The following is a 44,686-nucleotide window of genomic DNA, read 5'->3' as shown; positions in this document are numbered from 1 at the left end:
CCATGGAACACTGGAACCACCTGATCCCATCCCGAACTCAGACGTGAAACGGTGTCTCGCCGATGCTAGTGTGGGGCCTCCCCATGCGAAAGTAGGTCACCGCCAGGGCCTTATCCCCCAAAACCCCCTGTTCCTCCGGAACCGGGGGTTTTGTTTTGCCCGATAAAGACTTGCGCGCGCGACTCAACCCTCCGCGATCTCCCGCCCCCTGGCCGCTTGGCGGCCAGGGAGCACGTCAAATCTACCGCAGTCGCCGGATGTCCCTCACCGCTCCGTGCGCCGCACTGGTCGTCAAGGCGGCATAGGCCTGCAAGGCGCTCGATACCTCACGCCGCCGAGCCACCGGCCTCCAGGCTTGCCCAGCCTTCGATAGCATGAACTCGCGCCGCTCGACCAGATCCACATCCGGTACATCAAGGTGAATCCGGCGGTTCGGGATATCGATCTCGATCCTGTCGCCTTCCTCAACCAGTCCAATCAGTCCACCTTCCGCGGCTTCCGGTGAAACGTGACCGATGGAGAGTCCGGAAGTGCCGCCTGAAAAACGCCCGTCCGTGATCAAGGCGCAAGCCTTGCCAAGCCCCTTGGACTTGAGATAGCTGGTGGGATAGAGCATTTCTTGCATGCCCGGTCCTCCCTTGGGGCCTTCGTAACGGATGATCAGGACGTCTCCGGTCTGAATCCTATCCGTGAGAATGGCCTCGACGGCGTCTTCCTGGCTCTCGAAGATACGCGCGGGGCCAGTAAAACGAAGGTTCTCCAGGTCGACGCCGGCCGTCTTGACGATACAGCCATCCGTGGCCAAGTTGCCGAACAGGACCGCCAATCCGCCATCCCGACTATAGGCATGCTCCATATCGCGAATACAGCCACCGGCGCGATCGAGATCCAGATTCGCCCACTTGGCATTCTGGCTGAAGGCCACCTGGGTTGGAATGCCACCTGGCGCCGCGAGGAATCTGGCTTGGGCGGTCGCATCCTCGCCGCGCATCACATCCCAGCGCGCGAGCGCCTGGCCCAGGGTCGGCGAGTGAACGGTCGGAACATCGGAGTAGAGCAGGCCGGCCCGCTCGAGTTCACCCAGGATGGCCGGTACGCCACCGGCGCGATGAACGTCCTCCATGTGGTATTTCTGGGTGGCCGGGGCGACCTTGCAGAGATTCGGAACCTTGCGGCTCAGTCGGTCGATATCCGCCATGGTGAAGTCGACGCCTCCCTCGTGAGCGGCGGCGAGCAGGTGCAGGACGGTGTTGGTCGAGCCGCCCATGGCGATATCGAGGCTCATGGCATTCTCGAATGCCTGGAAGCAGGCGACCGACCGAGGCAATAGCCTGTCGTCGTCCCGCTCGTAATAGCGACGCGCCAGTTCGACGATCAGCCGTCCCGCCTCCAGAAACAGATCCTTGCGTCCGGCATGGGTCGCCAGCAGCGAGCCATTGCCGGGCAGGCTCAGGCCGAGCGCCTCGGTCAGACAGTTCATGGAGTTGGCGGTGAACATGCCGGAACAGGAACCGCAGGTCGGACAGGCCGAGCGCTCCAACTCCGCGACGGCCGCGTCGCTCTCGTTCGGATTGGCGGCGGCGATCATGGCGTCGACCAGATCCAGATGAACCTCGCCCTCGGGGCGCATCACCTTGCCGGCCTCCATGGGGCCTCCGGAGACGAATACGGCCGGAATGTTGAGCCTCAACGCGGCCATCAGCATGCCGGGGGTGATTTTGTCGCAGTTGGAGATGCAGACCATGGCATCCGCGCAATGGGCGTTGACCATGTATTCCACGGAGTCGGCGATGATCTCGCGCGACGGCAGCGAGTAGAGCATACCGCTATGTCCCATGGCGATGCCGTCATCGATCGCGATGGTGTTGAATTCCTTAGCGACACCGCCGGTGGCTTCGATCTCGCGCGCGACCAGTTGGCCCAGATCCTTGAGGTGAACGTGTCCGGGTACGAATTGGGTGAAGGAGTTGACGACCGCGACGATGGGTTTTTCGAAATCGGAGTCGGTCATGCCAGTCGCGCGCCAGAGGGCGCGCGCGCCGGCCATGTTGCGGCCATGGGTACTGGTTCTGGAGCGGTATTGGGGCATTGAAGCGACCTCGGAAGCGATGGCTCGAAGTCGTTCAGTATACCGCCGTCACTGGATGCGATGTCTTCCGAGGGAGCCGTCGCGCTGCGCGCTCAATGCGGGATCAGGAATTCAAGCAGGGCCTTCTGGGCATGGAGCCGGTTTTCCGCCTCGTCCCAGACCACGGACCGAGGCCCGTCGATCACGGAGGCCGAGACCTCCTCGCCCCGATGGGCGGGAAGACAATGCATGAAGATGGCCTCCTGGCTGGCCCGCGCCATGACGGCATCCGTGACCTGGAAGGGGGCGAACGCGATGCGTCGGCGCTCCTGTTCGTCTTCCTGGCCCATGCTGGCCCAGACGTCGGTCGTTACCAAATGGGCGCCATCGGCGGCTTCCATTGGGTCGCGCAGGATGGCGCAGCGGTCGCCGGCCGCCGCGAGCAGATCGGGATCCGGCTCGAAGCCTTCCGGGCAGGCGATACGCAGCTCGAACTCGAACAATTGGGCCGCTTCCATGAAGGAATGGCACATATTGTTGCCGTCACCGACCCAGGCGACCCGTTTACCTCGGATGTCGCCGCGATGCTCGTGAAAGGTCTGGAGATCGGCGAGCAACTGACAGGGGTGGACGCGATCCGTGAGGCCGTTGATGACGGGCACGCGCGAATGGGCGGCGAAGCGTTCCACCGTATTCTGCTCGAAGGTGCGGATCATGACGGCGTCGACCATGCGGGAAATGACGCGCGCGCTGTCCTCGATGGGTTCGCCACGGCCGAGCTGGGTATCGCGCGGGGAGAGGAAGAGCGCGTGTCCGCCGAGTTGGACCATGCCGGCCTCGAAGGAGACGCGCGTCCGTGTCGATGACTTCTCGAAGATCATCGCCAGGGTTCGATCCGCCAGCGGTCGGAATTCCTGTCGGTTCTGGCGCATCCGCTTGAGTTCGCTCGCGCGCGCGATCAGACCTTGAGCTTCTTCAAGGCCGAGGTCGAGCAGGGAGAGGAAATGCCGAGGTTGATTCGGTTGAGGTGCCATGCGAAGGGTGTCTCCAGCGAGGCCGCCGCCCTTAGGCGTCGCTCAGAAAGCCTTGGACCAGCTCGCTGAGCTTGTGGATCAGCTCATCGGCCTGTGACCGTTCAAGGATCAGCGGCGGCAGAAGCCGTATCACACGCTCGGCCGTCACGTTGATCAAGAGTCCGGCGTCGAGTGCCTGGGCGACGAGCGCGGTGCAGGGCCGATTCAGCTCGAGGCCGATCATCAGGCCACGGCCGCGGATTTCCACCAGGCCGCTGGTCTGACCGAGCGCATCGCGCAGACCGGAGACGAGATAAGCGCCTTGGGTCTCGGCGTTCTCGATCAGTCCATCGGTGGCGATGGTTTCCAGCACGGCGCGCCCCGCCCGGCAGGCGAGCGGATTGCCGCCGAAGGTCGAGCCGTGCGAACCGGGCGTGAGCACCTCCGCGGCCGCGCCACGGGCAAGACAGGCCCCGATCGGGACGCCGTTTCCAAGCCCCTTGGCGAGCGTGATGACATCGGGGTGGATGCCGGCGTGCTCGAAGGCGAAGAGCCGGCCCGTGCGTCCCATCCCGGTCTGGATTTCGTCCAGCATGAGCAGCCAGCCTTCGCGGTCGCAGAGTGCCCTCAGCCGCGCCAGGTAGCTCTCGGAGGGCACCAGGATGCCGCCCTCGCCCTGGATCGGTTCGATCAGGATGGCGACGATGTTGGACCGGTTGGCGGCCGCGTTTTCGATAGCCTCGATGTCATCGTAGGGAACCCGCACGAAGCCCTGGACCAACGGCTCGAAGCCGGCCTGAACCTTGCGGTTGCCGGTCGCGGACAGGGTCGCCAGGGTGCGTCCGTGAAAGCTGTTCTCGGCGACCAGGATGGCGGGATTCTCGATGCCGCGCCGGTGGGCGTGGAGTCGCGCGAGCTTGATCGCCGCTTCGTTGGCCTCCGCGCCCGAGTTGGCGAAAAAGACCCGGTCCATCCCGGCCAGTTCGGTCAGCCGGGCGCCGAGGCGTTGCTGTTCGGCGATGCCGTAGAGATTGGACGTGTGCACCAGTCGCCCGGCCTGCTCGCAGAGCGCGTCGCGAATGGCCGGGTGGGCATGCCCCAATCCGCAGACGGCGATGCCCGACAGGGCATCCAGGTAGCGCTTGCCATCCGTATCCCAGAGCCAGACGCCTTCGCCGCGTTCGAAGGTCACGGGCAGGCGATTGTAGGTGGCCATCAAGGGTTCGCTCATGGCGGAAAGACCCCGGTCAAGCAGCAGAAGAAAATAAAAAAGGCGGTTCCTCCACATGGGAAACCGCCTCTGTGTATAAGGCGAAGTCAGCGAATATAACGCGATCCCTGTGTCACTGACAAGGATCCACGCACGGAATCGCCCGGCTCAGCCCGCGTAATTGGCCGCGACGAACTCCCAGTCGACCTTGCCCCAGATGCTTTCGAGGTACTTGGGGCGGGCGTTGCGGTAGTCGATGTAGTAGGCGTGTTCCCAGACGTCGACGGTCAGGAGCGCGGTCTTGCCCTCGGTCATGGGCGTGCCGGCGTTGGAGGTGTTGAAGATCTCGATGGAGCCATCGGCGTTCTTGACCAGCCAGGTCCAGCCGGAGCCGAAGTTGGTGGCGGCGGATTGGGCGAATTGCTTCTTGAACTCCTCGAACGACCCGAACTTGCCGGCGATCGCCTCGGCCAGCGCTCCGCTCGGCTCGCCGCCGCCGTTGGGGCTGAGACAGTTCCAGTAAAAGGTGTGATTCCAGACCTGTGCCGCGTTGTTGAACAGCCCCCCGGACGACTTCATGATGATGTCCGTCAGGCTCATCTCGGCGAAATCGGTGCCCTTGATGAGATTGTTCAGATTGGTGACATAGGTCTGGTGATGCTTGCCGTAGTGATAGTCGATGGTCTCGGCGGAGATCACCGGCTCCAAGGCGTTCTTTTCATAGGGAAGCTCGGGCAGTTCATGAGTCATGGTCTGATTCTCCTGTTCGTGTTGCTTGATCGAATGGTCAGGGTGGATGGGACAATTGGCCCGGTGGCGGGTATCTCAACCCGCGTTCGCCGGAGCTCACCTCCCGCTGGAAGTCAGGCGACCATGCGGTTTCGTCGGGGCTTTTGCAACCTGGCCATGCTCTATGTGACCATGCGCCGATAACCCGCCGTGCCGCCCAGAGCTTCCATGGCCTTGAATCCGATCGAACTCGCGCTCTTCGCCAGCCGGCTGGACGCCATCGGCGACGAGATGGGTCTTGTCCTGCGCCAGGCCGCCTTCTCGCCCAATATCCGCGACCGCCTGGATTTCTCGTGCGCCATTTTCGACCCCGCCGGCGGACTCTGTGCCCAGGCCGCGCACATCCCGGTCCATCTCGGCAGCATGGCCTTCGCGATGGCTGACATCGTGGCCGAAATCGTCTGGTCCGAGGGCGACATGCTGGTCCTGAACGACCCCTTCCTTGGCGGGACGCACCTGCCGGACGTCACCTTGATCGCGCCACTCTTCATCGGCGGTGAACTGGCGGCCTTCGTCGCGAATCGCGCGCATCATGCCGATATCGGCGCCGCCTCGCCCGGCTCCATGCCGCTCTCCACCCATCTCGGGGAGGAGGGCGTGGTGATCGCGCCCACCGGACTCGTCAGGGCCGGCGAGATCCTTGAGCCAATCCTGGCGCGCGTCATCGGCGCGACGCGCGACCCCAAGGACGCGCGTGGCGATTTCATGGCCCAGATCAGCGCGAACCGTCTGGGGCTCAAGCGGCTCGGGCACTTGGTCGAGGGTTTGGGCGTGGCTGGTTTCCGTGCCGCGCTGGCGGACCTGAACGCCTACGGCGAGCGGCTGGCCCGCGCGGCGCTGAGCCGGATACCGGTCGGTCGCTATCTGTTCGAGGACCGGATGGACGACGACGGTCAGGGCCTCACCGACATCCCGATTCGGCTGCTCCTGACCATCTCGGGCCATGGCGCGCATCTCGATTTCACGGGCACGGCGGCTCAAGTCACCGGCAACATCAACTGTCCACTCGCGGTCGCGGCTGCGGCGGTGCTCTACGTCTTCCGCGGCCTCATGCCGGCCCAGACGCCGGCGTGCGCCGGGAGTTTCAAGCCGATCCGCCTCACGGCCCCCTCGGGGTGTTTGCTCAACGCCACCAGACCGGCGGCTGTCGCGGCGGGCAATGTGGAGACCAGCACCCGGATCGTCGATGTGGTCATGGGCGCCCTGGCCCAAGCTATCCCAGACCGGATTCCAGCCGCCAGCCACGGCAGTATGAACAACCTCGCGATGGGTTGTCGGAGCCCAGGGGCCGCCTGGAGCTACTACGAGACCATCGGCGGTGGCATGGGCGCGGGCGCGACCGGCGGTGGTTGGTCCGGGGTGCAGACCCACATGACCAATACACTCAACACGCCGATCGAGGTGTTGGAGACAAATTTTCCGATCCGGGTCACCCGCTACGGGCTGCGCGCCGACTCCGGTGGCGCGGGCCGGCGTCCGGGTGGGGACGGACTGGTGCGCGAATTCCGCTTCCTCGCCCCCGCCGAGGCGACCTTGCTCACCGAGCGTCGCCGCCTCGCGCCCTGGGGAATCGCCGGAGGCGGCCCAGGCGCGCTTGGTCGCAACCGGCTCAACGGCCGGGAGATACCCGGAAAGGTCTCGCTGAGCCTGACGGCGGGCGATCAACTGACCATCGAGACGCCCGGCGGCGGTGGCTGGGGGGCCTTGGGCGGTGAGGCGTCCGCGAAGCCAGGCGAAACGCCAGGCTAAGGATGGCGAACGGCGCTGGCCTCTCCAGAAAAAAGTATTTCATAAACAAACGCATGTAAAATCCTGACAACTGACAACTGACAACTGACAACTGACAACTGACAACTGACAACTGACAACTGACAACTGACAACTGACAACTGACAACTGACAAGTCGCGGGAGATCCATTCGATGTGCGGTATCTGCGGAGAGTTGCGCTTCGATGGCGCGCCGGCCGATCTGGAGAGGATCGGGCGGATGATGGCCGAGTTGACTCGGCGCGGTCCCGATCACGGCGGCAGTTACAGCGACGGCGCGCTCGCCTTCGGTCATCGACGGCTGGCCATCATCGACCTCTCGGTCCGTTCCAATCAGCCCATGGTGGACGCGGAACTGGGGCTCGCGCTGGTCTTCAACGGAACCATCTACAACTACCGCGCCCTGCGCCGCGAGCTTCAGGACAAGGGCTATCGCTTCTTCTCCGACGGCGACACCGAGGTCATCCTCAAGGCTTGGCATGCCTGGGGAACCGACTGCGTGGAGCGTCTGCACGGCATGTTCGCCTTCGCGATCTGGGACGCCAACCAGCGGCTGCTGTTCCTGGCGCGCGACCGTTTCGGCGTCAAGCCGCTCTACTGGTCGGAGCAGGGCCGGGCGTTGCGGTTCGCCTCCAATCCTCAAGCCCTGCTGGCCGCCGGCGGAGTGGACAGGGGCATCGACCCCGTCGCCTTGCATCATCTGTTCACGCTGCATGCCGTGGTTCCGGCGCCGCGAACCATCTTGCAAGGGGTGCGCAAGCTCGCCCCCGGTCATTGGTTGCGTCTGGAGGCCGATGGTCGGCGGACGGAAAAGGTCTACTGGCGTCTGAATGCCACCCGCCCGGAGTCGCCGCTCACCGAGCCCGCATGGCTCGAAGCCATTCATGCGGCCCTGCGTCAGGCCGTCAAGATTCGCAGCGAGGTGGCGGATGTCCCGGTCGGGGTGCTGCTCTCCGGTGGTCTGGATTCCAGTCTCCTGGTGGCCCTGCTCGCCGAGGCGGGGGTATCCGATCAGCGGACCTTCTCCGTGGGATTCGAGGACACTCCGGAGGAGGCGGGCAGCGAGTTCGAATACTCGGATCTGGTGGTCGAGCGCTACGCCACCCAGCATCGCAAATTCCTGGTGCCCAACGCCCAGGTCCTGACGCGACTGCCCGAGGCGATCGACGCCATGGCCGAGCCCATGTTCGCTCAGGATGCCGTCGCCTTTTATCTGCTGGCGGAACAGGTCTCACGCGAAATCAAGGTGGTGCAGTCGGGGCAGGGCGCCGATGAGGTGTTCGGGGGGTATTTCTGGTATCCGCGGATGCTGGCCGAGACGAGCGGGTCGCCGCTGGAGCGCTTCCGTCGGCATTATTTCGATCGCGATCACGACGAGTATCTCCGGTTGGTGACCGAGGGTTACGCGGGCGACGACCACAGCGGCGCCTTGATCGCCGGGCATCTGGCCGAACCAGGCGCCGATTCCTTCATCGACGCGGTTCTGCGGCTGGACGTGACCACTTTGATCGTCGATGACCCGGTCAAGCGGGTCGATAACATGACCATGGCTTGGGGGTTGGAGGCGCGGGTGCCTTTCCTGGACCATCACTTGGTCGAGTTGGCCGCGCGTTGCCCGCCGGAACTGAGGTTGCGCGAAGGTGGCAAGCACCCGCTCAAGGCGCTGGCCCGAGGTCTCCTGCCGGACGCCGTCATCGATCGCCCCAAGGGCTATTTTCCCATGCCGGCCCTCAAGTACGTGCGTGGCCCCTTCCTGGATCTGATGCGGGACGTGCTGACCTCAAGGGCGAGCCGCGAGCGCGGTCTGTACCGTCAGTCCTATCTCGATGAACTCCTGGCCGCGCCGGATCGGCATCACACCCGCATCCAGGGAAACAAGCTCTGGCATCTGGCGCTGCTGGAGTTGTGGCTGCAGCGGCATGTCGACGCGCTCGGTTAGCGTCTCGGCTTGAAATGGCGTCGCGCGTCCCGACTCTTGGCCAATGAACTTTTCAATACCAACGAGGTGTGCGATGGACGTCTTGGAGCGTATCGGCGAGCAGGTCAAGAGCCATGCCGTCGTGATCTATATGAAGGGGACGCCCCAGTTTCCCCAGTGCGGATTTTCCATGCGCGCCTCCGCCGCGCTTAAGGAGTGCGAGGTTCCCTTCGCCTATGTCAATGTCCTGCAGGATCCGGAGATCTTCGAAAACCTGCCTCGGTTCGCGGATTGGCCGACCTTCCCTCAGATCTATATCGACGGTGAGTTGGTCGGCGGCTGCGACATTACCCTGGAACTGCACGCCAGCGGTGATTTGAAGTCCATGATGGAGCGCGCGGCGGCCAAGGCGGAGCCCGAGGCGGACTGACGCGGTTGGTTGGTCGCCTTGCGCGACCCTCCGCCGGAGCCCTGGGTCAGTCCAACTCCCGTGACAAGGGCGTCAGTGGTTCCGGATTGCTCTCCCAGTAGCGCTCGGGATCCAGATCCCGCCAACGGTTGACGATCGCGCAGAACAGTCGCGCGGTCTGCTCCGCGTCATAGATCGCCGAATGCGCCTCGCTGTTTTGCCAGCGCAGCCCGGCGGCCCGCGCGGTCTTCGCCAGCACCGTCTGTCCGAACATCAGCCCGCCCAGGGTCACGGTGTCGAAGACGCTGAAGGAATGGAAGGGATTGCGTTTGTAGCCGGTACGCTCGACGGCCGCCTTGATGAATCCGAGGTCGAAGTGGGCATTGTGCCCGACCAGAATGGCGCGATTGCAGCCATTGGATTTCATCGTCTTGCGGATGGGTGTCAGGATGCGATTGAGCGCGTCCTGCTCCGAGATCGCGTCGCGAAAGGGGTGGTCGGGATCGATCCCGTTGAAGGCTAGGGCGCGCGGGTCGATCTCGGAGCCCACGAACGGCAGCACATGACAGGCCAGCGTTGTCGAGGGTTCAAGGAGCCCGTCCGGTCGCATGCGGATGACGACCGCCGCGATTTCTAGCAAGGCGTGGCGCTGCGCATCGAAGCCAGCGGTCTCGACATCGACGACCACGGGCAGGAAACCCCGAAAGCGCTGTGCGATGCCTGGTTGGTGATCTTCCAATTCTCTCATCGAGACAGCATAAGTGGGTCCGCGGCGAATGCCAATCCTCGCGAGCGCCGGCCGGCGGATAATTTGGTCGGCTGTCGTTCCCTCCCGTCGTCATGAGTCACAAGCCCATGCTATCGAGCTGTTTCAGAGATCGCGTCGTTTTTCACTCGATTCGTGTTCGATGTTGGTCTCCCTGGATCCTGGCGTTGTTCTCGTGCCTGCTGATCGGGAGACTCGTCGCCGACGCCTCTCCGACGCACCAGGGGCTGCTGTTCGAGATTCGTGCCCCCGGCTCATCCGTGACGAGCTATCTGTTCGGCACCATCCATAGCGAGGATCCGCGCGTGATCGATCCGCCGGCACCGGTGCGGATTGCCTTCGAGGCCTGTCCGGCATTCGCGCTCGAGGTGGTGCCCGATGGTCCGGCCCTCATCAAGGCCATGATGACCATGACCTACACCGATGGCCGCACGCTCGTCGATGTATTGCCGCCCGATGTCTACGCGGACGCCAGGGTGGCGCTCGCCGAGTTGGGCATGAGCGAGGAGGCCTACAAGGATTTCAAGCCCTGGGCCATCATGACCCAGCTCAGCACGCCGCCGTCGAAAACCGGCGAGTTCCTGGACATGCGGCTCTATCGCTCGGCGCTGGGAGCGCGCAAAAGGATCCTGGGCTTGGAGACCATGGATGAACAGCTCGCGATCTTCGACGATCTGTCGACGGAGGATCAGATCTCGCTGTTGAGCGAGACCCTAGCCTCGCGGGAGCGTTTGCCGGCCATGTGCGACGAGCTGACGCTCGCCTATCAGCGTCGCGATCTCGCGAGACTGCAAGCGCTCGGTGAATCCTACCTGCGCGAGACGGATCCCCGGCTCGCGGATCTGGTGCGCGAGACCGTCGTGGATTCACGCAATCGACGGATGGCGGAGCGTATGGTCCCCTTGCTGGACGAAGGTGGATGGTTCATCGCTGTCGGGGCCTTGCACCTCGCGGGCGAGACGGGTGTCGTGGCCCTGCTGCGTGGTCGCGGTTACTCGGTCTCCGTCGTCTATTGATTGGTTCGGATGCCCGCTCGACTCGGCCCCGACAGGAGCCCGGGCTGTGATAGGATTCCAACAATTCCTCGGGGGGAGGCTCGCCAAGCATGATGGGTATGGAGATTGGCTCGTCGCGGTCAGGCTTGCTGGGATCACTGGTCGTGTCCCTGCTGTTCCTTGGGTGCGCCTCCAGCGCGGATCGGCCACTGGATCCGCGCGATCCACTGGAGCCCTACAACCGGGCGGTTTTCCGTTTCAATTCCGATTTCGACAAGGCCTTCATGCAACCCATCGCCCATGGGTATCGGAAGGTGACCCCCGAGCCGGTCGACCGCGGCATCACCAATTTTTTCGATAACATCGCCGACGTGACCTCGGCGGTGAACAATGTCCTGCAATTCAAGATGTCGCGCGCCGGCAGCGATGTCGGGCGGATCTTCATCAACTCGACGGTCGGCGTCCTGGGCTTCATCGACGTGGCCACCAATGTGGGCCTGCCGAGTTACAAGGAGGATTTCGGTCAGACGCTCGGTTACTGGGGGGTGGAGTCGGGTGCCTTCGTCGTCATGCCCCTCCTCGGTTCGAGCAGCATGCGCGATACGCTTGGGATGTTCGGCGACATGGCGACCGACCCGATGTTCAATCTCAGGGAGCATCAAATCCGCTGGGGGCTCGTCGGGGTCCGACTCGTCGATCAGCGCGCGGATCTCCTGGCGGCTGGAAAAATCGTCGAGGATGCCGCTATCGATCCCTACAGCTTCAGGCGAGACGCCTATCTACAGCGACGTCTGAATCTGGTGTACGACGGCAATCCGCCCGCCGATAAGGTGCGGGACGATTTCTGGGACGAGATCGAATTCGACTCCAACGACGCGCCTGGAGACGGCGCGGGCGCCCGCTAGCGGTGGGCCGGATGCCGCGCCGATCGCCCGGCTCAAGACAGCAGACGCCAGGCGATCGATTCACCCGCGCGTAGCGGGATCAACTGGCCGCCACCGAAGGGATAGGACTCTGGCGCCCGCCAGGGCTCGCGGCGCAGCCGAACAGTTCCGGTGTTTCTCGGCAAGCCATAGAAATCCGCGCCATGATGGCTGGCGAAGCCCTCCAGTCGATCCAGCGCTCCCGCCTGTTCAAACACCTCCGCATAGAGTTCAAGCGCCGCGTGGGCGCTGAAGATACCGGCGCAGCCGCAGGCGCTTTCCTTGGCCCCAAGGGGGTGAGGCGCGCTATCGGTTCCCAGGAAAAACCGGGGATGACCGCTGGTCGCGGCCTCGACCAGCGCCAGGCGGTGTCGCTCGCGCTTGAGTACCGGCAGGCAATAGAAATGGGGGCGGATTCCGCCCGCCAGGATGGCGTTGCGGTTGTAGAGCAGATGATGCGGGGTGATGGTCGCGGCCAGCGTGTCGGGGCCGGCGCGCACCAGGTCGACGGCCTCCGCCGTGGTGACATGCTCGAAGACGATCCGCAGTCCGGGGACATCGGACAGGAGCGGCAGGAGTCGCGTCTCGATGAAGGCGCGTTCGCGATCGAAGATGTCGACATCCGCGTCCGTGACCTCGCCATGCACCAGCAGCACTAACCCGACATCCCGCATGGCTTCCAGCACCGGCAGGAGCCGGGCGAAGTCCGTGACGCCGCTCTCCGAGTTGGTGGTCGCCCCGGCCGGGTAGAGCTTGCAGGCGACGACCGCCCCGCTGGCTCGGGCCTGGGTGATCTCCTCCGGCCTGGTCCGGTCGGTGAGATAGAGCGTCATCAGCGGCTGGAAATCGCTCCCGGCGGGCAGGGCCGCCAGGATCCGGTCGCGATAGGCCTGCGCCTGAGCCGTGCTGACCACCGGTGGACTCAGGTTCGGCATGACGATGGCGCGGGCGAATTGCCGCGCGCTCAGGCGCACGACATCCGCCATCGCCGCGCCATCGCGCAGATGCAGGTGCCAGTCGTCCGGGCGACTGATCTCGATCGCGTCCGGCTGGCTCATGCCTCAGGACGCCCGAGGCCCCGCCGCCGCGATGTTCGCGTCGACCTGATCGGCGAACTTGGCGAAATTGGTCGCGAACATGCCGGCCAGCTTGCGCGCCTGGGCATCATAGGCGGCCCCATCCGGCCAGGTGCTCCGGGGATCCAGGATCCCGGCCGGCACATCCGGACAGGATTCGGGAATCTGGACGCCGAAGATGGGATCGGTCCGGGTCGCCACGCCATCGAGCTTGCCGTCGAGCACCGCGTTCACCATGGCGCGGGTGTGCGGGATCCGGATGCGTTCGCCGACGCCGTAGGGTCCGCCGCTCCAGCCGGTGTTGATCATCCACACCTGGGTTCCATGCTGGGCGAGCCGCCGACCCAGCAGTTCCGCGTAGCGTTGCGGATGCAGGGGCATGAAGGGCGCGCCATAACAGGCGCTGAAGACGGGCGAGGGCTCGGTGACCCCCTTCTCGGTTCCGGCGACCCGCGCGGTATAGCCGGAGATGAAGTGATACATGGCCTGCTCGGGCGTCAGGCGCGCGATCGGAGGCAGCACGCCGAAGGCATCGCAGGTCAGGAAGAGGATGGCGTTGGGGTGACCGCCGAGCCCAGTATCGCTGGCGTTCGGGATGGCGCTGATGTGATAGGCGCCGCGGGTGTTCTCGGTCAGCGACTCGTCATCCAGGTCCAGATGACGATCCTCGGAGCGGACGGTCACGTTCTCCAGCACGGTGCCGAAGCGCCGGGTGGTGGCATGGATCTCGGGTTCGGCGGTGGGCGAGAGCCGGATCATCTTGGCGTAGCAGCCGCCCTCGAAGTTGAAGATGCCGTCATAGCTCCAGCCGTGCTCGTCATCGCCGATCAGGGTGCGCGCGGCGTCGGCCGACAGGGTCGTCTTGCCGGTTCCGCTCAGACCGAAGAAGAGCGCGCTCTTGCCGTTCGGCCCGATGTTGGCCGAGCAGTGCATCGGCAGCACATCGCGGAACGGCATCATGTAGTTCATGACGGTGAAGAGCGACTTCTTGATCTCCCCCGCGTAGCTGGTTCCGCCGATCAGCACCAGGCGCTTGGCGAAATTCAGCATGATGAAGGTTTCGGTGCGCGTGTTGTCCAGCGAGGGGATGGCATGGAAGCGTGGCGCGTCGATGACGGTGAATTCCGGCACCAGGCCGTCAAGCTCGTCGGGTTCCGGCTGGATGAATAGATTGCGCGCGAACAGGCTGTGCCAGGCGTATTCGGATACGACGCGCACCGGCATGCGGTAGTTGGGATCGGCGCCGACGTAGCAATCCTGAACGTAGACGTCCTTCATCTGGAGATAGGAGGCCAGACGATGATGCACCAGATCGAAATGCGCCTCGTCGATGGGGCGGTTCACCTCGCCCCACCAGATATTGTCCTTGCTGCTCGTCTCCTCGACGACGAATTTGTCATTGGCGGAGCGGCCCGTGTGATGCCCAGTGCGCACGACCAGTGGACCCAGATGCGACAGCACGCCCTCGCGTGCCCGCAGGGCCTGCTCGTAGAGGGCCGGGGTCGGCAGGTTCCAGTGGATGGTGTTGAGGTTATAAAGGCCGTGATGGTCCAGTGAGTGCTCGTTTGGACGACCTGTATCGCGCATGGGTTGGGCTCCTTCGGGTGCCGTCTTGAGGATTCGATTCACGCGTCCGGAGACTACAACAATTTCTCGCTGGCCTGCATCCCAATCGAATGGAACCGAGTCCTGGGTCAATGAGCGCGCGGCTTTCGATGGACGGATCGCCCTAGCGATCGCGTCGCAGCGAGAAGCCGGCGATGACCACGGCCAAGGCGACGATGGCGACCACCAGGGTCGCGAGGGCGTTGATCTGCGGCGAAACCCCCATGCGGACGCTGGAATAGATGACCATCGGCAGGGTGGTCGATCCGGGACCGGCGACGAAGCTCGCGATCACCAGGTCGTCCAGCGAGAGGGTGAACGCCAGCAGCCAGCCGGACAGCAGCGCCGGGGCGATCAGCGGCAGGGTGATGTGCCTGTAGACGCCGAATGGCCGCGCGCCCAGGTCCATCGCGGCCTCCTCCAGCGAGGCGTCCATTCGCGCGAGACGCGCGCGCACCACTACCGCGACATAGGCCATGCTGAAGGTGATGTGGGCGATGGTGATGGTGGCGAAGCCGCGCCCGTCCGGCCAGCCGATCGACTCTTGCAGGGCGACGAAGAGCAACAGCAGGGACAGACCGATGATGACGTCCGGCATCACCAGCGGGGCGGTGAGCAGCAGTTCCAGGCCGGTGCGACCTCGGAAGCGGCCGTGACGCACCAGGGCATTGGCCGCGAGCGTGCCGAGCACCATGGCGACCGTGGCGTTGACGGCGGCGATCCGCACGCTGAGCCAGGCGGCGTCCAGCAGTTGCCGGTTGTGCAGCAGTTCCCCGTACCACTTCAGTGAGAAACCCGACCAGACGGTCACCAGACGCGACTCGTTGAAGGAATAGAGGATGAGCAGCAGGATCGGCACATAGAGGAAGGCGTAGCCGAATGCCAGGATGGTGAGCAGCGGCCAGGACCGTCGTTTCATGGCTGGACCTCGTCCGGATCCTGTTGTAGACGCTGCATGAACACGAAGGGCACCACCAGGAGCGCGAGCAGCACGATGGCCAGCGCCGAGGCGAGCGGCCAGTCCTGATTGGAGAAGAACTCGGTCCACAGCAGCTTGCCGACCATCAGGCTGCCCGGACTGCCGAGCAGGTCGGGGATCACGAATTCGCCGACCACCGGGATGAAGACCAGCAGGCTGCCCGCGATGATGCCGGCCATCGACAGCGGCAGGGTGACCCGCAGGAAGGCGCGGAATGGACGGCAGCCCAGATCCGCGGCGGCCTCCAGCAGGGTTGGGTCGAGTCGCGTCAGATTGGCGTAGAGCGGCAGGATCATGAAGGGCAGGTAGGAATAGACGACGCCGATGTAGACCGCCGCCTGGGTATGCAGGATTCGCAAGGGTTCATCGATGACGCCCAGCCAGAGCAGAAAGTTGTTCAGGAGCCCGTTGGCGTTGAGGATGCCGATCCAGGCATAGACCCGGATCAGAAAGGAGGTCCAGAAGGGCAGGATGATCAGCATCAGCAGGATGACGCGGCGTCGCTCGGGGGCGGTTGCGATGGCATAGGCCATGGGATAGCCGAGCAGCAGACAGAGCAGGGTGCAGATAAAGGCGACCCAGAGCGAATTCAGGAAGGCCGCCAGGTAGATGCTGTCGTCGCGGATCAGCATGAAATTGCCGAGGTTGATCTGGATGCGCAGCAGACCCTGCTCCACCCATTCCCACAGCAGACTGTAGGGCGGCTGGGCCAGCGCCGGCTCGGCGACGCTGATGCGCAGCACGATGACGAAGGGCAGCAGGAAGAACAGCCCCAGCCAGAGATAGGGGATGCCGATGTTGAGTAGCCGGCTCAGCCGGCGCTGGCCAGGTGGATGACGGATGGCGTTGGCGCCCATGAGCGTTCTCGTTCGGTGCCGGATGTCGGCGCTATTCCGTGAGGACCACGCCGCTGGTGGGCGACCACTCGATCGTGACCTCCTGCTCCCAGGTCAGGGCCTGCTCGGTGCGGGGCTGGATATTGGTCAGGGTCATCTCGACCAGGCGCTCCCCGTCGACCCGGATCCGGTAGATGGAGACGTCTCCGAGATAGGCGATGTCCTCCACCGTTCCCCTGAGCTGGTTGACGCGGTCCGCGCGCCGTTGCGCGCACAGGCGCATCTTCTCGGGGCGGATCGCCACCATCACCGGGGTGCCGATGGGATGCGGCTGGAAGCTGCGCATCTGGATGACGCCGCCGAAGCGGGCCTCGATCAGGACCTGATCGCCCAGGCTCTCCACCACCTTGCCTTCGAAGAGGTTCACCGAGCCGATGAACTCGGCGACCAGACGGCTGGTCGGGAATTCATAGATGGCGGTCGGGGTGTCGACCTGCATGATCTGGCCCGCGTCCATGACCGCGATGCGGCTGGACATGGTCATGGCCTCTTCCTGATCGTGGGTGACGGTGACGAAGGTGGTGCCGAGGCGTTCCTGCAGATTGACCAGCTCGAATTGGGTGTTCTCGCGCAAGCGTTTGTCGAGCGCCCCGAGCGGCTCGTCGAGCAGCAGCAGTTTGGGATGCTTGGCGAGGCTCCGGGCTAGGGCGACGCGCTGTTTCTGCCCCCCGAGAGCTGGTCGGGGCGGCGTTTACGCAGCTCGGTGATCTTGAGCAGATCGAGCATCTCGTCGACCCGTTCGGCGCGCTCCTGGCGCGGCAGTCGGTCCTGTTTCAGTCCGAATTCCACGTTCTGTTCCACCGTCATGTGCGGAAAGAGCGCGTAGGACTGGAACATCATGTTCACCGGGCGCGAATAGGGCGGCGTCTCCGTGACGTCCACGCCGTCGATGTGGATGCGACCCGAGCTGGGATACTCCAGCCCGGCCAGCAGGCGCAGCAGGGTCGACTTGCCGCAGCCGGAGCTGCCGAGCAGCGAGAAGAACTCACCCTGGAAGATGTTGAGACTAACGTCATCGACCGCGTAGAGGTCACCGAACTTCTTGGTGACGCGCTCGATACGCACGTAGGGTTCCGCCTTTGGATCCTGCCAGGGCTCCATCGGGCGGCGATCGGTTGGGATGGCCACGGGAAGGCTTCGCGCGGGCTCTCAGCGATTGGCCTTGAGCCGGGTCCACATCCGGTTCAGCGTCCGGATCTCGCGCTCGTCGCGCTCGCTCGGCACGAACAGACGGGCCTTGACCTCGGCGGGTGGGTAGATCTCGGGATCCTCGCGCAATTCCGCCTCGACCAGGGGCGTGGCCGCCAGGTTGGGGTTGGCGTAATACACATGATTGGAGACAGCCGCGATCACGGCCGGATCCAGCAGGTAGGCGATCAGGGCCAGCGCGGCCTGCGGATTCGGCGCGTCCTTCGGGATCGCCATGACGTCGGTCCAGATGGCGGCGCCCTCGCGCGGTATGCGGTAGCTCACCTGGACGCCCTTGTCCGCCTCGTCCGCGCGTTCGCCGGCCTGCAGGATGTCGCCCGAGTAGCCGTGGGCCACACAGAGGGCGCCGTTGGCCAGGTCGCTGATGTACTGCGACGAGTGGAAATAGCGAATGTGGGGGTGCGCGGTCTTGATCAGTGCGGCGGCGGCCTCCAAGTCGGCCGCCGCCAGGCTGTTTGGATCCTTGCCCAGGTAGGCGAGCGCGGCGGAGAAAACCTCGGTCGGATCATCGAGCAGGCTGATCCCGCAGCCGGCCAGCCTGGACGCCTTGTCCGGGTCGAAGATCAAGGCCCAGGTATCGAGCGGCGCCTCCTCGCCCAGGGCGGCCCGCACCTTGTCCAGATTCAGGCCGAGCCCGGACGTACCCCACATGTAGGGCACCAGATGGGCATTGTCGGCATCGATGCCAGCGAGGCTCGCCATGATTTCGGGGGCGAGTTTGTCGAGCCCGGGCAGCTTGGATTTGTCGAGCGGCTGGTAGAGACCCGCCTTGATGTGTCTCGCCGCGAAGGGTCGGGCGGTCGGAAAGATGAGATCGTAGCCGCTGCCGCCGGCGAACAGCTTGGCCTCCAGCACCTCATTGGCGTCGTAGACATCCAGCACGGGGCGGATACCGGTGCGCGACTGGAATCCGGCCAGGGTGTCCTCGGCGAAATAGTCGTTCCAGTTGTAGATGTGAACGGTCTCCCCGGCGTGACCGAGGGTGCCGAGGGCCATGAACAGAATAGCGAGCAGAAGGCGCGGGGCGAGAATCTGAGTCTTCAATGGCGGAACCCTCAAGGACGGAATCGTGCGGCTTCGCGGGTGGAGCGAGCCCGGCGAGGATGGCCATGCTACTGCATGCGGGGCGGGATTGGGATAGCGAGCCGGTGGCTGGTGACGCGGGGCGCGGGCGCCTTGGTCGGAACCCGAAGGCCCTCCTGTCGAGCAAGACGGACGGGGCTGAAGGTTTGGGTGTTTCCAGAAAATTTTGTACCCGTGATCCGCCCCCGTCATAAGACAGGATCAGCAGGATTGTCAGGATTTATAAAGCGCTGTTTCTGATCCTGTTAATCCTGTCCAATTCCAGAGCGTTCGGTCGGGTACGGACTTCCCGGAAATCGCCTTGATATCCGGAAAACGGGATATCGCGGGAAGGAAAGGGGCTTTTGTCGTAGCATTTCACCTTCGATTTTCTTGCCTGGAACCCGCGATGCCCGCGACAGATCGAGAACCGGGACTCTTCCCGTCCAAAGGCGCGCTCGGCTCGGGCGCGTGTTCGACCCCTGCGGTGAAGCCGGGTTGACCTCCTTGAGGCCCAAGACTCCGGAGCTTCTGTCGCCCGCCGGAACCCTGCGTAACATGCGCTACGCCTTCGCCTACGGGGCGGACGCGGTCTACGCCGGGCTGCCTCGCTACAGCCTACGGGTGCGCAACAACGATTTCGATCTCGCCAATCTGGCGATCGGGATCGAGGAGGCGCATCGGCTGGGCAAGCGCTTCTATCTCGCGGCCAATCTCATGCCTCATGGGGCGAAGCTGCGCACCTTCATCGAGGACATGGCGCCCATCGTCGCGCTGGATCCGGACGCGCTCATCATGGCCGATCCGGGCCTGATCCTCCTAGTGCGCGAGCAGTGGCCCGAACTGCCGATCCATCTCTCGGTGCAGGCGAGTACCGTCAACGCCGCCTCGGTGCGCTTCTGGGAGCGCCAGGGATTGACGCGGGTCATCCTGTCGCGCGAGCTGTCGCTGGATGAGATCGCCGAGATCCGCCAGGCCTGTCCGGAGATGGAGCTTGAGGTCTTCGTTCATGGCGCGCTCTGCGTCGCCTACTCGGGGCGCTGTCTGCTGTCCGGGTACTTCAACCATCGCGACGCCAATCAAGGCTCCTGCACCAACGCCTGTCGTTGGGAATACAGGCTGGGCTCCGCCGAAGGGGAAGTGAGCCTGGACGCCGGCGAGCGGCACCCGGCGGCCGATGAGGTCTATCTGCTGGAAGAGGCCAAGCGGCCAGGCGAGTACATGCCGGTGTTCGAGGACGAGCAGGGCACCTACATCATGAATTCGCGCGATCTGCGGGCGGTCGAGCATGTGGGGCGCCTGGTGGCGATGGGCATCGATTGTCTGAAGATCGAGGGCCGGACCAAGTCGCACTATTACGCCGCGCGCACCGCCCAGGTCTATCGCGCCGCGATCGACGATGCCCTGGCGGGGCGACCCTTCCGCCGCGCCTCGCTGGAGGATCTGGAAGGGCTGGCCAACCGCGGCTACACCGAGGGGTTCTATCGTCGTCACGCCCCCTCGGAGCTTCAGAATTACGCCGATGGCGCCTCGCGCAACCAGCGCCGGATCTTCGTCGGCGATGTGATCGGGGGCGAGTCGGGCTGGGTCGAGATCGAGGTCAAGAACCGCTTCATGGTCGGGGACGTACTGGAACTGATGGCGCCTGGCGGCAATCGGGAATTTCGCCTGGAGCGGATGGAGACCCTGGAGGGCGAGCCCCTGTCGATCGCGCCCGGCGCCGGCTGGCGGGTACGGATCCCCGTGTCGGGCGCGCTGGAGGGGATGGGGGTGTTGGATGGCGCAGGCTTGCTGACGCGCGCGCTGGAGTCCGAGTAAGGCGGTTGAAGGCCATGACGCCAGGGTTTCGGCCCGCCTTCAACGGATCCAATCGATCAGGTTCATCAGCGGATTCTCTCCGCTTTCCGGGCCGATAACTCGTCCTCGCACGCTCTGGCCGGCCTCGGCGACTGATTCGGGGTCTCCGGTGATGAGCGGATGCCATTCAGGCAGCGGCTGGCCCTCGGCGAGCAGGCGATAGGCGCAGGTCTCGGGCAGCCACTGGGGCGAGGCCAAGACCTCGGGGACCAGCGTTACGCAGTCCGGCATCAGGTCGGCGCGGTTGTCATAGTGCCGGCAGCGGCAGCTATTCAGATCGAGCAACTGGCAGGCGACACGCGAGTAGACGATGCGGCCTGTCTCCTCGTCCTCGAATTTCTCCAGGCAGCACTTGCCACAGCCATCGCAGAGTGAGTCCCATTGATCGGCCGTCAAGGCGTGCAGTGGAGTGGTTTCCCAAAAGGGTTCTTTCATCGGAACAGGCTCGAAATGCGGCCAGCGGGGCTTCCCGATCGCCGACGTTATCATCATCGGGAAATGATGACCGATTGCCGGGCGGGATGCACGTCGCGGCGCTGGTTGGCTTTCGATGGTTGGGCCGAGTCCGAGGTCCGCTTGACAGGGCGCGGGCGCCAAGATCGAACTTGAGCTCAAGGTTTTGCACACGAAATCCGAGCGCGCGCGGCCGGATTCGCTCTCTGGCGGGATGGCGTGCCTGGACGGTCAGGCGAGTTCTATTTCGATGTTTATCAAGTATTATTTGTTTTAGTCGAGGGTTCGTTCCTGAGGTATCGGTTTGTGCTCCGTCCGGTTCCTGGCTGGATGTCAACCCTTGATCCACAGACTTATCCACAGGTCGGCGGGGCTGTTCCCTGGGCTGGGGGGTATACTTTTCACTGGCTGGTCATCCCGAGGAGGTCGTTGAGCCATGTCCCATGCATTGATCGACAGTCCGATCGGTTCGATTGCCCTGCATTGGCGGGGCGAGGTGCTCACCGGCGTGGAGATCGATCCGGCGATATCCGGCCAGCCCGCGCCTGACGCGGGGTCGGTGATGAACCGCCAGGAGGAAGAGGCGGCCGGGCCGCCTCCGAGCTGGATCACGCGGCCGTTGAGCGATTATTTCGAGCGGGCCGCCTTCACCTTCGATCTCCCGCTCGAGCTTGAGGGAACCCCCTTTCAACAACGGGTCTGGGCGGTGCTGCGAGCCATTCCCGCCGGTCGGACACGCACCTATGGCGAGGTCGCCGAGGAACTCGGTAGCGCGGCCCGCGCGGTTGGGCAGGCGTGCCGCGCGAATCCCTGCCCGATCGTCGTGCCCTGTCATCGCGTGGTGGGCCGGCGGGGGCTCGGTGGATTCGCCGGCGATACCAGCGGGCGACGGATCGCGGTCAAGCGTTGGCTGTTGGACCATGAGGGCGCGCCCCATGCGGGCTGAGAGGGTGTTTCGATGACGGATGATCGAGCGGTCATCGAGGGTTTCGCCGACCTCATCTGGATGGAGCGCGGCCTGAGCCAGAACACGCTCGCGGCCTATCAGTCCGACCTCCGGGCCTTCGCCCAGTGGCTGGCCGAGCAGCGCGGGCGTGGGCTGGTGGAGGCACAGCGGCTCGACTTGCTGGACTATCTCGCCCTGCTTTCCATTCAGGGACGCAAGCCGCGTTCGAGCGCGCGGCTGCTCTCCTGTCTGCGTCAGTTCTATCAGCAGGCGCTGCGTCGCGGACTCATCGGCGAGGATCCCAGCGCGCTGGTGGACGCGCCCAAGCTGGGGCGTCCGCTCCCCAAGAGCCTGAGCGAGTCCGAGGTGGAGGCCCTGCTGCGCGCGCCCGACACCCTGGATACGCGCGGGCATCGTGACCGCACCATGCTGGAAGTGCTCTACGCCAGCGGTCTGAGGGTCACGGAACTGGTGACCCTGACCCCAAGTCAGGTCAGCCTGACCCAGGGCGTGGTGCGCATCGTCGGCAAGGGCGGCAAGGAGCGTCTGGTCCCGCTCGGTGAGGAGGCCTGCTCCTGGCTGCGCGACTATGCGCGCGGTCCGCGCATGGATCTGCTGGGCGGGCGGGTGAGCGACTATCTGTTTCCGACCAGTCGCAGCGACTGCATGACGCGCCAGGCGTTCTGGTTGCTGATCAAGCGCTACGCGCTCCAGGCCGGGGTCGTGAAGTCGCTCTCTCCGCACACCCTGCGCCACGCCTTCGCCACCCATCTGCTCAACCACGGGGCGGACTTGCGGGTCGTGCAGATGCTGCTGGGACACAGCGACCTTTCAACCACGCAGATCTATACCCATGTTGCGCGTGAGCGGCTCAAGCAACTCCACGCCCGGCATCACCCCAGGGGATGAGTGTTCGCGTTCGTGCGCCAGGCACGGAACAATCCCGCTTGATCCGTTATACTCGCGCGCTTTACTTCAGGCTTTCCGAGAGTTTCATTCATGCCTTCCTTCGACGTTGTCTCTGAGATCGAACTGCAAGAAGTGCGCAACGCGGTCGACCAGGCCAACCGTGAAATCGGCACCCGATTCGATTTCAAGGGCATCGACGCCAGCTTCGAGCTTGCCGATGGCAAGATCCTGATGGTCGGAGAGCAGGAATTCCACCTCCAGCAGATGATGGATATCCTGCGGCAAAAATTGGTCAAACGTCAGGTCGACCTCTCTTGCCTGGATCCGGGTGAACCTGTCTCCAACCTGAGCGCCGCCCGCCAGGAGATCGTTCTCAAGCAGGGTGTCGATTCCGATACCGCCAAGCGCATGGTCAAGGCCATCAAGGCGAGCAAGATCAAGGTGCAGGCCCAGATCCAGGGCGATCAGGTGCGCGTGACCGGCAAGAAGCGCGATGACCTGCAGGAGGCCATCGTCCTGCTGCGTGGCGAGGACTGGGGCTTGCCGTTACAGTTCAATAATTTCCGAGACTAGGATCCCCTCCATGAAGAACATCCGTCAGCTTGTCTTGATCGTCGCCGCGCTCGCGCTGTCCAGCGGCCTGGCCCTGGCCTCGCCCGAGCAGGTCATCCGCAAGGCGCTCGCGAAGGTCGCGCCCGGCGTCGAGATCACCAATATCCAGCCGGCCCCCATCGCCGGACTCTACGAAGTCATGGCCGGAACCGACCTCATGTACGTGACCGGCGACGGCCGTTATTTCATGAGTGGCCACATCGTCGATCTCGAAACCCGGGATGACCTGACCGAGCCCCGTCTGGCCGAGGCCCGCAAGCGTCTGATCGACGCGGTCGGCGAGGACGAGATGGTGATCTTCGGTTCCAAGGAGGCCAAGCACACCATCACCGTCTTCACGGATATCGAGTGTGGTTATTGCCGCAAGCTGCACAACCAGATCGGCGAATACGAGAAGGAAGGCATCCGCGTCCGTTATCTCTTTTTCCCGCGCGCCGGCAAGGGTAGTCCCGCGTTCGAGGAGGCCGTATCCGTCTGGTGCGCTGGTGACGACAACGCCCGCCGCGCGGCCATGACCAAGGCGAAGTCCGGCGAGCCGATCGAGGCCAAGACCTGTAAGAATCCAGTCGAGGCGCACATGGAACTGGGCGCGAATCTCGGCCTGCGCGGGACGCCGGCGATCATGACCGACTCGGGCGAGCTGATTCCGGGTTATGTGGAGCCCAAGCAGCTCGCGGCGCGCCTGAATGGCGAGGTCGGCGGTTGAGGGGCGCCTGGTTCGGCACCTCGTCCACGCCGCCTAGGTTCCATGGATTCTCAACCCATTAGCGCCTTCTCGCTGGATTTTGCCTGGCGTACCGATAAGGGACGGGTGCGCCAGCGCAACGAGGACGCGGTCGCCGTTCTCCCCGAGCATGGCTTGGTGGTGGTCGCCGACGGTGTCGGTGGTGCCATTGCCGGGCATGTCGCGAGCCGTTTGGCGACGGACACCATCTCCGATCGCTTTCGGCATCGCGTCGCCCAGCCGCCGCGCGCCGATGGCGAAAGGGCGCGGCTTTATGTCGAGGCCGCCGTCGAGGAGGCCAATATCTGCATCTGGCGTCAGTCCAGGGATAACAGCGAATACACCGGGATGGGGAGCACGGTGGTCGTCGGCTCCATCGGCTGGGATTGGATGGCCATCGCCCATGTCGGCGACTCGCGGATCTATCGTCTGCGCGGCGAGGATCTGGAGCAGCTCTCGCGCGACCACTCCTTCATCCAGGAGGTCGTCGATCAGGGCTTCTTCACCTCGCGCGAGGACGCCCGGCGTTACGGAATCGGCGAGAACATCCTGACGCGGGCGCTCGGATCCTCGCCTGGCGTCGGCGTTTCGTCCGACCTGATCGAGATCGCCACGGGCGACCTCTTCATCTTCTGCACCGACGGCTTGACCGGGATGGTCCCGGAAGACTGGTTGCGACAGATCCTGATCGCGGTCCAGGGCCACTCGCTCGATTCAGCCGCCGACGCGCTCATCCGTCTCGCCAATGAGCGGGGCGGCGTCGACAACATCACCCTGGCGATGCTGCGCGTCGGCGAGCGCGTCAATCCGACATAGACCGGCGTCAGCCCCGCCTCCCGGCGCCGCGCGGGTCGCTCGGACCTGTTTCGAGAGACTTGGCTATAAACATCGCGAGATCACCAGTTCACGGATCGGCTCGGCCGCCTGGGCGCCCCCTTGGCGGTGCCGGTCGAGCATCCCGAGCGCGACCTCTTCCCAATGGCGTCGCCCCTGTCGGGCGATGTCCATGAATACAGCGGGATCCTGGCTCGTCAGCCACTGCTCATAGGCCAGCCAGAGGCTCGGGAAGATCTCCCGGCGCATGTTGGAGAGGTTGCCGATCAGGAAATGCAGCGAGGCCGTCGCGCCATCCTCGGTCAGTACCGGCAGGGTGACCAGACAGTCGGCCAGATGGTCGCGCACGGCGCGCGCCATGATCTCGGCCGGGGTATGGGCGAGATCCAGCAGCATGCGGTTCCAGTCCTCGCCCAGGCGCTGGCCGGCCAGATATTCGCCCTCTTCGTGCAGCAGCAGGGTGCGGATCTCGCGTTCGGTCATGGCCTCCAGAGAGTCATCGAGCGCCTGGTCGAAGTCGTGGCAGGCGAAGGCACGGCCCAGGGCATTGTTCGGCCGGTTCCAGCGCCAACTCTCCAGCTTCTCCCAGAGCAGACGACGCAGGGATTCGCGCCGCACGAAAAGGCTGTGACCCAGGGTCATGGCCGGCGGGGCGGTCAGGTCGCGGGCGTACTCGCCGGCGACCACGAAGATCGAGCGGTCCGCCGTGCGCTGCTGTCGCTCCAGGTCGCCGAGAACGAAATGCGGTTTCGCCCGGTGGCCGAGTCCGCCGCTGTAGACCAGTCCGCGTGGCGCGAGCTGGGTGTTGATGGTCTCGGTATCGAAAGGGTCGTAGGATCGACCGTCGATCTCGATGGGGCGCCACTCGGCCTGCTCCAGTTCCTCCCAGAGCTGTTCGCGTGCCTGGAGCCATTCGCCGACCCGCTCGCGTTCGAGCGGCGCGCCGAAGGGTAGACGCTGCTCCCAACGGAAGTATTCGCGCATCCTCATCAGATAGATACAGAGCGAATCATCCGCGCCGTGGCGCGCGTCCGAGATGTGACAGTTGTATTGCACCGTCTCGGCCAGATCATGGAGGGCTGAAATCGACATCGAGAGACCTTGCGCTGGTGTGCCGGCGAGTTGGGATGTCTCTGTAAGTCCTAGCAGAACCATACGTTTTCAACGCTAGCCGTTCGGCGCTGTCCCGCCAGCCGGGGCGCGCGGGCGATCGACCCTGGAGAAACCCGTGGCATTACGCATCAAAAGTCATTGGCAGGACGCGGAGCGGGAGCGCTCGCTGCCGGAGATCGCCAGCGCGCTGGCCTATATCGCCTGGCGCATCGCGATGGACAAGGCGATTAACCTGCATTGCGAGCGCTTCGTTTACGCCAGCGACGAGCAGCGACTGGCGGTGATTCGGGAGTATCTGGTGTTCCTGATCCAGGTGGCCGACCGGCTTTCGCACGGCGAGTTCGACGACCAGGATCGCCGGATCCTCATCACCGAGTTCGCCCGGAATCTTTTCGCCCATGTTCAGGACAACAGCCAGGATCTGCTGGGGCCAGGCGACCATGGAGGCCCCTTCATCGCCCTGCTCAACGAGCGCTCGGGCGAGTACGCGGAGTTTCAATTCACGGACGATGGCCCGAGCTACGCCTTCCTGCGTCACCTGGGTTTCGAGATCCAGAGCCTGATGGGCGCGGGCGAGGAGAATCGCTGGGTGATCGATCAGGTGATGGACAAGGATGGCTGGGAGGCCTACAAGACCTTCGTCAAGGCGTATCGGAACCTGTTCGATTGAGTCCTCGATCTCATCGGCGAACCCGCTCCAGATGGGTGGCGAGCACCCCCGCGAGGATCAGGCCGAGCGCGTACAGATGATTGGGCTCCAGTGTTTCGCCGAGAAAGAGGATGCCGCAGCCGACGGCCCAGGGCGGGATCAGATAGTTGAGTTGAGAGACGAAGGCCGGGCCGGCGCTCTTCACCAGCCGGAAGTAGAGGATGGCCGCCAGCGCGGTCGAGACGATGCCGAGCAGTACGACGGCGGTGATCTGGGCCGTCGTGGGCCTGGTCGCCGTCTCCAGCGACAGGCTCGGGATGGCCAGGGGCAGCAGCATCAGGGCCGCGAGCGAGGTGGTGGCCGCCCCGGTGAAGAGCGCGTCGCCGGCTGGCCGCAGCCGGGCCAGGACGGACGAGACGGCATAGCTGAAGGCCCCGCCGAGAACCGCCAGCATCGGGAGCCGCGGGTTCTCCCCGTTGGCGAGCCCCGACCAGACCGATGGACCCATGAGGACCACCACGCCAGCGAATCCCAGGATGAAACCGCCGACGCGGTAGGGCGTCAGCCGCTCGCCCGGAATCAGGAAATGCGCCAGCCCGAGGGTGGCGAGGGGCATGATCGCCATGAGGATGCTCGCCAGTCCGCTGGCGATGAAGGCCTGTCCCCAGGAAATGAGCGAGAACGGCAGGGCGTAGCCGAAGACGGCGATCAGCAGCATGAAGAGCCAGAGCTTTCGACCGTGCGCGGGGCGTCCGGCGAACAGCCGGGCGGCCGGCAACAGCAGCAGGCTGGCCACCAGCAGCCGACTCGCCGCGATCAGATCCGGCGCGATCCCGGCGACCGCGATCTTGGTCAGCATGAAGGCCGATCCCCACATGACCACGAGCCCCAGCAGCATGGCCCAGTCGGCCGCGGTGTGTCGGTGACGCACGCCTAGTTCGCGCGCTCGCGGAGGCCGTCGGCTTCCGGCATCGGAGGCTCGATCGGGGGAGTAAAGGAGAAATTCGCGCCAATAGCGTCGATTCGCGCACAGGTATGGCGATGTCGGTCTTGCATTTCAGTCGCTCGGACGCCATGATCGGTCAGTCGTCTCACGTCTCATGCCGCGCCCCACCTCGCACCGACGGACACCCCTGCGACGACGTCAATCACCGAGGCATTTGCCCTCATATTCAGTTCCACTCGGCCCTCGCTTCGCGACAAAGATCGCAAGGTTTGCCCGAGTCCTTGGAGAAGGTCAAGTATGGTCTTAAAGATAGGCGGCGATATGCTCGCGCTGGACGCGGCTATCCGTCGTCAGATCGAGTCGGAAGCTCGGAAGCTCGCGGATCGTTTTCCTGGAGAGCCGATCGAGGCCCAGTTTACCGTTCAAGAGGAGTTCGACCAGCTTCATGGTCATCGGGTTCGCTGTGAATTGAGCACCAAGCTCGGATCCGGTCGTCAGGTCGTGGTCCGGGATGCCCGCAAAGCCGCCTCCGAGGCGATCGCCGAGGTCTTCGCCGCCGCCCGGCGCAACGTCAGGCGATCGCGCCGATACAGCATCATGGATCGGTCGCCCGCTTCCCCGCCGGTCACCCGCGCGATTCAGCCAGCCACGCGTTAACCTCTTTCGCCTTGTTCGACAGCCCGCTCGGCTTTGTCCCGGCGCTCGGCCATCTCGCCAGCGGCGCGGGTACCAAGGCCGGCGTATGGCGGGTCTCCAAACAGGCGGCCATCTTGACTGCCTCCGGGACGCACCCATCTAGAGGCCAGTCTGATTCAGCTCGGGAGAGAGCCCATGAAGGTTGCTGTCATCGGTGGTACGGGATTCGTCGGTCTTCACATCACGCGCCACCTGATCGCGGCCGGTCACGTACCCCGCCTCCTGGCGCGGCCAGGAAGTGACGGTAAGATCGAGCGGCCCGAGGCGTGCGAGATCGTCCATGGTGATGTCGCGAATCCGGTGGCGCTCCGGGAGTGCCTCGCCGGGGCCGACGCGGTGATCTATCTCATCGGCATCCTCCGCGAGTTCCCCGCGCGCGGCATCACCTTCGAGGCGCTGCAATACCAGGGCGTGGTCGATACCATCGCCGCCGCCCAGGCGGTCGGCGTCGGGCGTTTCCTGCTGATGAGCGCCAACGGGATCCGTGCCGATGGGACGCCCTATCAGCGCACCAAGTATCAGGCCGAGATGGCGCTCAAGGCGTCGGGTCTGCGCTGGACCATCTTCAGGCCCTCGGTGATCTTCGGCGATCCCCAGGGGCGCATGGAGTTCTGCTCCCAGCTCAAGAAGGACATCATCGACAGTCCCATGCCGGCCCCGCTCTTCTATGAGGGGCTGCTGCCATTGAAGGCGGGGCTGTTCGAGCTGGCGCCGGTCTGCGTCTCGGACGTGGCCGACGCCTTCGTGCTGGCGCTCGGCGAGTCGCGTACCGAATCCCAGACCTACAGTCTCTGTGGTCCCGAGCGTTTCACCTGGAAGGCGATCCTGGGTCTGATCGCGGCCGCTTCCGGTAAGACCAAGCTGATGCTGCCGGCCCCTGCGATGGCGATCAAGGCCACGGCTGGACTCCTCGACCGTTTCGCCTGGTTCCCGATCACGCGCGATCAGGTCCAGATGCTGATGGAAGGCAATGTCTGTTCAGAGAACGACAGCTTCGCGCGGCTCGGTCTGACGCCGACCCATTTCGGCGTGGATCAGCTCGGCTATCTCTGATCGGGCCTTTGACAGAGCGCCTGGAGGCGCTCCAACTCGTCCGCGTCGAATCCGGCGCGGCGGCGATCCTCTAGATTGAGCGGGCCGCGAATCTCTCCCCTCATGTAGTCTCCGAGCAGCTCGAAATAGCGCCGGCCCGGCTCTTCTCCACGCGCTCGACAAAGCGTTCGGAACCAGCGTGAGCCGGCCGCGACATGCCCCACCTCCTCGCGCAGGATCACCCCCAATCGCTCCGCCGTCTCGTGGTCATCGACCGCCTGGAAGCGCGCGATCATGCCGGGAGTCACATCCAGTCCCCGTGCCTCCAGCACGCGCGGCACCAGGGCCATGCGGATCAGCGGATCGTGCGCGGTGCGGCGGGCCATCTCCCAGAGTCCGTCGTGGGCGGGAAAATCGCCATAGTCGTAGCCGAGATCGCTCAGGCGTTCGCTCAGAAGCACGAAGTGCTCCGCCTCCTCGGCGGCGATGGCGAGCCAGTCGGACTGAAAGTCCGTCGGCATGTCGCGGAAGCGCTGCACGGCGTCCCAGGCCAGGTTGATGGCATTGAATTCGATATGGACCACGGCATGGATCATGGCCGCCCGGCCGTCGCGCGTGGTCAGTTTGCGGGCGACGAGCCGGCGGGGCTGGACCAGTTCCAGGCGCTCCGGGCGGCCGGGGAGATCCGTCACGGGGCCGGCGCCGACGCTGTCGAGCCTGAGCCGACCGGCCTTCCAGTCGGCGGCGGCCTGGCGGGTCAGGCTGACCTTGCGCATCGGATCCGGCTCGTTCAGACAATGTGCCGCGACCTCGAAGAGATTATCGCTCGTGCGTTCGTTCAGCATTTCAATCCCAGGATCAGATCCATCACATTGGTTCCGGTAGGGCCGGTGCGGATCAGGTCGCCGCTCGCCTCCAGCAGACGCCCGGCGTCGGCGCGGGCCAGACCGTCCAGGGCGTCCAGGCTGGCGAGTTCGGCCCGCTCTAGGCTGTGGCCGTCGACCAGCGCCCCGGCGTCCTCGGTCGGGCCATCGGTTCCGTCGGTTCCGACGCTCATCAAGAGGACGTTCTCGTGGCCAGCCAGCTCGATCGCCGCCGCGAGCGCCAGATGCTGGTTGCGCCCGCCCCGCCCCGGTGACTTCGGCAGTCGCACGGTCGTTTCGCCGCCCCAGATATGCAGCCCGGGTTCGCCGTCGAGCAGGGCGCGGGCGAGTCGTCGGCCCGCGTCCGCCGCGTCGCCCTGAATCAGGTCCGCGTGCCTCCAGACCGGCTGACCCAGTGATCCGGCCGCCGCCGCGACGGCGGATTGAGCCATCGCGAGCGTGGCGACCAGTTCCGTGACCGGTCCACGGCCGGACCCCGTGCCGCGCTCCGCGAGTCCGCGCCGCGTCCAGTCCGCGAGCCAATCCGGGAGATCCAGTCGCCCGACGCGCTCGGCCAGATCCGGCTCGGCGACCAGCAGCCCGGATCCGATGACGCCGACAGCATCGCCCGGCACGTCCGAGATGGCCAGGAGACGCACGGGACGCTCGGCAAGGACCGACAAGAGACCTCCAGCCTTGATCCGGGAGACCGATTTGCGGATCAGGTTCATGGCCTGGATGGGCAGGCCGCTGCCGAGTAGCCAGCGGTTCATCCGCTGCAATTCCGCGAGCCCGAGCCCCGCGATCGGAACCTCCGCCAGGCTTGAGGCACCGCCCGAGACGAGGAACAGGAGGGTCGCCTCCGCTGGCGCGCGCTCGATGGCCGTCAGCAGTCGCGCGCCCGCCGCCAGGCTGCCCGCGTCGGGGACAGGGTGGCCGCCGATGAGGGTTTCGAGGCCTGTCCCTCGGAGTCGGCGCGGGTCGGTGTGCCCTGGCTTGGTGATCAGGAGTCCGCCGACGCAGGCGTCGCCCAGAGCCTCGACGGCGCCGAGCGTCATGGATTCCGCCGCCTTACCGATGGCGCAGAGCCAAACCGGTCCCTGGATCGGGTGTTCGGCGAGGGCTCGCCGCACGGCTCGCCCGCCCTCGACGGATTCGAGAGCTATCATTAGAAGCTGGAGTAACCGATGGCGCGGGTCGGTCGATCGGTGGCGAGGAGCGTTCGCGATGGAGGAGGGCGTTTCCATCGACCATCATTTCCCCGATATTGATTGATTTCAATGAATTTCGATCGAGCGGGCTATCAAATTGCCTATCCGCCGGTGATCGGGTCTCGGTCGCCCCCCAACTCCGCGTCGCCATCCAGTCTTCGGGATGCCCCGATGGGCGCTGAGTCTTCCGACCAGCCGAGTGCCAAGCTCATGAGTCTCTGTCCAAAATGCGGTCGCTCGCCATGGCCCTTCGTCATGATTCTCGCCATCACCGCTGTGATTGCCTTCCTGACCTGGCTGATCCTGGGGCTATCGATGGTGGAGCCGGTTCAGCGCCTGGGTGTGGCCCTGGTGGTCTTCCTCGGGGTCGGCGGTACCCTGCTGCATTATGTCGTGGGTTGTCTGAAGCGTCACTGCCGCCACGGGCACCAGTCGGCATGATCGGCGGGCCGGGCGACGATCCGGCCATCATCGGCGCCTGAAGCGGCCGAGCTAGGCCTTGGCCACGCGCGTGACCTGGTCGCGCAAATAGACCGGAATCGCCTGTTCGGCTGGAACCCAGCGACCGGCCGCCAACTCCGCCGCGGCCAGCAGGGCGATATCCCGCGATTCGCAGACCCCATTCGGATTGGCGCCCTCCAGGGCGCTACCGATCCGGTTGGCGAGAACGTCGCCATGGATGCCCCAGCCAGGCCCCACGCCTTGCCAGCCAGGCCCCGGCGGTGGCTCGACCCGCTCGGGCGGGCAGACCTCCTCGGCGCGACAGAGTTCGACCAGATTGTCCTCGCCGACCTCGTAACAGCCCCAATAGACCTCGTCCATGCGGGCGTCCAGCGCCGCCAGCAGCCGCCGGTGTCCCTCGCGACGGAACTGACCCTGGGCGATCGCCGCCAGGGTCGAGATGGGCACGACCGGGAGTTCGGCGCCGAAGGCGGCACCCTGAATCACGGAGGTCGAGATACGCACCCCGGTGAAGGATCCGGGACCGCAGCCGAAGGCGAGGGCGTCCAGGTCGCGCAGTTCCAGGCCGGCTTGCTCCAGGAGCCGCTGCATCATCACGAGAATCAACTCGCCATGTCGCCTGGGTGCGATCTCGAATTGTTGATCGACCGCCTGGTTGACGAGAAGGGCGGCCGAACAGGCCTCGTTGGACGTATCGATGGCAAGTATTTTCATCATGAATCAGACGGGAAGCGCCAGGTCGATGGGTTGGTAGCCGAACGGACCAATCCCGAAGGCGCCGTCCTCAAGCTCATGGATATAGGGATAGGGTGGTTGCAGGATCCATCCCCGGATGGGCGTTTCCAGCGATCCATCGAGCTGACGCGCCGGCGCGTCCTCGGAGATCTCGACCAGGAAGAGCCTGATTCGCCCGAGCATCGCATGCGGATCCGTCAGTTGGGTCTGAGCCGCCCAGCCTTCCAATCCATCCATGAAATATTCGCTATTCAGAGTGGACTCCTTGATCCGCGCGGCCAGACCGAGCAGCAGCAGGAGTTTGTACTCGAACGCATGATCGAAGCCGCCGAGGGCCGGGGCTTGGGCTTTGGCCTCCAGCGCCCAGGGCGAACGGGCGTTACGGGTCGTCAGGTAGAGATGCAACTCGTGGAGATCGCGCCAGGTTCCGGCCGGCAGCGGCGTTTTCCAGAGCGCCGCGTAGCGGATCTGGCGATTGGCGAAGCGGAACAGATTGCGAATCGCCCAGAGGCGCTTGCGTTGCTGGCGGCTGGTCAGGACGGGATATTCCTGATCGATCTGGCGCAGCGCGCGATGCAGATTGACGAACATCAGACGGGTGAGGCGCAGCTCGATGGTGAGACCGCAGGCCTTGTCCTCCTCGGCACTCTCGGCGACATAGGGTTTCGGCAGTCCGGCGCAGGTCTTGAGGACCGGAACCTTCAGAAGCGATAGGACCGAAAGGCGCCGATTGGCCGAGAGATCGGACTTGCGCAGGCTTTCCAGCGCCATGATGAGCGCCGGTCCAGCCTGCCGCACACCGGAAGAGCGGAGCCCGGCAAGCCAGTCCCTTAGGGTGTCCAGATCGGTATCGAAGCGCGGTCGCGTGCATTCCCGCATCATCAGCGGGGAGGGCAGCGAGGGGGCATCGAAGCTCAGCATGACGCGGCTCCTGTCACAATGCATCCAGCCGCCGCGAGCCTTGTCGCGGGGCTGGTCCGAGTGTTTGAGATGGCTTGAACCATCCTTACCGGCAATCCTAGCGGTACTCGGAGGGGCGATGTGTCGAGTCGATCGCAATTCGCTCGACCGGGAGGCCGGCCTTCCGTCCGTTCGTCCGTTGGCTAGACGAAGGCTTTCAGGATCTTCTGGGTTTCGTCCGACGTGAGGCGTGGACCGAGCGCGGTCACGAGTTTGGCGGAGGCGGCGGAGGCCAGATCGCCCGCGTGCTGGTGGCTCCAGCCCTGGCTCAGTCCGTAGAGGAAGGCCCCGGCGAACATGTCGCCCGCGCCGACGGTATCCACCGCCTGGACCTTGACCGGATCGATATCGATCAGCGTCTGGCCGTCCCACACCAGGGCGCCCTGGGGGCCTCGGGTGATGGCGAAGCTCTTGCTGATGGTCTTGAGGTAGGTCACCGCGGCATCAAGGTCATCGGAGCCGGCCATGCCCATGGCTTCGAATTCATTGGCGAACAGCAGATCCACGCCCGAGCCGATCATGTCCATCAGGCCGTGCTTGAAGAACTTGACCATGTTCGGATCGGACAGTGAGATGGCGGTCTTGACCCCAGCCCCGTCGGCGATGCGCTTGGCCTCGATGGAGGCGTGACGGGCGGCGTCGGAGGTGACCAGATAGCCCTCGGTGTAGAACCAGTCGGAATCGCGCAGCGCCTCCTCGACCAGCTCGCTGGTCGACAGGTTGCCGCTGACGCCGAGGAAGGTGCACATGGTGCGGTCGCTGTCGGGAGTCACCAGCACCACGCAGCGCCCGGTGTGGCCCTGGTCCTTCTCGGTGTGGTGATTGGTGTCCACCCCACCGTCGATCAGATCCTTCATATAGAAGTGACCCAGCTCGTCGTCCGCCACCTTGCAGGAGTAGTAGCACTTTCCGCCGAACTGGCTGAAGGCGATGATGGAGTTGGCCGCCGAGCCGCCGGAGCCGCGCTGGTGGTGATGCGCCTTGAGATGATTCATGATGGCGGTCTGCTGGTGCTCGTCGACCAGGGTCATGACCCCCTTGTCGATGCCGAGGATGCCCAGATCCTCATGCCCGACCTCGTACTCCATGTCGACCAGCGCGTTGCCGATCCCGTAGATGTCATATTTCGCCATGGTGGCTGCCTCGTCCGAGAATAAAGGTCGCCATTGTACAAGCCCGCGCTCAAAATCCAGCCTTCGTCGCCGTATCCGATCCCCATGAACGAATCCAAGACCCACCAGACCCATTTCGGGGTGCTGGGCGCCATCAGCGTCGCGCACCTGCTCAACGACACCATGCAGTCGCTGATGATCGCCATCTACCCGCTGTTCAAGAGCGGGCTGCACCTGAGCTTCGCGCGGATCGGCCTGATCACGCTCGCCTTTCAGCTTACCGCCTCGCTGCTCCAGCCGCTGGTCGGGCTCTACACCGATCGCCACCCCCAACCCTTTTCGCTCGCCGTCGGCATGGGCTGTACCCTGGCCGGGCTGCTCGCCCTCTCGTTCGCCGACAGCTTTCCGCTGGTCCTGCTGGCCGCGGCCATGGTCGGGACCGGCTCGGCGGTGTTTCATCCCGAGGCGTCGCGGGTTGCCCGCATGGCCTCGGGCGGACGCCATGGACTGGCGCAGTCCATCTTCCAGGTCGGCGGCAACGCGGGCGCGGCCATCGGACCACTGCTCGCCGCCTGGATCGTGCTGCCCAACGGTCAGCGTAGCCTCGCCTTCTTTTCGCTCATCGCCCTGGTCGCCATGATCGTGCTGGCCGGTGTCGGCCTCTGGTATCGCGACCAGCAGCGCCGACCGCGCCCGACCGCGCCCACGCCGGCCTCCAGCCTGCCCAGTGGGCGCGTGCGCGCCACCCTGGCGGTGCTGCTGGCACTCATGTTCTCCAAGTTCTTCTACTCGGCCAGCCTTGCCAGCTACCTCATCTTCTATCTGATGCAGCACCACGGCATCGAGGTCCGGGAGGCGCAGTACCACCTCTTCTACTACCTCTTCGCGGTCGCGGCCGGCACCCTGCTCGGCGGACCCATCGGCGACCGCATCGGTCGACGACAGGTCATCTGGGTCTCCATCCTCGGGGTCGCGCCCTTCACCCTGGCCCTGCCTTACGTCGACCTTGGAACCTCCGCGGTCCTGGTCATGATCATCGGCTTCCTGCTCGCCTCCGCCTTCCCCGCCATGGTGGTCTACGCGCAGGAACTGCTTCCCGGCCGGATCGGGATGGTCTCCGGGCTCTTCTTCGGACTCGCCTTCGGGCTGGCCGGCATCGGCGCGGCGATTCTCGGGCTGGTCGCGGATCACTGGGGCATCGAGACCGTCTATCGTCTCTGCGCCTTCCTCCCGCTGCTGGGCCTGCTGGCGGTCTTTCTGCCGGATTTGCGGGTGGGAAGGGAGAGCGCGGGAGAGCCGCAGCCGGCGCGCGCCTGAGGCGTGGTCAGCGGCTTTCAGCCCTTGGGTCGCGGTTGACGCGGCGTCGCCTGATGTGGCGTGGATGCCTACCAAGGGCGATACGCCGTTTCCTGTTTGGTCAAGGCGAGCCGGAGGCGAGAACCATGACGTCGCGCTCGCGCGACTCCAGCATCCGCCCGACCCGACAGGCGGAAATGCCCTGGGCCGCGAGGTCGGCCAGGGCGGCGTCCACCCGCTCGGGCGGGAAGGCGATCAAGAGACCGCCCGAGGTCTGAGGATCGGCGAGCAGCAGGGATTGCCATTCGGAGAGTGCCGGATCGAACGCGACCCTCTCCAGATACGCCTTCAGATTGTTCCTGGCGCCGCCCGGAAAGCATCCGGCCTCGGCCAGCGGCAGGGCATCCTCAAGCACCTGAATCCTGGACCAGTGCAACTCGGCGGTCAGACCCGCCGCGCGCGTCATTTCAAGCAGATGACCCAGGAGTCCGAATCCGGTGACATCGGTCGCCGCGTGCGCCCCGTGGCGCAGCATCGTCGCTGATGCCTTGTCGTTGGGCGCCAGCATCACCTCCGTGACCCTCGCGATCCCCGCTGACGAGAGCCGTTCGTTCTTGAGCGCGGTGCTCAAGACGCCGATGCCGAGCGGCTTGGTCAGGACCAGGATGTCTCCTGGCTGCGCGCCGCCCTTGAGGACGAGTCGGTCCGGATGCACGACCCCGGTCACCGCCAGTCCGAACAGGGGCTCGGGATTCTTGACCGTATGCCCGCCGACCACCGGCACACCGCCGTCCGCCGCGCCCGCGATCAAGCCCTTCAGGATCTCGGTCAGGATGCCAAGCGGCAGCCGCGTATCGGGAAAACCGGCCACCGAGACCGCCGACACCGGACGCGCGCCCATCGCATAGATATCCGAGAGGCTGTTGATGGCGGCGATCCGGCCGTAATCGAAGGGGTCGTCGACCACCGGGGTGAAGACATCCACGGTCGTGACGATCGCCAGGTCGTCGGACAGGCGCACGACTCCACAGTCGTCTGGATGCTCCAATCCGACGATCACATCCGGATGCTGGGTCAGCGGCAGTTCGCGCAGAACCTGCGACAGCTCGGCGGGGCCGAGTTTCGCCGCTCAACCCGCACAGGTGGCTAGCTGGGTCAGTCTGATATCCATGGCTTCTCGAAAATGGATGAAGGAACCACCGCGATCTTAATCCGGTATCCACGTTGAAGGAACCCGCGCTTGGCGAGACGCGGGAGCATGCCTTGGAGCAATGGACATTTCGGCCCGTCTGCGCTATTCAGTGGCGTCATGTCCAGAGCCAAACCGAACGGCTAAGCATCTGATTAAAATATCATAATAATGGCATTTCATTCATTTCTAATATGGATGACTGAAGCGCCATGGTCTCGACCGGAATCCGCCACAGAGGAGTGATCGGAGTGACGATGAACCTATCCAGACGACAGTTCTTCAAGGTCTGCGCCGCCGGCGCGGGCACCACCAGCCTGGCGCTGCTCGGCTTCTCGCCGGACGCGGCGCTGGCCGAGGTGCGCGCCTTCAAGCTGGCGAACGCGACCGAGACCCGCAATACCTGCCCCTATTGTTCGGTCGGTTGCGGCATCCTCATCTATACGCTCGGCGACCGCTCCAAGAACGCCCACGCCGAGGTCATCCATATCGAGGGCGACCCGGATCATCCGGTCAATCGCGGGACACTCTGTCCGAAGGGCGCCGGACTGCTCGACTTTGTCCAGAGCGAGAACCGGCTCAAGTACCCCGAATACCGCGCGCCCAACTCGCGCGAGTGGCAGCGCATCACCTGGGACGACGCCTTCACCCGCATCGCCCGGCTGATGAAAGAGGACCGTGACGCCAACTTCGTCGCGACCAACGAGGCCGGTCAGACCGTCAACCGCTGGCTCAGCACCGGCATGCTGGCGGCCTCCGCCTCCAGCAACGAGACCGGCTATCTGACCCACAAATTCGCCCGCAGTTTGGGGATGCTCGCGTTCGACAACCAAGCGCGTGTCTGACACGGCCCGACGGTGGCAAGTCTTGCCCCGACGTTCGGCCGTGGCGCCATGACCAATCACTGGGTCGACATCAAGAACGCCGACCTCATCCTCATCATGGGCGGCAATGCCGCCGAGGCGCACCCCTGCGGCTTCAAATGGGTGACCGAGGCCAAGGCCTATCGCAAGGCCAGGCTGATCGTGGTCGATCCGCGCTTCACCCGCTCGGCGGCGGTGGCGGACTACTACGCCCCGATTCGCGCCGGCAGCGACATCGCCTTCCTCGCTGGGCTCATCAATTACCTGCTGAGCCACGACAAGATCCATCACGACTATGTGCGGAGCTACACCGACTTCAGCTTCCTGGTGAAAGCGGATTTCGGCTTCGAGAACGGCATCTTCACCGGCTATGACCCGGAGAAGCACAGCTATGACAAGGCGAGCTGGGGCTATCAGCTCGGCGATGACGGCTTCGTGCTGACCGACCCGACGCTCCAGGACCCGCGCTGCGTCTATCAACTGATGAAGGCGCATTACGCGCGCTATACGCCCGAAATGGTCTCGACCATCTGCGGCACGCCGCAGGACGCCTTTCTCAAGGTGTGCGAGATGATCGCCGAGACCTCGGCCTCGGACCGGGTCATGACCATCATGTACGCCCTGGGCTGGACCCAGCACTCGCAGGGCTCGCAGATGATCCGCACCGGGGCCATGGTGCAGTTGCTGCTCGGCAACATCGGCAAGCCCGGCGGCGGCATGAACGCGCTGCGCGGTCACTCCAACATTCAGGGTCTGACCGACCTGGGCCTGCTCTCCAACCTGCTGCCGGGGTATATGACGCTGGCCGGCGAGAAAGAGCAGGACTTCGCGGCCTATCTGGACAAGCGCTCGCCCAAGCCGCTGCGGCCGGGCCAGTTGAGCTACATGCAGAACTATCCCAAGTTCTTCGTCAGCACCATGAAGGCCTGGTTTGGCGATGCCGCGACCGCTGAGAACAACTGGGCTTACGACTGGCTGCCCAAGCTCGACAAGACCCACGACATCCTCCAGGTCTTCGAGGACATGAACGCCGGCAAGATGAACGGCTACATCTGCCAGGGTTTCAACCCGCTCGCCTCCGCGCCCTGCAAGATCAAGGTGTCCGGGGCGCTGTCGAAGCTCAAGTTCATGGTCGTCATCGACCCGCTGGCCACCGAGACCTCGGAGTTCTGGCAGGACCACGGCGAGTACAACGACGTCGATCCGACCAAGATCGCCACCGAGGTCTTCCGTCTGCCCTCCACCTGCTTCGCGGAGGAAGACGGTTCCCTGGTCAGTTCCTCGCGCGTGCTGCAATGGCACTGGAAGGCGGCCAACCCGCCGGGCGAGGCGCGGGCGGATCAGGAGATCATCGCCGGCCTCTTCCTCAAGCTGCGCGAGCTGTACGCGAAGGACGGCGGGGCCTTCCCCGATCCCATCCTCAACCTGACCTGGCGGTACAAACAACCGCACTTCCCGTCGCCGGAGGAACTAGCGCGGGAGTTCAACGGCCGGGCGCTCGCGGATGTCACCGATCCCAAGGACGCGACCAAGGTGCTGGTCAAGAAGGGCGAGCAGCTCAACGGCTTCGCCGAGCTGCGCGCGGATGGCTCGACCGCCTGCGGTTGCTGGATCTTCGCCGGGGCCTGGAGCGAGAAGGGCAACCTCATGGCCCGACGCGATAACTCAGACCCCTACGGGATCGGGCAGACGCTCGACTGGGCCTGGGCCTGGCCGGCCAACCGGCGGGTGCTCTACAACCGCGCCTCCTGCGATCCGGCGGGCAAGCCCTACGACCCGAGCCGAATGCTGGTCGCCTGGGACGGCGTCAACGGGCGCTGGGGCGGGTCCGACATCCCGGACTTCAAGCCAGACTCCAACCCAACGGACGGCATGGGTCCATTCATCATGAACCCGGAGGGCGTCGCCCGCTTCTTCGCGGTCGACAAGATGGCGGATGGTCCCTTCCCCGAGCATTACGAGCCCATGGAGTCGCCCCTCGCCAACAATCCCATGCACCCGGACAACCCGCTGGCGCGGGCCAACCCGGCGGCGCGGGTGTTCAAGGGCGACTGGGACAGCTTCGGCAAGCCCGATCAGTTCCCCTACGTGGCGACCACCTACCGGCTCACCGAGCACTTCCACTACTGGACCAAGCACTGCCGTTCCAGCTCCGTCATCCAGCCGGAGCAGTTCGTCGAGATCGGGGAGACGCTGGCGGCCGAACGGGGCATCCGCTCGGGCGATCATGTGCGGGTGCGGTCCAATCGGGGACATATCGTCGCGGTGGCGGTGGTGACCAAACGACTGAGGTCACTCAGCGTGGAGGGCAAACAGGTCCACACCGTCGGCATCCCGATCCATTGGGGCTTCATGGGCGTGGCCAGAAACGGCTATCTCACCAACACCCTGACGCCCTTCGTGGGGGACGCCAACACCCAGACGCCCGAGTTCAAGGCGTTCCTGGTCAACGTCGAAAAAATCCAGACGATCGTCTAGGAGGCGGACATGGCGCTGCAATCGCTCGACATTCAGGCCCGTTCCGCCACCACCACCCCCATGCCTGGGGTGCGCGGGACGCTGGACGTCGCCAAGCTGATCGACATCTCCAAATGCATCGGCTGCAAGGCCTGTCAGGTCGCCTGCATGCAATGGAACGACCTGCACGGGGAGATCGGGCACAACCTCGGGAGCTATCAGAACCCCCAGGATCTCAACGACACCACCTGGACCCTGATGCGCTTCTTCGAGGTGGAGCCGGAGCCCAACCGGCTGGAATGGCTGATCCGCAAGGACGGCTGCATGCACTGCGCGGACCCCGGCTGTCTGGCCTCCTGCCCGGCGCCGGGGGCCATCGTCCAGTACAGCAACGGCATCGTGGATTTCCACCAGGAGAACTGCATCGGCTGCGGCTACTGCATCACCGGCTGTCCCTTCGACATCCCGCGCCTCTCGAAGACGGACGAGAAGGTCTACAAATGCACGCTCTGCTCCGACCGGGTCTCGGTCGGGCTGGAACCGGCCTGCGTCAAGACCTGCCCGACCGGGGCCATCACCTTCGGCAGCAAAACCGACATGATCGACCATGCCGAGGAGCGGGTGACGGACCTCAAAGAGCGGGGCTTCGCCCACGCGGGGCTCTATGACCCGGCGGGTGTCGGCGGGACGCACGTCATGTACGTCCTCCAGCACGCCGACCAACCCGAGCTATACGGCCTGCCGCGCGATCCGGCCATCAGCCCGCTGGTCGAGATCTGGAAGGGCGTCACCAAGCCACTGGCCATCGCCACCATGGCCCTGGTCGGCTTCGCCAGCCTCTTCCACTACGTCACCAAGGGGCCGAACGCCGTCTCCAAAGAGATCGAGAAAGAGGAGGAAGAGGCATGAGACGCGACCCCCGAGACCTGATCCGCTACACCGCCGGCCAGCGCGCCAACCACTGGATCGTCGGCATCAGCTTCATCCTGCTCGGCATGTCCGGCCTGGCGCTCTTCCATCCCGCCTTCTACCCCTTCAGCCTGCTCTTCGGCGGCGGAACCTGGACGCGCATCCTCCACCCCATCTTCGGGGTCATCATGGGGCTGGCCTTCATCCTCATGGTGATCCGCTTCACCAAGCACAACCTGATGCGCCGGGTCGACTGGCAATGGATCGGACGCGTCGGCGAAATGGTGAACGGCATCGATGAGGGCATGCCCGCTCAAGGCAAATACAACGGCGGCCAGAAGCTGATGTTCTGGCTGCTGCTGCTCTGCATGCTCTTACTCATCCCCACCGGCATCATCCTCTGGCGCGCCTATTTCGACTTCCCGGTCGAGTTGGTGCGCTGGGCGGCGGTCATCCACTCGGCCACCGCCGTGGTCATGATCTGTCTCATCTTCGTCCACGTCTACGCCGCCATCTGGGTCACCGGCACCGTCCGCGCCATGTGGTACGGCACCGTCACCCGGGCTTGGGCCAAGCAGCATCATCGGACTTGGTTTGAGGAGGTGACGAGGCGGTGAGGTTTTGGGTGGCTGGCGTGTAAAATCGTCGGCAGTGACGGGATCGTAGGGCGGAATAGCGCAGCGTATTCTGCCGTATGGAGTCAACCTTCATATGGCGGCATTGCTGCGCATTGCGCTTTACGTGCTCACTATGGTCCAACCAGTCGCTCAATCGGACCTGCAACGGCAGGCCGGGTAGATCTAAAAATTGTACATTAGGAACAGGGATAACCAAAATGCCAAGAAAAATCGCTCCAGCAGCCATGCAGGCATTGAAGGAAGCGCTGACCCTCGTCTATTGGTATAAGTCTGAGCTACGTAGTTTTTTATCCCAATGTCTCTCTGATCCTCAAGTGCTGTCCCGTCTCAACTGGGATGACTACAAGCGAAATATTGTTGCAACCTTGATCGATTATTTGGCAACGAACGAGGAAGTCTACCAGCTAGACTTAATTCGCCTGATGTCGGAGGTCTGCCAGGTTAGTAATTTTTCTCACCTCAGAAAGCTAGAAGAGGGAGAGAAGAAGGCAGAAGAGGCAGAAGCCGCCATTAAAGCGCTTCGCGCTCAATTAAGAGGCTATCAGGATATAGAGCAAGAGCAGAAGCAAGCTGAGGAGCGTCGAAAACAAGCCCATGAACGCCTGATGAAAGTAAATGCCGTGCAGCAAGAGCTTGAAAGCTTGAAAAAGGAATTCTTTGATCTGGTTAGCTCAGAGAATCCTCAGCAAAGGGGGTTTAATTTGGAAAAGATACTGAAAGGTCTTTTCAATCTTTTTGATCTTGATCCGAAGGCTTCGTTTCGCATTACTGGAGAGCAAGTCGATGGGGCGTTTAGTTTTGAAGGAACTGACTATTTGCTTGAAGCCAAATGGCAAAAGGACTTAGTTGCAGCAAAGGATCTAGATGGAATGGCGGGCAAGCTATCACGGAAACTTGAGAACACACTCGGTCTCTTTCTGTCAATAAACGGGTTCTCCGAGGACGCAGTTAAAGCACACTCCTCTGGTCGGAGGCTTGTCATACTCATGGACGGCAGCGATCTTATGGCAGTTCTGGAAGGTCGCATAGATCTCGTGCAATTACTTTTGAGAAAACGCCGCAAGGCTGCTGAAACGGGTAATATCTACCTCAGAATACATGAGATTCTATAAATCCCGCGTAGGGTGGAACTCCGATAGGAGGTTCCACCATTTGGGTGCCACTGACCTCGCCACTGTCGGTGCTGTTCCTTGGCTGCTACCAATGTTGGTGGATCGGTTCGGCGTCTGAATGGCGGATCGCCCTATCGGGCATCCGCCCTAGTGTGCCCGGCATGGGCCAAGACTTGCGACCTGCAAAGAGGTCGCCGGAGAGAGTGACGACAACCGTAGTGAAGCGCAAGGTGGACGCCGTGAGGCCAAGCTGAAAGAAGCGTGGATCAAAGGCACGACCGTAGGAACACGAACAAGCAGAGAGGCCGGATGCGGGCGATGAGCGTGCTAGGGACCGCGAAATCCAACCGTCACCGAAAGACGCATCCGGTAGAGCTTGACGGCACGGGCCGAAAGTCTTGGCACCTTACCCGGGGAGATCTCGGACCTGAGAGGGTTCGAGAAGTCAGCAGAGGCCGTAGTAGCGAAGAAGCCCGGTAACGTGGGTGGAGCGAAGGGCCGAAGGAAGCACGAGCCGATCCGAACGGATGGGGCCGACCACCGCGCAGTCATCTGAAACCCGAGGGCGTTGCAACGGCGGCAGCTACCCTGAGGGACGGTGGAACCGAGGGGTGTGGATCACCCGGAGGGGACGCTGGAGATGGCAAGGGGTTCCCTAGCCGATGGATTTAGATGGCGAGTGATTCCAACCGCCGGATGCGGAAAACCGCATGTCCGGTGGTGTGGGAGGGCTGACGGGCGCAATCCCGTCAGCCCGACCCGATCGATGCCGGCGCGGGGTGTGGGATGTTGTCGATCGGGGCTCGGGGCGCGATACTCCGCCCGAGCAACCCCGATATCTCCCGAAGGATGACTGGATGTCGCGCTATCGTCGCTTCTGGGTTCCGGGCGGGACCTACTTCTTCACCATCAATCTGCTGGAGCGGCGCTCGGATCTGTTGGTGCGTCACATTGATGCGCTGCGCGAGGCGGTACGCCGTACGCGCCAGGAGCGTCCATTCCGGATCGACGGGTGGGTGGTGTTGCCAGACCACATGCACTGCGTCATCACCTTGCCCGAGGGCGACGCGGATTTCTCCAATCGCATCAAGGCAATCAAGATCCGTTTCGTCCGCGCCATCCCAGCCACCGAGCGACGCTGCCGCTCCCGCGTCGCGCGCGGTGAGCGGGGGATCTGGCAACGGCGCTTCTGGGAGCACGCGATTCGCTCCGATCTCGACTTCAGCCGCCACCTGGACTACGTCCATTTCAATCCGGTCAAGCATGGGCATGTCAGCCGGGTTCGGGATTGGCCCGAATGGCACTAAGATAAGTCTCTCGATTTTTAAAAACAAACAGTTACAACCGCTGATGCGGTTTGCGGAATCGGTGTCCTCAGCGCTGTTTCTTCGGGTGGCCATGGTTACGGACCTCTTCCTGTGC

General features: G+C 64.2%; 39 protein-coding genes, 1 rRNA gene and 2 pseudogenes. 22 read left to right on the top strand and 20 right to left on the bottom strand.

Annotation, left to right across the window (positions count from 1 at the left end; genetic code table 11):
* Positions 1-108, top strand: a 5S ribosomal RNA gene (gene rrf, locus CKO27_RS18440); the annotation flags it as partial.
* Positions 109-241: 133 nt separating this feature from the next.
* Here the strand turns inward: rrf and ilvD are convergent.
* The 4 genes from ilvD to CKO27_RS18420 all read right to left on the bottom strand — a co-directional run bounded on the left by ilvD (position 242) and on the right by CKO27_RS18420 (position 5,041).
* Positions 242-2,089, bottom strand: coding sequence for a dihydroxy-acid dehydratase (ilvD, locus tag CKO27_RS18435; protein WP_200376386.1), 1,848 nt, complete (start codon positions 2,087-2,089; stop codon positions 242-244).
* Positions 2,090-2,181: 92 nt separating this feature from the next.
* The gene (argF, locus tag CKO27_RS18430; protein WP_200376385.1) at positions 2,182-3,102 is read right to left on the bottom strand and encodes an ornithine carbamoyltransferase; all 921 of its coding nucleotides are present in this window, start codon (positions 3,100-3,102) and stop codon (positions 2,182-2,184) included.
* Between the two features lie 31 nt (positions 3,103-3,133).
* The gene (locus CKO27_RS18425; protein ID WP_200376384.1) at positions 3,134-4,312 is read right to left on the bottom strand and encodes an acetylornithine transaminase; all 1,179 of its coding nucleotides are present in this window, start codon (positions 4,310-4,312) and stop codon (positions 3,134-3,136) included.
* A gap of 147 nt (positions 4,313-4,459) precedes the next feature.
* Positions 4,460-5,041, bottom strand: coding sequence for a superoxide dismutase (locus tag CKO27_RS18420; protein ID WP_200376383.1), 582 nt, complete (start codon positions 5,039-5,041; stop codon positions 4,460-4,462).
* A 207-nt stretch (positions 5,042-5,248) separates the two neighbouring features.
* On the opposite strand from CKO27_RS18420, the gene CKO27_RS18415 reads away from it, so the two are divergent.
* The 3 genes from CKO27_RS18415 to grxD all read left to right on the top strand — a co-directional run bounded on the left by CKO27_RS18415 (position 5,249) and on the right by grxD (position 9,196).
* Entirely contained in the window at positions 5,249-6,829 is a 1,581-nt protein-coding gene (locus CKO27_RS18415; protein ID WP_200376382.1) for a hydantoinase B/oxoprolinase family protein, read from the top strand.
* A 173-nt stretch (positions 6,830-7,002) separates the two neighbouring features.
* A complete protein-coding gene (locus CKO27_RS18410) occupies positions 7,003-8,787 on the top strand; it encodes an N-acetylglutaminylglutamine amidotransferase (protein ID WP_200376381.1) in 1,785 nt (594 codons plus the stop codon).
* 73 nt (positions 8,788-8,860) lie between these two features.
* Positions 8,861-9,196 (top strand): Grx4 family monothiol glutaredoxin, encoded by a 336-nt coding sequence (gene grxD, locus CKO27_RS18405; protein WP_200376380.1) that lies wholly within the window; start codon positions 8,861-8,863, stop codon positions 9,194-9,196.
* Between the two features lie 46 nt (positions 9,197-9,242).
* Here grxD and rnt read toward each other — a convergent pair whose 3' ends face one another.
* Complete coding sequence (rnt, locus tag CKO27_RS18400) at positions 9,243-9,923, bottom strand: ribonuclease T (protein WP_200376379.1); 681 nt, start codon at positions 9,921-9,923, stop codon at positions 9,243-9,245.
* Positions 9,924-10,108: 185 nt separating this feature from the next.
* On the opposite strand from rnt, the gene CKO27_RS18395 reads away from it, so the two are divergent.
* Positions 10,109-10,957 carry a TraB/GumN family protein gene (locus CKO27_RS18395; RefSeq protein ID WP_242470985.1) on the top strand — a complete coding sequence of 283 codons (849 nt, stop codon included), beginning with the start codon at positions 10,109-10,111 and terminating at the stop codon, positions 10,955-10,957.
* Between the two features lie 98 nt (positions 10,958-11,055).
* Positions 11,056-11,841: an MlaA family lipoprotein gene (locus CKO27_RS18390; protein WP_200376391.1), complete on the top strand. Its 786-nt coding sequence runs from the start codon at positions 11,056-11,058 to the stop codon at positions 11,839-11,841.
* 32 nt (positions 11,842-11,873) lie between these two features.
* Here CKO27_RS18390 and pyrC read toward each other — a convergent pair whose 3' ends face one another.
* The 6 genes and pseudogenes from pyrC to CKO27_RS18360 all read right to left on the bottom strand — a co-directional run bounded on the left by pyrC (position 11,874) and on the right by CKO27_RS18360 (position 18,620).
* Positions 11,874-12,917, bottom strand: a complete 1,044-nt coding sequence (gene pyrC, locus CKO27_RS18385; RefSeq protein WP_200376377.1) for a dihydroorotase — start codon at positions 12,915-12,917, stop codon at positions 11,874-11,876.
* 3 nt (positions 12,918-12,920) lie between these two features.
* Positions 12,921-14,522 carry a phosphoenolpyruvate carboxykinase gene (locus CKO27_RS18380; RefSeq protein ID WP_200376376.1) on the bottom strand — a complete coding sequence of 534 codons (1,602 nt, stop codon included), beginning with the start codon at positions 14,520-14,522 and terminating at the stop codon, positions 12,921-12,923.
* 142 nt (positions 14,523-14,664) lie between these two features.
* Positions 14,665-15,459, bottom strand: a complete 795-nt coding sequence (locus tag CKO27_RS18375; protein ID WP_200376375.1) for an ABC transporter permease subunit — start codon at positions 15,457-15,459, stop codon at positions 14,665-14,667.
* Entirely contained in the window at positions 15,456-16,376 is a 921-nt protein-coding gene (locus CKO27_RS18370) for an ABC transporter permease subunit (protein WP_200376374.1), read from the bottom strand. Before CKO27_RS18370 ends, CKO27_RS18375 begins: the two co-directional genes overlap by 4 nt.
* Before the next feature lie 31 nt (positions 16,377-16,407).
* Positions 16,408-17,516 (bottom strand): annotated as a pseudogene (locus CKO27_RS18365) (ABC transporter ATP-binding protein).
* 48 nt (positions 17,517-17,564) lie between these two features.
* On the bottom strand, positions 17,565-18,620 hold the full coding sequence (locus tag CKO27_RS18360; protein ID WP_200376390.1) for a polyamine ABC transporter substrate-binding protein: 1,056 nt from the start codon (positions 18,618-18,620) through the stop codon (positions 17,565-17,567).
* 624 nt (positions 18,621-19,244) lie between these two features.
* Here CKO27_RS18360 and trhP point away from each other — a divergent pair.
* Positions 19,245-20,504 (top strand): prephenate-dependent tRNA uridine(34) hydroxylase TrhP, encoded by a 1,260-nt coding sequence (gene trhP, locus CKO27_RS18355; RefSeq protein WP_420825845.1) that lies wholly within the window; start codon positions 19,245-19,247, stop codon positions 20,502-20,504.
* A gap of 39 nt (positions 20,505-20,543) precedes the next feature.
* On the opposite strand, the gene CKO27_RS18350 is transcribed toward trhP, so the two are convergent.
* Entirely contained in the window at positions 20,544-20,978 is a 435-nt protein-coding gene (locus CKO27_RS18350; RefSeq protein ID WP_200376372.1) for a YcgN family cysteine cluster protein, read from the bottom strand.
* A 454-nt stretch (positions 20,979-21,432) separates the two neighbouring features.
* Here CKO27_RS18350 and CKO27_RS18345 point away from each other — a divergent pair, with 454 nt between their 5' ends.
* From CKO27_RS18345 to CKO27_RS18325, 5 genes are all read left to right on the top strand, one after another.
* Entirely contained in the window at positions 21,433-21,942 is a 510-nt protein-coding gene (locus CKO27_RS18345; protein ID WP_200376371.1) for a methylated-DNA--[protein]-cysteine S-methyltransferase, read from the top strand.
* 12 nt (positions 21,943-21,954) lie between these two features.
* Entirely contained in the window at positions 21,955-22,851 is an 897-nt protein-coding gene (xerD, locus tag CKO27_RS18340; protein ID WP_200376370.1) for a site-specific tyrosine recombinase XerD, read from the top strand.
* A 90-nt stretch (positions 22,852-22,941) separates the two neighbouring features.
* Positions 22,942-23,424 (top strand): YajQ family cyclic di-GMP-binding protein, encoded by a 483-nt coding sequence (locus tag CKO27_RS18335; RefSeq protein WP_200376369.1) that lies wholly within the window; start codon positions 22,942-22,944, stop codon positions 23,422-23,424.
* A gap of 10 nt (positions 23,425-23,434) precedes the next feature.
* Positions 23,435-24,169: a DsbC family protein gene (locus CKO27_RS18330; protein ID WP_200376368.1), complete on the top strand. Its 735-nt coding sequence runs from the start codon at positions 23,435-23,437 to the stop codon at positions 24,167-24,169.
* A gap of 42 nt (positions 24,170-24,211) precedes the next feature.
* Positions 24,212-25,003: a PP2C family protein-serine/threonine phosphatase gene (locus CKO27_RS18325; RefSeq protein WP_200376367.1), complete on the top strand. Its 792-nt coding sequence runs from the start codon at positions 24,212-24,214 to the stop codon at positions 25,001-25,003.
* 63 nt (positions 25,004-25,066) lie between these two features.
* Here the strand turns inward: CKO27_RS18325 and CKO27_RS18320 are convergent, their stop codons facing one another.
* Positions 25,067-26,113, bottom strand: a complete 1,047-nt coding sequence (locus tag CKO27_RS18320) for an Sfum_1244 family protein (protein WP_200376366.1) — start codon at positions 26,111-26,113, stop codon at positions 25,067-25,069.
* Positions 26,114-26,249: 136 nt separating this feature from the next.
* On the opposite strand from CKO27_RS18320, the gene CKO27_RS18315 reads away from it, so the two are divergent.
* On the top strand, positions 26,250-26,804 hold the full coding sequence (locus tag CKO27_RS18315; protein ID WP_200376365.1) for a hypothetical protein: 555 nt from the start codon (positions 26,250-26,252) through the stop codon (positions 26,802-26,804).
* Between the two features lie 10 nt (positions 26,805-26,814).
* On the opposite strand, the gene CKO27_RS18310 is transcribed toward CKO27_RS18315, so the two are convergent.
* Positions 26,815-27,714, bottom strand: coding sequence for a DMT family transporter (locus CKO27_RS18310; RefSeq protein WP_338116111.1), 900 nt, complete (start codon positions 27,712-27,714; stop codon positions 26,815-26,817).
* A gap of 312 nt (positions 27,715-28,026) precedes the next feature.
* On the opposite strand from CKO27_RS18310, the gene CKO27_RS18305 reads away from it, so the two are divergent.
* Both CKO27_RS18305 and CKO27_RS18300 read left to right on the top strand, forming a co-directional pair.
* Complete coding sequence (locus CKO27_RS18305; protein ID WP_200376364.1) at positions 28,027-28,386, top strand: HPF/RaiA family ribosome-associated protein; 360 nt, start codon at positions 28,027-28,029, stop codon at positions 28,384-28,386.
* Between the two features lie 174 nt (positions 28,387-28,560).
* Complete coding sequence (locus CKO27_RS18300; protein WP_200376363.1) at positions 28,561-29,478, top strand: NAD(P)H-binding protein; 918 nt, start codon at positions 28,561-28,563, stop codon at positions 29,476-29,478.
* Here CKO27_RS18300 and CKO27_RS18295 read toward each other — a convergent pair.
* Together CKO27_RS18295 and CKO27_RS18290 are read right to left on the bottom strand one after the other, a co-directional pair.
* The gene (locus tag CKO27_RS18295) at positions 29,469-30,302 is read right to left on the bottom strand and encodes a ferritin-like domain-containing protein (RefSeq protein WP_200376362.1); all 834 of its coding nucleotides are present in this window, start codon (positions 30,300-30,302) and stop codon (positions 29,469-29,471) included. The two genes, CKO27_RS18300 and CKO27_RS18295, sit on opposite strands and share 10 nt — an antisense overlap.
* The gene (locus CKO27_RS18290) at positions 30,296-31,489 is read right to left on the bottom strand and encodes a glycerate kinase type-2 family protein (protein ID WP_242470984.1); all 1,194 of its coding nucleotides are present in this window, start codon (positions 31,487-31,489) and stop codon (positions 30,296-30,298) included. The genes CKO27_RS18295 and CKO27_RS18290 overlap by 7 nt, the downstream gene beginning before the upstream one ends.
* A gap of 252 nt (positions 31,490-31,741) precedes the next feature.
* Between CKO27_RS18290 and CKO27_RS18285 the strand changes: the two genes are divergently transcribed.
* The gene (locus tag CKO27_RS18285) at positions 31,742-31,972 is read left to right on the top strand and encodes a hypothetical protein (RefSeq protein ID WP_200376360.1); all 231 of its coding nucleotides are present in this window, start codon (positions 31,742-31,744) and stop codon (positions 31,970-31,972) included.
* A 51-nt stretch (positions 31,973-32,023) separates the two neighbouring features.
* Here CKO27_RS18285 and tsaB read toward each other — a convergent pair whose 3' ends face one another.
* The 3 genes from tsaB to CKO27_RS18270 all read right to left on the bottom strand — a co-directional run bounded on the left by tsaB (position 32,024) and on the right by CKO27_RS18270 (position 34,821).
* Positions 32,024-32,707 (bottom strand): tRNA (adenosine(37)-N6)-threonylcarbamoyltransferase complex dimerization subunit type 1 TsaB, encoded by a 684-nt coding sequence (gene tsaB / locus CKO27_RS18280; protein ID WP_200376388.1) that lies wholly within the window; start codon positions 32,705-32,707, stop codon positions 32,024-32,026.
* 6 nt (positions 32,708-32,713) lie between these two features.
* The gene (locus tag CKO27_RS18275; protein WP_200376359.1) at positions 32,714-33,649 is read right to left on the bottom strand and encodes a hypothetical protein; all 936 of its coding nucleotides are present in this window, start codon (positions 33,647-33,649) and stop codon (positions 32,714-32,716) included.
* A gap of 182 nt (positions 33,650-33,831) precedes the next feature.
* Positions 33,832-34,821: an adenosine kinase gene (locus CKO27_RS18270; RefSeq protein WP_200376358.1), complete on the bottom strand. Its 990-nt coding sequence runs from the start codon at positions 34,819-34,821 to the stop codon at positions 33,832-33,834.
* 84 nt (positions 34,822-34,905) lie between these two features.
* Here CKO27_RS18270 and CKO27_RS18265 point away from each other — a divergent pair, with 84 nt between their 5' ends.
* A complete protein-coding gene (locus CKO27_RS18265) occupies positions 34,906-36,117 on the top strand; it encodes an MFS transporter (protein ID WP_200376357.1) in 1,212 nt (403 codons plus the stop codon).
* 100 nt (positions 36,118-36,217) lie between these two features.
* On the opposite strand, the gene selD is transcribed toward CKO27_RS18265, so the two are convergent.
* Entirely contained in the window at positions 36,218-37,267 is a 1,050-nt protein-coding gene (gene selD, locus CKO27_RS18260) for a selenide, water dikinase SelD (RefSeq protein ID WP_420825844.1), read from the bottom strand.
* A 230-nt stretch (positions 37,268-37,497) separates the two neighbouring features.
* Between selD and fdnG the strand changes: the two genes are divergently transcribed.
* The 5 genes and pseudogenes from fdnG to CKO27_RS18230 all read left to right on the top strand — a co-directional run.
* Positions 37,498-40,626: a formate dehydrogenase-N subunit alpha gene (fdnG, locus tag CKO27_RS18250; RefSeq protein ID WP_476718508.1), complete on the top strand. Its 3,129-nt coding sequence runs from the start codon at positions 37,498-37,500 to the stop codon at positions 40,624-40,626.
* 9 nt (positions 40,627-40,635) lie between these two features.
* Positions 40,636-41,514 (top strand): formate dehydrogenase subunit beta, encoded by an 879-nt coding sequence (gene fdxH / locus CKO27_RS18245; protein ID WP_200376354.1) that lies wholly within the window; start codon positions 40,636-40,638, stop codon positions 41,512-41,514.
* The gene (locus tag CKO27_RS18240; protein WP_200376353.1) at positions 41,511-42,131 is read left to right on the top strand and encodes a formate dehydrogenase subunit gamma; all 621 of its coding nucleotides are present in this window, start codon (positions 41,511-41,513) and stop codon (positions 42,129-42,131) included. Before fdxH ends, CKO27_RS18240 begins: the two co-directional genes overlap by 4 nt.
* A gap of 218 nt (positions 42,132-42,349) precedes the next feature.
* Positions 42,350-43,264, top strand: a complete 915-nt coding sequence (locus CKO27_RS18235; protein WP_200376352.1) for a restriction endonuclease — start codon at positions 42,350-42,352, stop codon at positions 43,262-43,264.
* An 857-nt stretch (positions 43,265-44,121) separates the two neighbouring features.
* A pseudogene (locus CKO27_RS18230) lies at positions 44,122-44,559 on the top strand (REP-associated tyrosine transposase); the annotation flags it as partial.
* Between the last annotated feature and the right edge of the window lie 127 nt (positions 44,560-44,686).

The sequence above is a fragment of the Thiocystis violacea genome (genome assembly GCF_016583575.1).
Classification (GTDB): domain Bacteria; phylum Pseudomonadota; class Gammaproteobacteria; order Chromatiales; family Chromatiaceae; genus Thiocystis; species Thiocystis violacea.
The sequence above is the reverse complement of the archived record's forward strand: the minus strand, read 5'-3'. Positions and strand labels throughout refer to the sequence as shown.

Bases quoted from the DNA above. Each gene is read 5' to 3' on its own strand.
- CKO27_RS18290 (WP_242470984.1), bottom strand. From the start codon at position 31,489: ATGATAGCTCTCGAATCCGTCGAGGGCGGGCGAGCCGTGCGGCGAGCC.
- CKO27_RS18375 (WP_200376375.1), bottom strand. From the start codon at position 15,459: ATGAAACGACGGTCCTGGCCGCTGCTCACCATCCTGGCATTCGGCTAC.
- CKO27_RS18380 (WP_200376376.1), bottom strand. From the start codon at position 14,522: ATGCGCGATACAGGTCGTCCAAACGAGCACTCACTGGACCATCACGGC.
- tsaB (WP_200376388.1), bottom strand. From the start codon at position 32,707: ATGAAAATACTTGCCATCGATACGTCCAACGAGGCCTGTTCGGCCGCC.
- CKO27_RS18305 (WP_200376364.1), top strand. From the start codon at position 28,027: ATGGTCTTAAAGATAGGCGGCGATATGCTCGCGCTGGACGCGGCTATC.
- CKO27_RS18275 (WP_200376359.1), bottom strand. From the start codon at position 33,649: ATGCTGAGCTTCGATGCCCCCTCGCTGCCCTCCCCGCTGATGATGCGG.
- CKO27_RS18425 (WP_200376384.1), bottom strand. From the start codon at position 4,312: ATGAGCGAACCCTTGATGGCCACCTACAATCGCCTGCCCGTGACCTTC.
- xerD (WP_200376370.1), top strand. From the start codon at position 21,955: ATGACGGATGATCGAGCGGTCATCGAGGGTTTCGCCGACCTCATCTGG.
- CKO27_RS18295 (WP_200376362.1), bottom strand. From the start codon at position 30,302: ATGCTGAACGAACGCACGAGCGATAATCTCTTCGAGGTCGCGGCACAT.
- argF (WP_200376385.1), bottom strand. From the start codon at position 3,102: ATGGCACCTCAACCGAATCAACCTCGGCATTTCCTCTCCCTGCTCGAC.
- CKO27_RS18285 (WP_200376360.1), top strand. From the start codon at position 31,742: ATGAGTCTCTGTCCAAAATGCGGTCGCTCGCCATGGCCCTTCGTCATG.
- CKO27_RS18270 (WP_200376358.1), bottom strand. From the start codon at position 34,821: ATGGCGAAATATGACATCTACGGGATCGGCAACGCGCTGGTCGACATG.
- CKO27_RS18240 (WP_200376353.1), top strand. From the start codon at position 41,511: ATGAGACGCGACCCCCGAGACCTGATCCGCTACACCGCCGGCCAGCGC.
- CKO27_RS18410 (WP_200376381.1), top strand. From the start codon at position 7,003: ATGTGCGGTATCTGCGGAGAGTTGCGCTTCGATGGCGCGCCGGCCGAT.
- CKO27_RS18415 (WP_200376382.1), top strand. From the start codon at position 5,249: ATGGCCTTGAATCCGATCGAACTCGCGCTCTTCGCCAGCCGGCTGGAC.
- trhP (WP_420825845.1), top strand. From the start codon at position 19,245: ATGCGCTACGCCTTCGCCTACGGGGCGGACGCGGTCTACGCCGGGCTG.
- CKO27_RS18335 (WP_200376369.1), top strand. From the start codon at position 22,942: ATGCCTTCCTTCGACGTTGTCTCTGAGATCGAACTGCAAGAAGTGCGC.
- ilvD (WP_200376386.1), bottom strand. From the start codon at position 2,089: ATGCCCCAATACCGCTCCAGAACCAGTACCCATGGCCGCAACATGGCC.
- CKO27_RS18420 (WP_200376383.1), bottom strand. From the start codon at position 5,041: ATGACTCATGAACTGCCCGAGCTTCCCTATGAAAAGAACGCCTTGGAG.
- CKO27_RS18360 (WP_200376390.1), bottom strand. From the start codon at position 18,620: ATGGCCCTCGGCACCCTCGGTCACGCCGGGGAGACCGTTCACATCTAC.
- CKO27_RS18390 (WP_200376391.1), top strand. From the start codon at position 11,056: ATGGAGATTGGCTCGTCGCGGTCAGGCTTGCTGGGATCACTGGTCGTG.
- CKO27_RS18300 (WP_200376363.1), top strand. From the start codon at position 28,561: ATGAAGGTTGCTGTCATCGGTGGTACGGGATTCGTCGGTCTTCACATC.
- CKO27_RS18330 (WP_200376368.1), top strand. From the start codon at position 23,435: ATGAAGAACATCCGTCAGCTTGTCTTGATCGTCGCCGCGCTCGCGCTG.
- pyrC (WP_200376377.1), bottom strand. From the start codon at position 12,917: ATGAGCCAGCCGGACGCGATCGAGATCAGTCGCCCGGACGACTGGCAC.
- CKO27_RS18265 (WP_200376357.1), top strand. From the start codon at position 34,906: ATGAACGAATCCAAGACCCACCAGACCCATTTCGGGGTGCTGGGCGCC.
- CKO27_RS18370 (WP_200376374.1), bottom strand. From the start codon at position 16,376: ATGGGCGCCAACGCCATCCGTCATCCACCTGGCCAGCGCCGGCTGAGC.
- CKO27_RS18320 (WP_200376366.1), bottom strand. From the start codon at position 26,113: ATGTCGATTTCAGCCCTCCATGATCTGGCCGAGACGGTGCAATACAAC.
- CKO27_RS18350 (WP_200376372.1), bottom strand. From the start codon at position 20,978: ATGAAAGAACCCTTTTGGGAAACCACTCCACTGCACGCCTTGACGGCC.
- fdxH (WP_200376354.1), top strand. From the start codon at position 40,636: ATGGCGCTGCAATCGCTCGACATTCAGGCCCGTTCCGCCACCACCACC.
- grxD (WP_200376380.1), top strand. From the start codon at position 8,861: ATGGACGTCTTGGAGCGTATCGGCGAGCAGGTCAAGAGCCATGCCGTC.
- CKO27_RS18345 (WP_200376371.1), top strand. From the start codon at position 21,433: ATGTCCCATGCATTGATCGACAGTCCGATCGGTTCGATTGCCCTGCAT.
- CKO27_RS18235 (WP_200376352.1), top strand. From the start codon at position 42,350: ATGCCAAGAAAAATCGCTCCAGCAGCCATGCAGGCATTGAAGGAAGCG.
- CKO27_RS18325 (WP_200376367.1), top strand. From the start codon at position 24,212: ATGGATTCTCAACCCATTAGCGCCTTCTCGCTGGATTTTGCCTGGCGT.
- rnt (WP_200376379.1), bottom strand. From the start codon at position 9,923: ATGAGAGAATTGGAAGATCACCAACCAGGCATCGCACAGCGCTTTCGG.